49 protein-coding genes and 1 pseudogene (2 of these 50 only partly in view) are annotated in these 57,112 nt (G+C 64.5%); 21 read left to right on the top strand and 29 right to left on the bottom strand.

Translation table 11 applies throughout. From position 1 onward, the window contains the following. The 6 genes from ACX3OW_RS05175 to ACX3OW_RS05150 all read right to left on the bottom strand — a co-directional run. Window positions 1–964 carry the 5' portion of a GumC family protein gene (locus ACX3OW_RS05175; RefSeq protein WP_459094654.1) on the bottom strand. The gene continues 416 nt to the left of window position 1, outside the view, so only the first 964 of its 1,380 coding nucleotides appear in the window; its start codon is at window positions 962–964; its stop codon lies beyond the left edge, outside the window. Between the two features lie 269 nt (window positions 965–1,233). Next, window positions 1,234–3,063, bottom strand: a complete 1,830-nt coding sequence (recQ, locus tag ACX3OW_RS05170) for a DNA helicase RecQ (RefSeq protein ID WP_459094653.1) — start codon at window positions 3,061–3,063, stop codon at window positions 1,234–1,236. Window positions 3,064–3,131: 68 nt separating this feature from the next. Then, window positions 3,132–3,692 (bottom strand): DNA-3-methyladenine glycosylase, encoded by a 561-nt coding sequence (locus ACX3OW_RS05165; RefSeq protein ID WP_459094652.1) that lies wholly within the window; start codon window positions 3,690–3,692, stop codon window positions 3,132–3,134. A 41-nt stretch (window positions 3,693–3,733) separates the two neighbouring features. After that, entirely contained in the window at window positions 3,734–4,795 is a 1,062-nt protein-coding gene (locus ACX3OW_RS05160) for a D-TA family PLP-dependent enzyme (protein ID WP_459094651.1), read from the bottom strand. After that, window positions 4,792–5,568, bottom strand: a complete 777-nt coding sequence (locus ACX3OW_RS05155) for an SDR family oxidoreductase (RefSeq protein WP_459094650.1) — start codon at window positions 5,566–5,568, stop codon at window positions 4,792–4,794. Before ACX3OW_RS05155 ends, ACX3OW_RS05160 begins: the two co-directional genes overlap by 4 nt. 2 nt (window positions 5,569–5,570) lie before the next feature. Next, window positions 5,571–5,954, bottom strand: coding sequence for a RidA family protein (locus tag ACX3OW_RS05150; RefSeq protein WP_459094649.1), 384 nt, complete (start codon window positions 5,952–5,954; stop codon window positions 5,571–5,573). Between the two features lie 196 nt (window positions 5,955–6,150). Here ACX3OW_RS05150 and ACX3OW_RS05145 point away from each other — a divergent pair, with 196 nt between their 5' ends. Next, window positions 6,151–7,611, top strand: coding sequence for a M81 family metallopeptidase (locus tag ACX3OW_RS05145; RefSeq protein WP_459094648.1), 1,461 nt, complete (start codon window positions 6,151–6,153; stop codon window positions 7,609–7,611). A 171-nt stretch (window positions 7,612–7,782) separates the two neighbouring features. Here ACX3OW_RS05145 and ACX3OW_RS05140 read toward each other — a convergent pair whose 3' ends face one another. The 7 genes from ACX3OW_RS05140 to ACX3OW_RS05110 form a co-directional block, all read right to left on the bottom strand. Further along, window positions 7,783–9,795 (bottom strand): beta-N-acetylhexosaminidase, encoded by a 2,013-nt coding sequence (locus ACX3OW_RS05140; RefSeq protein ID WP_459094647.1) that lies wholly within the window; start codon window positions 9,793–9,795, stop codon window positions 7,783–7,785. A gap of 64 nt (window positions 9,796–9,859) precedes the next feature. Next, window positions 9,860–10,726: a MurR/RpiR family transcriptional regulator gene (locus ACX3OW_RS05135; protein ID WP_459094646.1), complete on the bottom strand. Its 867-nt coding sequence runs from the start codon at window positions 10,724–10,726 to the stop codon at window positions 9,860–9,862. 56 nt (window positions 10,727–10,782) lie between these two features. Beyond that, on the bottom strand, window positions 10,783–11,859 hold the full coding sequence (locus ACX3OW_RS05130) for an ABC transporter ATP-binding protein (RefSeq protein WP_459094645.1): 1,077 nt from the start codon (window positions 11,857–11,859) through the stop codon (window positions 10,783–10,785). Window positions 11,860–11,938: 79 nt separating this feature from the next. Next, window positions 11,939–13,120: an extracellular solute-binding protein gene (locus ACX3OW_RS05125; protein WP_459094809.1), complete on the bottom strand. Its 1,182-nt coding sequence runs from the start codon at window positions 13,118–13,120 to the stop codon at window positions 11,939–11,941. Window positions 13,121–13,271: 151 nt separating this feature from the next. After that, a complete protein-coding gene (locus ACX3OW_RS05120) occupies window positions 13,272–14,114 on the bottom strand; it encodes a carbohydrate ABC transporter permease (protein ID WP_459094808.1) in 843 nt (280 codons plus the stop codon). A gap of 92 nt (window positions 14,115–14,206) precedes the next feature. Then, window positions 14,207–15,094 (bottom strand): carbohydrate ABC transporter permease, encoded by an 888-nt coding sequence (locus tag ACX3OW_RS05115; protein ID WP_459094644.1) that lies wholly within the window; start codon window positions 15,092–15,094, stop codon window positions 14,207–14,209. Between the two features lie 12 nt (window positions 15,095–15,106). Further along, a complete protein-coding gene (locus ACX3OW_RS05110; RefSeq protein ID WP_459094643.1) occupies window positions 15,107–16,261 on the bottom strand; it encodes a Gfo/Idh/MocA family protein in 1,155 nt (384 codons plus the stop codon). A gap of 353 nt (window positions 16,262–16,614) precedes the next feature. On the opposite strand from ACX3OW_RS05110, the gene ACX3OW_RS05105 reads away from it, so the two are divergent. From ACX3OW_RS05105 to ACX3OW_RS05095, 3 genes are read left to right on the top strand one after another with little or no spacing between them, the layout of a single operon-like run. Next, window positions 16,615–17,094 carry a hypothetical protein gene (locus ACX3OW_RS05105; protein ID WP_459094642.1) on the top strand — a complete coding sequence of 160 codons (480 nt, stop codon included), beginning with the start codon at window positions 16,615–16,617 and terminating at the stop codon, window positions 17,092–17,094. Window positions 17,095–17,143: 49 nt separating this feature from the next. Next, entirely contained in the window at window positions 17,144–18,334 is a 1,191-nt protein-coding gene (locus ACX3OW_RS05100; protein ID WP_459094641.1) for an MFS transporter, read from the top strand. Then, window positions 18,334–19,764 carry a M81 family metallopeptidase gene (locus tag ACX3OW_RS05095; protein ID WP_459094640.1) on the top strand — a complete coding sequence of 477 codons (1,431 nt, stop codon included), beginning with the start codon at window positions 18,334–18,336 and terminating at the stop codon, window positions 19,762–19,764. The genes ACX3OW_RS05100 and ACX3OW_RS05095 overlap by 1 nt, the downstream gene beginning before the upstream one ends. On the opposite strand, the gene ACX3OW_RS05090 is transcribed toward ACX3OW_RS05095, so the two are convergent. The 3 genes from ACX3OW_RS05090 to ACX3OW_RS05080 form a co-directional block, all read right to left on the bottom strand. Then, entirely contained in the window at window positions 19,761–22,394 is a 2,634-nt protein-coding gene (locus tag ACX3OW_RS05090; RefSeq protein ID WP_459094639.1) for an AAA family ATPase, read from the bottom strand. The genes ACX3OW_RS05095 and ACX3OW_RS05090 overlap by 4 nt on opposite strands. Further along, the gene (locus ACX3OW_RS05085; protein WP_459094638.1) at window positions 22,391–23,515 is read right to left on the bottom strand and encodes a metallophosphoesterase family protein; all 1,125 of its coding nucleotides are present in this window, start codon (window positions 23,513–23,515) and stop codon (window positions 22,391–22,393) included. Before ACX3OW_RS05085 ends, ACX3OW_RS05090 begins: the two co-directional genes overlap by 4 nt. 101 nt (window positions 23,516–23,616) lie before the next feature. Further along, a complete protein-coding gene (locus ACX3OW_RS05080; protein WP_459094637.1) occupies window positions 23,617–24,555 on the bottom strand; it encodes an NAD(P)H-dependent flavin oxidoreductase in 939 nt (312 codons plus the stop codon). Window positions 24,556–24,688: 133 nt separating this feature from the next. On the opposite strand from ACX3OW_RS05080, the gene ACX3OW_RS05075 reads away from it, so the two are divergent. Both ACX3OW_RS05075 and ACX3OW_RS05070 read left to right on the top strand, forming a co-directional pair. After that, window positions 24,689–25,858, top strand: coding sequence for an acetyl-CoA C-acyltransferase (locus tag ACX3OW_RS05075; RefSeq protein ID WP_459094636.1), 1,170 nt, complete (start codon window positions 24,689–24,691; stop codon window positions 25,856–25,858). Window positions 25,859–26,012: 154 nt separating this feature from the next. Further along, on the top strand, window positions 26,013–27,155 hold the full coding sequence (locus ACX3OW_RS05070; RefSeq protein WP_459094635.1) for an acyl-CoA dehydrogenase family protein: 1,143 nt from the start codon (window positions 26,013–26,015) through the stop codon (window positions 27,153–27,155). Between the two features lie 105 nt (window positions 27,156–27,260). Here ACX3OW_RS05070 and ACX3OW_RS05065 read toward each other — a convergent pair whose 3' ends face one another. The 4 genes from ACX3OW_RS05065 to ACX3OW_RS05050 all read right to left on the bottom strand — a co-directional run bounded on the left by ACX3OW_RS05065 (window position 27,261) and on the right by ACX3OW_RS05050 (window position 31,840). After that, window positions 27,261–28,022, bottom strand: coding sequence for an SDR family NAD(P)-dependent oxidoreductase (locus tag ACX3OW_RS05065; protein ID WP_459094634.1), 762 nt, complete (start codon window positions 28,020–28,022; stop codon window positions 27,261–27,263). Between the two features lie 243 nt (window positions 28,023–28,265). Further along, on the bottom strand, window positions 28,266–29,921 hold the full coding sequence (locus ACX3OW_RS05060) for an electron transfer flavoprotein-ubiquinone oxidoreductase (RefSeq protein ID WP_459094633.1): 1,656 nt from the start codon (window positions 29,919–29,921) through the stop codon (window positions 28,266–28,268). A 230-nt stretch (window positions 29,922–30,151) separates the two neighbouring features. Continuing rightward, entirely contained in the window at window positions 30,152–31,081 is a 930-nt protein-coding gene (locus tag ACX3OW_RS05055; RefSeq protein WP_459094632.1) for an electron transfer flavoprotein subunit alpha/FixB family protein, read from the bottom strand. A 9-nt stretch (window positions 31,082–31,090) separates the two neighbouring features. Then, a complete protein-coding gene (locus ACX3OW_RS05050; RefSeq protein ID WP_459094631.1) occupies window positions 31,091–31,840 on the bottom strand; it encodes an electron transfer flavoprotein subunit beta/FixA family protein in 750 nt (249 codons plus the stop codon). A 217-nt stretch (window positions 31,841–32,057) separates the two neighbouring features. On the opposite strand from ACX3OW_RS05050, the gene ACX3OW_RS05045 reads away from it, so the two are divergent. After that, window positions 32,058–33,032, top strand: a complete 975-nt coding sequence (locus ACX3OW_RS05045) for an MBL fold metallo-hydrolase (RefSeq protein ID WP_459094630.1) — start codon at window positions 32,058–32,060, stop codon at window positions 33,030–33,032. A 2-nt stretch (window positions 33,033–33,034) separates the two neighbouring features. On the opposite strand, the gene ACX3OW_RS05040 is transcribed toward ACX3OW_RS05045, so the two are convergent. From ACX3OW_RS05040 to ACX3OW_RS05010, 7 genes are all read right to left on the bottom strand, one after another. Then, window positions 33,035–34,006, bottom strand: a complete 972-nt coding sequence (locus ACX3OW_RS05040) for an ABC transporter ATP-binding protein (RefSeq protein ID WP_459094629.1) — start codon at window positions 34,004–34,006, stop codon at window positions 33,035–33,037. 2 nt (window positions 34,007–34,008) lie between these two features. Then, a complete protein-coding gene (locus ACX3OW_RS05035; protein ID WP_459094628.1) occupies window positions 34,009–35,019 on the bottom strand; it encodes an ABC transporter ATP-binding protein in 1,011 nt (336 codons plus the stop codon). A gap of 3 nt (window positions 35,020–35,022) precedes the next feature. Beyond that, on the bottom strand, window positions 35,023–35,940 hold the full coding sequence (locus ACX3OW_RS05030) for a dihydrodipicolinate synthase family protein (RefSeq protein ID WP_459094627.1): 918 nt from the start codon (window positions 35,938–35,940) through the stop codon (window positions 35,023–35,025). A gap of 24 nt (window positions 35,941–35,964) precedes the next feature. Then, window positions 35,965–36,861 (bottom strand): ABC transporter permease, encoded by an 897-nt coding sequence (locus ACX3OW_RS05025; protein ID WP_459094626.1) that lies wholly within the window; start codon window positions 36,859–36,861, stop codon window positions 35,965–35,967. A gap of 1 nt (window position 36,862) precedes the next feature. Continuing rightward, on the bottom strand, window positions 36,863–37,822 hold the full coding sequence (locus tag ACX3OW_RS05020; protein ID WP_459094625.1) for an ABC transporter permease: 960 nt from the start codon (window positions 37,820–37,822) through the stop codon (window positions 36,863–36,865). Window positions 37,823–37,901: 79 nt separating this feature from the next. After that, window positions 37,902–39,488: an ABC transporter substrate-binding protein gene (locus tag ACX3OW_RS05015; RefSeq protein ID WP_459094624.1), complete on the bottom strand. Its 1,587-nt coding sequence runs from the start codon at window positions 39,486–39,488 to the stop codon at window positions 37,902–37,904. Between the two features lie 14 nt (window positions 39,489–39,502). Further along, the gene (locus ACX3OW_RS05010; protein ID WP_459094623.1) at window positions 39,503–40,225 is read right to left on the bottom strand and encodes a FadR/GntR family transcriptional regulator; all 723 of its coding nucleotides are present in this window, start codon (window positions 40,223–40,225) and stop codon (window positions 39,503–39,505) included. Between the two features lie 132 nt (window positions 40,226–40,357). Between ACX3OW_RS05010 and ACX3OW_RS05005 the strand changes: the two genes are divergently transcribed. Genes ACX3OW_RS05005 through ACX3OW_RS04990 form a run of 4 tightly spaced genes read left to right on the top strand, consistent with a single transcriptional unit; the run spans window position 40,358 to window position 45,103 of the window. Beyond that, window positions 40,358–41,578, top strand: coding sequence for an N-acetylneuraminate epimerase (locus ACX3OW_RS05005; RefSeq protein ID WP_459094622.1), 1,221 nt, complete (start codon window positions 40,358–40,360; stop codon window positions 41,576–41,578). 53 nt (window positions 41,579–41,631) lie between these two features. Next, window positions 41,632–42,585, top strand: coding sequence for a Gfo/Idh/MocA family protein (locus ACX3OW_RS05000; RefSeq protein WP_459094621.1), 954 nt, complete (start codon window positions 41,632–41,634; stop codon window positions 42,583–42,585). Then, entirely contained in the window at window positions 42,582–43,577 is a 996-nt protein-coding gene (locus ACX3OW_RS04995) for a Gfo/Idh/MocA family protein (RefSeq protein WP_459094620.1), read from the top strand. The genes ACX3OW_RS05000 and ACX3OW_RS04995 overlap by 4 nt, the downstream gene beginning before the upstream one ends. Next, on the top strand, window positions 43,574–45,103 hold the full coding sequence (locus ACX3OW_RS04990; protein WP_459094619.1) for a putative N-acetylmannosamine-6-phosphate 2-epimerase: 1,530 nt from the start codon (window positions 43,574–43,576) through the stop codon (window positions 45,101–45,103). The genes ACX3OW_RS04995 and ACX3OW_RS04990 overlap by 4 nt, the downstream gene beginning before the upstream one ends. On the opposite strand, the gene ACX3OW_RS04985 is transcribed toward ACX3OW_RS04990, so the two are convergent. After that, window positions 45,100–45,552: an Lrp/AsnC family transcriptional regulator gene (locus tag ACX3OW_RS04985; RefSeq protein ID WP_459094618.1), complete on the bottom strand. Its 453-nt coding sequence runs from the start codon at window positions 45,550–45,552 to the stop codon at window positions 45,100–45,102. The two genes, ACX3OW_RS04990 and ACX3OW_RS04985, sit on opposite strands and share 4 nt — an antisense overlap. A 171-nt stretch (window positions 45,553–45,723) precedes the next feature. Between ACX3OW_RS04985 and ACX3OW_RS04980 the strand changes: the two genes are divergently transcribed. From ACX3OW_RS04980 to ACX3OW_RS04945, 8 genes and pseudogenes are all read left to right on the top strand, one after another. Then, a complete protein-coding gene (locus tag ACX3OW_RS04980; RefSeq protein ID WP_459094617.1) occupies window positions 45,724–46,953 on the top strand; it encodes a thiamine pyrophosphate-dependent enzyme in 1,230 nt (409 codons plus the stop codon). Window positions 46,954–46,955: 2 nt separating this feature from the next. Further along, window positions 46,956–47,975 carry an alpha-ketoacid dehydrogenase subunit beta gene (locus ACX3OW_RS04975; protein ID WP_459094616.1) on the top strand — a complete coding sequence of 340 codons (1,020 nt, stop codon included), beginning with the start codon at window positions 46,956–46,958 and terminating at the stop codon, window positions 47,973–47,975. Then, window positions 47,972–49,198 carry a dihydrolipoamide acetyltransferase family protein gene (locus ACX3OW_RS04970; protein ID WP_459094615.1) on the top strand — a complete coding sequence of 409 codons (1,227 nt, stop codon included), beginning with the start codon at window positions 47,972–47,974 and terminating at the stop codon, window positions 49,196–49,198. The genes ACX3OW_RS04975 and ACX3OW_RS04970 overlap by 4 nt, the downstream gene beginning before the upstream one ends. Continuing rightward, window positions 49,191–50,360 (top strand): isovaleryl-CoA dehydrogenase, encoded by a 1,170-nt coding sequence (locus ACX3OW_RS04965; RefSeq protein ID WP_459094614.1) that lies wholly within the window; start codon window positions 49,191–49,193, stop codon window positions 50,358–50,360. Before ACX3OW_RS04970 ends, ACX3OW_RS04965 begins: the two co-directional genes overlap by 8 nt. A 74-nt stretch (window positions 50,361–50,434) precedes the next feature. Continuing rightward, window positions 50,435–51,958 (top strand): annotated as a pseudogene (locus ACX3OW_RS04960) (carboxyl transferase domain-containing protein); the annotation flags it as partial. A gap of 5 nt (window positions 51,959–51,963) precedes the next feature. Further along, window positions 51,964–53,853, top strand: a complete 1,890-nt coding sequence (locus ACX3OW_RS04955) for an acetyl/propionyl/methylcrotonyl-CoA carboxylase subunit alpha (protein WP_459094613.1) — start codon at window positions 51,964–51,966, stop codon at window positions 53,851–53,853. Further along, the gene (locus tag ACX3OW_RS04950) at window positions 53,834–54,286 is read left to right on the top strand and encodes a MaoC family dehydratase (protein WP_459094612.1); all 453 of its coding nucleotides are present in this window, start codon (window positions 53,834–53,836) and stop codon (window positions 54,284–54,286) included. The genes ACX3OW_RS04955 and ACX3OW_RS04950 overlap by 20 nt, the downstream gene beginning before the upstream one ends. Next, window positions 54,283–55,131, top strand: a complete 849-nt coding sequence (locus ACX3OW_RS04945; protein WP_459094611.1) for an HpcH/HpaI aldolase/citrate lyase family protein — start codon at window positions 54,283–54,285, stop codon at window positions 55,129–55,131. Before ACX3OW_RS04950 ends, ACX3OW_RS04945 begins: the two co-directional genes overlap by 4 nt. Before the next feature lie 20 nt (window positions 55,132–55,151). On the opposite strand, the gene ACX3OW_RS04940 is transcribed toward ACX3OW_RS04945, so the two are convergent. Continuing rightward, window positions 55,152–55,589, bottom strand: a complete 438-nt coding sequence (locus ACX3OW_RS04940) for an Lrp/AsnC family transcriptional regulator (protein WP_459094807.1) — start codon at window positions 55,587–55,589, stop codon at window positions 55,152–55,154. A gap of 124 nt (window positions 55,590–55,713) precedes the next feature. Here ACX3OW_RS04940 and rocF point away from each other — a divergent pair, with 124 nt between their 5' ends. Together rocF and ACX3OW_RS04930 are read left to right on the top strand one after the other, a co-directional pair. Continuing rightward, window positions 55,714–56,640 carry an arginase gene (rocF, locus tag ACX3OW_RS04935; protein ID WP_459094806.1) on the top strand — a complete coding sequence of 309 codons (927 nt, stop codon included), beginning with the start codon at window positions 55,714–55,716 and terminating at the stop codon, window positions 56,638–56,640. After that, on the top strand, window positions 56,637–57,112 hold the 5' end (the start) of the coding sequence (locus ACX3OW_RS04930; protein ID WP_459094610.1) for an ornithine cyclodeaminase. Its footprint extends 577 nt past the window's final position; 476 of the gene's 1,053 nt are visible here — the first part of the coding sequence; the start codon lies at window positions 56,637–56,639; its stop codon lies off the right edge, out of view. Before rocF ends, ACX3OW_RS04930 begins: the two co-directional genes overlap by 4 nt.

The following is a 57,112-nucleotide window of genomic DNA, read 5'->3' as shown; positions in this document are numbered from 1 at the left end:
GCTCCGCCACCTGCAAGCGGGGATGGCGCGCGCCCAGCGTAGCCCGCAGCGTCGCCGCATCGGCGACAGCACTTTGCAGCTCGCTGCGCAGCCGGGTGATATCGACCGAGCCAATGGCCTCGGGCGCGGCAATGATGCGGTCGGGGTCCAGCGCCAGCTGCCGCAATTGCGCCAGCTGGATGGTGGCGGCTTCGACCGCATTATTGGCGGCGAGCAGCGCCTGGCTGGTCTGGCCGACCCGGCCTTCAAGCAGCGACTGGCCACCGGTTTCGACAATATTGTTGGCGCTGCGATAGAGCTCGACGGCGGTTTCGGCGACCTCCAACTCGGCCAGCAATTGCGTCAGCCGCCCTTCCAGCGTCGCCGAGGCGCGGCCGGCCTGTTCCGCCCGCTGGGCTTCGCGCAAGGCCAGATAATTGCCGACCACAGCATTGGCGATAGCGGCCGCCTTGCTGGCGCTTTCGGATTCGGCGTGAATATCGACCACATAGGTCCGGTCCAGCCGCACCACATGCACGGCCTTGCCCAGCGCGGTGACGGCCCGGCTGAGCTCATCGCGCGGCGCGTCCGAGACGTTCCCATCCAGCAGCGCCTTTAGCGGGTTGATGGGCCCTGCGAATTCGGGGTCCTGATCCAGCCCCAGCTGGGTCGCGGCGGCGCGCAGCACCGAGTCCGAAGCCATGACCCGTGCCTGGCTTTCGATCAACACCACGCCGCCATCGCCCGAGGCGGTCGAGGGCGTCAAATCGCGTTCGAGCAATTGCAGGTTTTGCGGATCGACGAAAATCTGCGCGCTGGCCCGGTAGCTCGGCGTCACCACTTGCGCCGTGAGCACGGCCAACACGGCCCCGCCCAGCGCGCCCGCCAACAGCCACCAGCGCGTCTGCCAGAGTTCACCCAGCCAATCGCCCAAAGCAAGCGCAGGCGGCGGCATGAATTGCGAGCTATTAGTGGCGTGAAACATCAGTGGATCATGCTTAATGTTTTGTTACCCATGAACAAAACTTAGCAGCATCCCGGTCTAGCGAGAGATCAAAGCCGTTTCCTGGTGAATTCCGTAAGGGTATTTACTAGGCCGGCGCGTGTGCCCCCCCACCCTTGATCCCTCCCCACAAGGGGGAGGGAGACGATGAACACAGCCATCGCGGCCTGCGCCTCCCTCCCCTTGATGGGGAGGGAATGAGGGTGGGGTGGGGCCAAGCACACCGAGGCAGCAGTCGAGGCTGCTCGGTCCTAATCCTGCTGCGCCAAGACCGCCAAAAACGCCTCGCCATAACGGTCGAGCTTGGCCTGGCCGACGCCGGGCAGGTTGAGCATGTCATGCGGATGGCGGGGCCGGGCCAGCGCCATCGCGCGCAAAGTGGCGTCGTGGAAAATGACGTAAGGCGGCACGCCCTGCTGTTTGGCGATGCGCAGGCGTTCCTCGCGCAGCGCATTGAACACCGACATCGCCGGCTCGGGCAGCTGCACACTGCTCGCCAATTGCCGGCGCACATCGACGGATTTTTTCGGTCGATCCTTGCGCAAGGTGACCACCCGCTCGCGTTTGAACACCGCCCGGGCGCCCTCGCCCAGCGTCAGCGCGCCATGATTGGCGTGGTCGACCACGATCAGCCCGCCCGCCGTCAACTGCCGCAACACGGACTGCCAGGTCTTGCTATCGAGATCAGCGCCCTGCCCGAACACCGGCTGGTTCTGGTGGCCGAAGCGTTCGACCTTTTCGGTGGCCTTGCCCAGCAGCACATCGATGACATGGGCGGCGCCGAAACGCATGCCGGTGCGGTAGATGGCGGCCAACGCCTTGATGGCTGCCTCGGTGCCGTCCCAGGATTCCACCGGCGAGCGACAGGTGTCGCAATTGCCGCAAGCGCCGGGATGGGCCTCGCCGAAATGGTTGAGAATGGCCTTGCGGCGGCACTCGGCGGTTTCGCAAACCCCGAGCAGCGCATTGAGCTTGCCGTGCTCGACGCGCTTGATCTCGTCGGGGGCATTGCCCTCGTCGATCATGCGGCGGCGCTGCACCACATCGGCCATGCCATAGCTCATCCAGGCATCGGCGGGCTGGCCGTCGCGGCCGGCGCGGCCGGTTTCCTGGTAATAGGCCTCGATCGAGGCCGGCAGATCCATATGCGCCACATAGCGCACGTCCGGCTTGTCGATGCCCATGCCGAAGGCGACCGTGGCCACCATGCAGACATTTTCCTCCTTGAGGAACGCATCCTGATTGGCGTTGCGGCGCTCGGCCGGCAGACCGGCATGATAGGGCAAAGCCGGAATGCCCTTGCCGCTCAGCCAGTCGGCGACGTCCTCGACCTTGGCGCGGCTGAGGCAATAGACAATGCCCGAGCTGCCCTTATGCGCCGCCAGGAAACTCAGCAGCTGGTCGCGGGCCTTGTCGCGCTCGACGATGGAATAGGAAATATTGGGCCGGTCAAAGCTGGTGGCAAACACCTGCGCCGTTTCCAGCCCCAGCCGCTCGATGATGTCTTCGCGCGTCGTCGGATCGGCGGTGGCGGTGAGGGCAATGCGCGGCACGCCGGGGAACAGCTCGGTGAGCTTGCTCAGCTCGCGATATTCGGGGCGGAAATCATGGCCCCACTGGCTCACGCAATGCGCCTCATCAATGGCGAACAGCGCGATGTCGATATCGCTCAGCATATTGGCAAAGCCCGGCGTCGCCACCCGTTCGGGCGCCACATAGAGCAAGTCCAATTCGCCACGCCGCAATTGCCCGCGCACTTCGGCGGACTCTTCGGCGGTCAGCGACGAATTGAGCGCCGCTGCCGCCACGCCCGCCTGCCGCAGCGCTTCGACCTGATCGCGCATCAAAGCGATCAGCGGCGAGATGACAATGCCGACGCCGGGGCGGCAAATCGCCGGAATCTGGTAGCACATGGATTTGCCGGCGCCGGTGGGGAACAGCACCACGGCGTCGCCGCCGCCGACCAGATGATCCACGACATCGGCCTGCTGGCCGCGAAAGCTTTTATGCCCGAAAACGTCGCGCAGCACGGCCAGGGGGTCACGCGGCAAAGCCTGCGGTCCAGCCTCGAACAAATCCATTCCTGATTCAAGCGTGCTCACACCGCCCTTGGACCACAGGGGCGGGGTGAGCCGCAAGCCGGCAGCGATCAAGCTTTGGCGCTATCCACCAGCGGTTTGCTCAGAAACGGCGAGCCGCGCCGCACGAAACGCCAGGGCGTCTCGACGCCCTTGGTGATGCCAATGCGCGGCCCCACTGCGACATCATGCTCAACATCGCGCGGCAACAACACAAAGGGCGGCGCATCGAGCGACAGCCCATTCTGCGCAATCGAGATGCCAAGCGCCTGACACAATTTGCCCGGCCCGGAACAAAGCTGGCGCGCCGAAACCCCACCGCGCCGCTCATGCATCTGGTCCAGTCCTTGCACCGGCTCCAGCGCTCGGACCAACACCGCACTGCCGCGCTGGCAGACGAAATTGAGGCACCAATGGATGCCGTAGATTTTGTAAACATAGGCATGGCCGGGCGGACCAAACATCGCCGCATTGCGCGGCGTCGGGCCGTTGAAACTATGTGAAGCCGGATCGGCGGGGTCATAGGCTTCCACTTCGACCATCGGACCACCAACGCCATCGACCAGCAAAGTGACGCCGATCAGGTCGCGCGCCACCGCGGTGACCGGACGGTCAAAGAAATCCGCAAGCATGCTGGAAGCGAGTGCTGAATCACCAGACATCGAATTTGACGCTAATCCACCCGTCCCCGCGCATCGACCTTCACCGTCTCCACCACCTGATCGCCTGAGATCAACGTCACATTATCGAACAGATTGCTGACCACACAGGCGTGGTTGGGGATGATGCGGATTTTGTCGCCGATCTTGGGCTTGCTGGTGCAAGCCGACAGATCGATGGTGCCGTGCTCCTCGCTCAACCCGACGATCACCGCCTCCGGATAGGCCTCAATCAGCCCGAAACCGGCCATTCCCAGCGTATCGCTGGTCAGCGCCTTGGAGCCGGCATCGATGATGGCGCGGTCCTCGGTGGGGCGGCTGACCACCGTGGCCAGCACGGTCAGCGCGCAATCCTCATAGCCACCGACGCCGCGGGCGACCTGCGAGCGGTCCATATAGATATAGGTGCCGGGGCGATGCTCGGTGGCGGCTGTGACCTCATGGGCGCGCCAGATATCGGGCGTGCCGCCATTGGAAATCGTCGTTGCCGGCAGTCCGGCCGCAGTCAGCAAATCTGCAGCTGCTGCTAGCCATACTGCATTGTTTTCCACCTGTCCGGCCGCCGGATAGGTCATCAGCCCGCCAAAACGCAGCCCCGGCGAATTGGCGATTTTCTCGGCCAGTGCCAGCGCCGCCGCCGGGCTCTGCACCCCGCAGCGCCCCATGCCGGTATCGCATTCCACCAGCACTGTCAGTGGCTTAGCCGAACCGGCAAAGGTCTGCGACAGTCCCTCCACCGTCTCGGCACTATCGGCGGTGACGGAGATATTGACCCGCTCATGCAGCGCCTTCAGCCGCGCAAGCTTGGCAGGACCTAAGATATTGTAAGGCAAGAAGATTTCGCTGATCCCGGCATCGGCAAACACCTCCGCCTCACCCAATTTCTGCACTGTTATCCCCACCGCACCCAGCTCCATTGCCCGCTTGGCGAAGCGGGCCAGCTTGTGGGTTTTGATATGCGGCCGCAGCCGCAAACCATGCTGATCGGCATAGGACTGAACCCGCTGCAGATTGGCTTCCACGCGGTCGATATCGATCAGCACGGCAGGCGTATCGAGTTGAAATATATCGCTCATTTGCCTCTCAACACCTCATCGACAAACCGCAAATTGCCCGCCGTCAGCCCGGCATCGACCGGCAAAACCGTGCCAGTAATTCCCGACGCCGCATCCGAACAAAAGAACAAAGCCGCATTGGCCACTTCAGTCGGCAGCACCATACGCCCGAGCGGATAATGCGGCAGCACATTATCCAGCAGGCTCGGATCGGCCGCCAATCGGTGGTCCCAGGCCGGGGTCCGCACCGAGCCGGGGCAGATCACATTGGCCCGCACCCCCTGCCCACCGCGCTCGACGGCGATGGCTTTGGCATAGGCCACCAGCCCGGCCTTGGCGGCTGAGTAGGCCGGATTACCGTAATGCGCCAAGGCGTTAACCGAGGAGATGAACACCAGACTGCCCCTGCCCCGCGCCGCCATGGCGCTGACAATCGGGTCGGTCATGGCATAGGCGCCGTTGAGATTGATGGCGATTTCCGAGGCCCAAACCACGTCATCGACCTGGCCAAAATGCTCGGCGCGGGTGAAGCCAGCATTGGACACCACCGCGTCGGGCACACCGAACTCGCCAAGGTAGCGCTCGACAGCAGCGCGGGTGGCTTTGGGATCGGCCTGATCGAACAGCACGGAGCCAGCTAAATCGAGCCCCTGCAATAGGTTAGCATCGCGGTCGGCGCCGAACACCTTGGCGCCAGCCTCGCGAAAAACCTTGACCAACGACTGGCCAATACCGCCGCCAGCACCACTGATCAGCACCGTCTTGCCGTCCATGCCGAACGCGGAACTGCTCATGCTCACGGCCCCTTATAGGCGATGCAGTCGATCTCGACCTTGCAGTCGACCATCATATGGCTCTGCACGCAGGCGCGGGCCGGCGGATGCTCGCCGAAATAGCTTTTGTAAACGCCGTTAAAGCTCCAGAAATCGCGGGGATCATCGAGCCAGACGCCGCAGCGCACCACGTGTTCCAGTCCGTAGCCGGCCTCGGTCAGAATGGCGATGATGTTCTGGATGGTCAGGTGGGTTTCCTCGACAATGCCGCCGCGCACGATCTCGCCGTCCTTCATCGCCACCTGGCCCGAAACATGCAGCCAGCCGCCGGCCTCAACGGCACGGGCGAAAGGCAGGTTCTGGCCACCCGCACCCGACTTCTCGGCACCATAACGCTTGATCGACATCGCGACACTCTCCTCGGATTTTGAAAGTCAGTTTCGTAATTTGACCCAATATCGCGCAAAACGCCGGATATTGGGGCTAAATCCGCGGCAAAAATGTAAATTAATTACGTGATTGACCGGTTCTGCCTATGCTAGCCTGAGCCATGGGCGCCTGCCCAGCCTGCTGTTCCCGTCCCCTGTTCATGCGAGATTTCTCGTGCGTGTCTTCACCGCCGCCCTGGCCACCGAAACCAACACATTTTCGCCCATCGCCGTCGACAAGCGAGCTTTTGAGGCGTCGCTTTACGCCAAGCCGGGCGAGCATCCGGCGACCCCGACCCTGTGTACGGCGCCGATCACCGTCGGCCGCGAAGTCTGCGCCCGCGAGGGCTGGACGCTGATCGAGGGCAGCGCCAGTTGGGCGGATCCTGCAGGGCTGCTCGCCCGCGCCACTTACGAAGAGCTCCGCGACGAAATCCTCGGGCAATTGCGTGAAGCGATGCCGGTGGATGGCGTGGTGCTGGGGCTGCATGGCGCCATGGTGGCGCAGGGCTATGACGACCCCGAGGGCGATCTGCTCAGCCGCATCCGCGACATTGTCGGGCCGGATATCCTCGTTTGCGCCGAGCTTGATCCGCATAGTCATCTGACCGCCAAGCGGGTCGCCGCCGCCAATTTCTTCGTGGTGTTCAAGGAGTTTCCGCATACCGATTTCGTCGACCGGGCGCGCGATCTCTGGGCCATCGCCGTGCGGGCACTGAAGGGCGAAATCGCCCCGGTGATGAGCGTGTTCGACTGCCGGATGATCGACGTTTTCCCCACCTCCAAGCAGCCGATGCGCGGCTTTGTCGACCAGTTGATGGCGCTGGAACAGTCCGAGCCCGGCCTGCTGTCGCTGTCGGTGATCCATGGCTTCATGGCCGGCGATGTGCCGGAAATGGGCACCAAAATGATTGCGGTGACCGATGGCGATGCGGCCAAGGGCGCTGCCTTGGCGGAGCGGTTGGGGCGGGAATTATTCGCCATGCGCGGCACCTTCATGGTCAAGCAGGTGGACGAAAAGCAGGCGGTCGATGCGGCCGTAGCGGCACCCACCGGGCCGGTGGTGATTGCCGATGTGTGGGACAATCCCGGCGGTGGCACGGCGGGCGACGCCACGGTCATTCTGGCCGAGCTGATCGTCCGGGGCATCACAGATGTTGCGGTGGGGACGATCTGGGACCCGATCGCGGTGCAGATTTGTTTTGCCGCCGGCGAAGGCGCGGAAATCCCGCTGCGTTTCGGGGCCAAGTCAGCGCCGGAAACCGGCGATCCGATCGACAAGCTGGTCACGGTCAAGCGGCTGGTGGCCAATGCCGAAATGCGCTTCGGCGAGAGCTTTGCCCCGTTCGGCGATGCGGCCTGGATTTCGTTTGACGGCATCGACGTGATCCTCAATTCCACGCGGGCGCAGAGCTTTGATCCGAGCCTGTTTTCGGCGCTGGGGATCGATCCCAAGTCGCGGAAAATCCTGCTGATCAAATCGACCAATCATTTCTACGATTCATTCTCCAAGATCGCCTCGGAGATTATCTATTGCGCGGCGGGCAAGCCCTATCCCAACACCCCGGCGACGACGAATTATCGCAAGGCGCGGCGGGATATATGGCCGATGGTGGAGAACCCTTGGGCTGAGTGAAAGCGGGCTTTTACTTTCACCACCATACGCTCAGTCGACACCCTCCCCCCTTGCGGGGAGGGATCAAGGGTGGGGGTGGTCGGCCCCGATCATTGGGGCTCTCATCCCCCCTCCTAGCCTCCCCCGTCGAGGGGGGAGGTATCGTCCTGTGGGTGGGAGGGGTTGTGCCCCTTAATCCGCCGACCAGTTGCCGTACATGATCGGCATGGTGCCCACGAGCGCCTTGAAGCGGCTCCAGCTTTTGCGTTCGGGCAGGGTCCAGCCGGCTTCGGCCACCGCTGAAAGGCGGGGGAAGACCAGACGGTCGAAGATGGCGCGGTCGGTCATCGACTCGCTCCAGATGCAGGCCTGGATGCCGAGCAGGTGAGCGAGCCCCTGTTCGGAGAAACCGGCGCGGGCTTCGAACTCATAGGTTTCCTGCGGGCCGGACCAACCGGCCCAACCGGCGCCCGGCTCGGCCCAGGCGACGCCATTGGCCATATCGAGATAGTAGCGTTGGCCGGGGGAGACGACGATATCGTAGCCGCGTTCGGCCAGCGCGGCGTTGATCTTCACATTGCGCCAGCCGATGACGAAGCTCTTATCCTTGTCCACCGCATCGCCATGGGCGGCCTCTTCCCAGCCGCCGGTGATGGCGCCCTTGGACGCGATATAATCGTGGACGCGGCGGATGAAGGCGGCCTGGATCAGTGCCGTGGGCGAGCCCTCGATTTCGTCGGCGCCGCCGTGATTGCCGAGCTGGTTGAACTGGGCCTCATGCTTCTTGCGCATGTCGGGGCCGCTCAGCTGTTCGATCATGTCGAGCGCCAGCGGCGAGCCGGACCAGGCGGCCAGCGGCACTTCGTCGGCGCCGAGATGGAAGATACCGGCGGGGAACAGCTCAAGCATTTCGTCGATCACCGTCTCGACGAATTTATACACCGGCTCATGGGCCGGGTTGAGGCTGTTATTGGGGAAGCCCTGCACCGACTGGTATTCGCCGGTTTCGTTGGGATCGCGCAATTCGGGCAGCGCCTGCAAGGCGGCGTAGAAATGGCCGGGCATGTCGATTTCGGGGATCACGGCAATGGCGAGGCTATCGGCCAGCGCGACGATTTCGCGGATCACCGGCTTGGAATAATAGCCGCCGGTGGGGTGTGGCCCCGAGCCGAGCAGCGGCGGCAGCGCCTTGCCGTGACCGCGCCAGGCGCCGATTTCGGTGAGCGCCGGATAGGCGTCGATTTCGACGCGCCAAGCTTCGTCTTCGGACAGGTGCCAGTGGAATTTATTGAGCTTGTTCCACGCCATCAGCTTGAGCAATTGGCCGACTTCGGCGCCGGTATAGAACTGGCGCGCCACGTCGAGATGGCAGCCGCGATAGGCAAAGCCGGGCGCGTCGATGATGATGCCGCCGGTGGGGAAGACGAAGGTCTGCGGATATTGCCTGGCGCCGCGCAGGATCTGGCCGAGCGTCACCAGACCATAGAACATGCCCTGCCGGGTGGTGGCAGCGATGGTGGCGCTGTTATCGGCAAAGCTCAGCTCATAGGCCTCGGCGGCTAGGCCGGCTTGCTGGCGGATGATCACCGGCATGCCGGCTTCGGAGGCGGGGCGAACGAGGGCTTCGACCGGGAACAAATCGGCGACCAGCGCGGTGAAGGCGGCAGCGGCCTGACCGGCGTCGCTGCCTTCGGGATGCAGCTCAAGCCCCGGCGGGGCGGTGCGGGCGCCGGTGGTGGCGACCGATTGGGGCCAGGGAATGATCGAGACCGACACCGGCGCCTTGGCCGGCACGGGGAATTTGGCCGCGCCCTTGAGCAAGGGTGAATTGTGGCCCTTGGCCTGGGTCGGGGCGGTGGCGAGGGTGATGATGGTGCCGTCGCTGAGGGCGACATAGCCCGAATTCGCGCCGTCGCTCCAGTGGCGCAGGCCATAGGACAGGCCACGGGCGATGGACGTCCAGGTCTGGCCGGGCTGCAGCACGAAACCATCGGGCGGTGCGATCAGCGTGTGGTTGGACAGGCGCTTCAGCAGCTTGCCATTTTCCAGCGTGGCATGCGGATCAATGCGGGCCGGGCCGGAAAAACCCAGGGTGAAATCGCTGACTGGAGAAGTGCCGGTATTGGTCAGCTCGATGCCGTAACCCAGCGGGCTGCCGTCCGTGGCAGGGGTCCAGGTGGTGACGAGGGAGAAGGAAACAGTCATCGCAAATCTCGTTCGGGGTCTGATGCTGGGGATGCGCTGCGTGCGAACTGGAGTTCGGTCACAGCTAGTCTCCCAACGGTTGGCCGTCTTCGCCGTCGCGGTTGACGACGAGCTGGTGTTTGATGCGGCGCATGCTGGCGACGGCGGTGGAGCCGAGGCGGGTGGCGACGGTTTGGGAGAGAATGTCGACGGCGGCCAGCAGCGCATAGCGGCCGGGGGTGGGGCGCAGGATGTCGGTGTTGTCGCGGCGGTCGATGGGCAACAGAATATCGGCGCGCTCGGCCACGGCGGAGCCGGAGCGGGTGATGAGGATGCGGGTGAGGCCATATTCGCCGGCGACGTCGAGCGCATGCGACAGCGGCAGATTATTGCCCGACAGGGAAAAGGCGATGACGGCGGTGCCCGGCGGCGAGGATGCGGCGCGCATCATCTGGACCTGATGATCGGTGGAGGAGGACACCTTTAGCCCGAGGCGGAACAGCCGCATTTCGGTTTCGGTGGCGACCATGGAGGAGGAGCCGCCCGAGCCAAAAGCCAGCACGAAACTGGCCTTGACGATGCTCTCGGCGGCGCGCTCGACGGCGTCGAAATCGAGATGGTCGAAGGTTTCGTAGATGGTGGACTGAATGCCGTTGACCACGCCCTGGGCGATTTCGCGGACGCTGGACGGGCCGGCGGCGGGGGCGAAATAGCGCTGGCCGACAAAGCGCGACTGGGCCAGCCGCACCTTGAAATCGGCGTAGGAATCGCAGCCCAGCCGGCGACAGAAGCGGGTGACGGTGGGCGGGGAGACTTCGGCCTGCGCGGCGAGATCGACAATGCTCATCTTGAGCACGCTATCGACATCGGCCAGCACGATTTCGGTCAGGGCGCGTTCGGAACGGGTGAACTCGTTCTTTTCGGTCTGCAGCAGCCCGACGATATCCAGCATGGTATTTTCCTCAAGCGGTCAGTGACGGCGCTGAATCAGCTCGGCGCCGCCGGCCCCTAGTAGACCGCCAGACCCGCCTGATCAAAGAGGTGGACCTTGTCGAGATCGAAGCCCATGCGGACGGTCTTGCCGTCTTCCAGATCGGGATTGCCCTCGAACAGGCCGATGAAATTCTCGCCGGCCGGGAGCGTCGAATAGGCGACCGAGTGGATGCCGAGCTGCTCGACGATCTTGGGGGTGATGTCCATACTGAAAGCACCTGCGCCGAGCCGCAAATGCTCGGGGCGCACGCCCAGCGTCACCGCTTGGCCGGCAATGGCCTTGCTGCTGCGCGGAATGGCGATGGTGCCGAGCGAGCCCAGATCGATGGTGGCGGTGGTGCCGTCCGCGGCGCGCACCTTGCCGTGGATGAAGTTCATCTTGGGGCTGCCGATAAAGCCGGCGACGAACAAGTTATCGGGCTTGTGATAGAGCTGGAGCGGCGAGCCAACCTGGGAAATCGTACCGGCATCGAGCACCACGATCTTGTCGGCCATGGTCATGGCTTCGACCTGATCATGGGTCACGTAAATCATGGTGGAGCCGAGGCGCTTATGCAGCTCCATCAGCTCGATGCGCATCTCGGAGCGGAGCGCGGCGTCGAGGTTGGAAAGCGGCTCGTCGAACAGGAAAATCTTGGGCTGGCGCACGATGGCGCGGCCGATGGCGACGCGCTGACGCTGGCCGCCGGAGAGCTGGCCCGGGCGATGCTGCAGGCGCGGTTCGAGCTGCAGCACCTTGGCGGCGGCCTGCACGCGTTCATCGACCTGCGCCTGGGGCAGGCGTTCGACGCGCAGCGGGAAGGCGATGTTTTCATAGACCGTCATATGCGGATAAAGCGCGTAGCTCTGGAACACCATGGCGATGCCGCGCTGTACCGGCGGCAGGTCGTTGACGACGCGATCGCTGATGGTGATCTCGCCGGCGGTCACCTCTTCAAGCCCGGCAATCATGCGCAACAAAGTGGACTTGCCGCAGCCCGAGGGGCCGACAAAGACGACGAACTCGCCCTCAGAAACCTCGAGGTCGATGCCTTTGATGATGCGGGCTTCGTTGAAGGATTTTTCGAGGTGCTTGAGGCTCAACTGCGACATGATCGCGTCTCCGGCTAAAGGACTTGGTATCGGAGGGTGCCGCCGCCCCAGATAGGGGCGACGGCCAGGTCGGAGGACCTTACTTGTACTGCTCGAGTTCGCCGGCAGCCTTGGTGAGGGCAGCGGCCGGCTCGGCCTGGTCGGTCACCACGGACTGGACCATTTCGATCATGACGTTCTGGAACCCGATATAGTCGGTGAACAGCGGCTCGGGACCACCGAACTCGATGCCGTCAAGGAACGGCTTCCAGTAGGGCTTTTCGGCAACCAGTTCATCGGTCTGGGGCTGCAGCGGACGCAAGGGCGTCAGGCCCTGGGCCATTTCAGCTTCCCACTGGCGTTCCGGCGCGGTGAGGAATTTGGCGAACTCAACCGCCTTGTCTTCAACGCCCGAGCCCTTGAACACGGCCAGCGAGTCGGTGATCAGCAGCGTGCCGGGACCCTTGGCGCTGGGGCCGAGCGGCAGCGGCGCCACGCCCCAGTTGATTTCGGTATCTTCCAGCAGGCGAACGGCACCAACCGCAGCATGGATCATGCCGAGCTTGTTGTCGAAGAAGATGGCGCGAACTTCGTTCTGCTCGTAAGCGGTCGGGCCTTCTTCGGCATAGGCGGTGATGTCGTGCAGGGCGGTCAGCGCTTCCAGATTCTGCGGGCTGTCGAGCACGATATTGTTTTCGCCGTCGATCACCAGGCCGTCATTGGTGTAAACCCAATGCAGGAACTGGTGCACGGTATTGTCGAAGGTCTTGGCGACCACGCCGAAGCCGTCAGCGTCGGTCTTTTCCGAGATGATCTTGGCGAATTCGACTTCCTCAGCCCAGGTCTTGGGCGGCACTTCGGGATCGAGACCAGCGGCTTCAAACAGGCCCTTGTTCCAGAACAGCGCCTTGGTCGAGAACGCGACCGGGACGCCCCACTGGGTGCCGTCGATGGTGACGGTTTCGGGCACGTAGTTGTAGTAGCTCGCCTTTTCTTCGTCGGTCATCGGGATCTCAACGATCAGGTCGTTGAGGGCGAACTGCTTGAGGGTGCGCGAGCCAACATAGGCCAGGGCAACGGGCGTGCCGGCGGCGGCGAGCGTGGTCACCTTGTCCTGGCACTGGCCCCAGCCAACAAGCTCAGGGGCAATCTTGTAACCCGGATTGGCGGCTTCCCATTCGGCGAAATATTCGGCGTAGCCAGCGGTCAGTTCGTCGCCGCAGTTGATGAAGGTAATTTCCTTCACATCCTGGGCGAACGTCGCGGGGGCAGCTGCGGCCATGGCCAGCAGCGACACGGTGAGAAGTCCGGTCAGTTTGTTCACTTGTTAGTCTCCCTTGTTGCACGCCCTGAAGGACGCTTTCCCTTGACCGGACTCTGGCGATTCCGGCCTAGAACTCCCGATGTCGGCCGGCCCTCCTGCCGGCGCGACATTATTGCTTGATCGCGCCGGCAGTCAGCCCGGCCACGAGGTAACGCTGCAGGAACACGATGACGATCATGACCGGCAGAATGCCGACGAAACTGGCGGCCATCAGCTCGTTCCAGATCACTTCCTGCTTGCCGAAGAAGGCGAATAGCCCGATCGGCAGCGGCATGAATTCGGATTTCGAGTTGAAGGTCAGCGCAAAGATGAACTGCTGGGCGTAGGCACCGATGAAGGTCATGATGGCGACCACGACGATGCCCGGCATGGCCAGCGGCAGGATGACCCGGCGAAGGGTGTAGAGCCGGCTGGCGCCATCGACCCAGGCCGCCTCGTCCAGCTCCTTGGGAATGCGCATCATATAGGTGCGCAGCAGCCAGATGGACGAGGGAATGAGGAAGGCGGCGCCCGGCACGATCATCGCCCAATAGGTATTGAGCAGGCCCATCGAGCGCATCAGGCGGAAGAGCGGGATCAGCAGCACCGCGCCCGAGAACATGTTCACCGCCAGGAAGCCGCCCAGCATCATCCCTGCCCCGGTGAACTGGAAGCGGGCGAAGGCATAAGAGGCGGGCACCACCACGGCGATGACGATCACCGTCACCACGGTGGAGATGAAGAACGAGTTGAAAATATAGAGTCCCAGCAGCGGCACTGACTGCCAAATCTGGAAATAGGCGTCGAAAGATGCCTTTTTCGGGATGAAGCTGTAGGGCGTGGAGAACAGCTGCGCCAAGGGCTTGAGCGAGACGAGGAACCCCTCGATGAAGGGCGCCAGGATGAAGAACAGGAACAGCGCCATGCCGGCATAGAGCGCGGCGACCTCGTACCAGTTGTAGCGGTCGATCATCGCCTTGACGGCGCGGACCTTGCGCGGCTTGGCGACAATGCCGGTGTCGATGATGGCGGGCTGGGCGATTTCGGTGGAGCGGGCAAGATCACTCATTTGGCTTCTCCCATCGACAGCTTACGGACTGCCCGGAAATAGGCGATGCAGAACAGCGACACGAAGATGCAGATGACCACGGCGCGGGCGGCGCCCTCGCCATATTTGCGGCTGCCAATGGCGGTCTTGTAGGTGTCGATGATCATGGTGGTGGTGGAGCCGGACGGACCGCCCTGGGTCAGGATCCAGATGATGTCGAACGAGTTGAAGGTGGCGATCAGGCTGAGCAGGCTCATGGTGATGATCGCCGGCACCATCAGCGGCAGGGTGATGCGGCGGAAGCGATAGAAGCGGCCGGCGCCATCGGTCCAGGCGGCTTCATGCAGATCGCGCGGGATCGACTGCATCGAGGCGAGGAAATAGATGGTGACCATCGGCACCCCGATCCACACGTCGGTGATGATCGTCGCCCAGAAGGCGGTGTCGCCATAGGCCAGCCAGGCGATGGGACGGCTGGCGAAGCCGAAATTCTGCAGCATGCCGGAAATCATGCCGAACTGGCCGTTATACATCCAGCCCCACATGAAGATGCCGATGGCCATCGGCACCACCCAGGGCGGCATGGTCAGGATGCGGAACAGCGCCTGGCCGGGAATGGCGGCATTGAGCAGCACGGCGCCGCACATGCCGATGATCATCTTGATCGACACCGAAAAGAAGGTCCACACGAAGGTGCGGATGATGACGCTGGTGAAGTTTCCGGCCCCGAAGATGCGCTCGTAATTGGCCCAGCCGACAAAATCATAGGTCGGACGAAGCGAGGCATTGGTGAAGGACAGGATGATGGTGTCGAGCAGCGGATAGGCGACGATAATCAGGATGTAGATCAGGGCCGGAGCCAGCAGGGCCAGGGCGAAGAGGGCAGCGCTTCGGGTGCTGGTCATCGGGTGATCTCCTCAGTTCGCTCGCCCGAGGGCGGCATCGAATTGCTGCCAGATCGGGGTCATGTCGATGACGGAACGGCTGCGCATCGCCTGATCCATGGTGAGCGCCAATAGCCCCGCCTCCAATGCGTCGGTGATCGAGACCGGCAGCGGTGCGCCATCGAGCACATGGGTGAGGATATCCTCGGCCATCTGTTCGTCGGCGCCGTAATGCTGGCTCAGCCCGCCGACCTTGTAGCTGGTGTCGACCAGCCGGTCGGAGGTTCGCGAGTCGGTGACGCGCAGGAAATTGCGGATGAAATCGCCTTCGGCCATGCCCTTGGCGCCCATCACGGCAAAGCGCCGGAAGTCGTCGGGGACATTGAGATTGGTGTGGAAGGTGAGTGCAGCGCCATTGGCGTACTGCACCATGGCGGTCTGGAAATCGATGATGTCACCATCGCTGTCGAACACCTTGTCGCTGCCCATCCAGCCACTCGGCTTGCGGTGATAGACTTCCATGTCGTTGATGCCGGCCGCGGCCGGGGCGTTCTTGGGCACGAAACTGCGGCGGCCGCCGAAGCTCGATACATATTGCGGCCGACATCCCATGACGCCGTTATAGAGATCGAGGTCGTGGCAGCATTTTTCCAGCATGAAGCTGCCGGAATAGCGCTCATAGCGGCGCCAGTCGCGCATGAAGAACGCGCCGTGATAGGGCGGAATATGCTCGGACGCCTCGATGGAAGTGATGTCGCCGAGCAGACCATCGGCCTGGGCTTGTCGCAGATCGACATAAAGGGGGGCATAGCGCAGCACCAACCCGACCATCAGATTGTCGGAGCCATATTGGGCGATCAGCCGCGCCAGTTCCATAGTGTCCTCGACCGAGGTCACCACCGGCTTTTCGGTGAAAATCTTCATGCCGCGCTCGAGACCGGTGCGGATGTGACCGAGATGGAGATGGTTGGGCGAACCCACCATCAGCAGATCGAGCTGTTCATTATCGAGCAGCGCTTCGAGCGAGTCATATCGCTTGCCGACGGCAATACCGTTCTCGGTGGCATAGGGCAGCCCGGCGGGCGCCGGGTCCACATATCCAGCAACGGAAAAGTCCGGCCGGGCAGCGGAGAAGACCCGCGCCAGATAGCCCAAACGATATCCGAGGCCGATAATGCCAACACGCATACTGTGCTTCTCCCTGCGCCAAAACTGCCAATCTCTGTCGGATCGGTTGTGTAGTTTTGTAAACGATTTTCAAGATTAGGGTCGTTTCAAAACCAATGTCAACATGGAATCGTCACGATTTCAATACCAATTTAAACCACCCCTGACGATTACCGGAAAGCCTGGGGTTTCGCTTAATTTCCGGGGCATTGTTCGGCGATTCCGGCGGCTCGGGGTGTGGACAAGCAGATCTGAAACGGGCAGCATACCGCAATTGGTATTCATCTGGGCTCTTGCGACTGCTTTCACGCCAAGGGGTCCAATGAAAATTTGCAACACTGATGGTCGGCCTGCCCGTCCCCACGAGAAGTTTCATGAGCAGCAGCAATCCCTTCCCCAATGATGCCGACCGCAGCGCCATCTGGACCATGCTGGTCGAGCGCGATATCGCCGCCTTTGTCGCCGCCGACTGGAGCATGGTGGATGGTGATTTCATCAAGGAGGGCTTCCTTGGCATCAATGGCGGCAAGTCGGGCAATCCGGATGCCTGGCGCATCAGCTTCCCAACGCTGGAAGCCTATCGCGACGACTGGATCGCCCAGGCCCAGGCCAGCCAGAAGCTGGTCTATGCCGAAGACGTACTAACCGGCATTCACCGCGCCACCAGCCTCACCGAAATCGAGATCAATGGCGACATCGCCATCGCCCACAAAAAGTTCGACGGCTCCATCGCGCTGGCCGATGGCGGCAAGGACACGCTGAACTGGCAGACGCTGTATTTCTGCCGCAAGGTCGCCGGCGTGTGGAAGCTGACCGGCTTCGCCGGCTATCTGCCCTATCCGATGGGCGCCTGAGTTTTCATTCCAACCACAGTTGGAACGGCCCTCTCAGCAAGAGACAAAAATGTCCTTCCTCAATCCGCAACGCCTGACCATGCTGGTCTTCTTTTTGCAACCGATTGCCTTTGGGTCGTGGTTGCCGCGCATTCCCGATGTGCAGCAGGCGTTGGGGCTGGGGCCGGCGGGGCTGGCCTTTGCGCTGCTCGGCCTGCCCTGCGGCACGCTGCTGACGCTGCCCTTTGCCGGGCCGCTGGTGGGCAAAATCGGGCCGCGCCTGGCGATCCTGGGCGGCTTCGTGCTCTATTCCATCGCCGTCAGCCTGCCGGCTTTTGCGATGAGCCCGGCCATGCTGTTCGTGGCGCTGATGCTGGCGGGGTCGACAATTTCCTTTGTCGAGCTGGGGCTCAATGTGCAGGCCGATGCGGTGGAAAAAGCCACCGGTTCGGTGATCATGACCACCTCGCACGGCTTCTGGTCGGTCGGCATCATGGTGGGCAGCCTGATCGGCTCGGGGTTGGCGGCGCTGGGGCTGGAGACAAAATGGGCGATCCTGCTGGTGGCGCTGCTGGTGTTGCCAGTGGCGCTGCTCACCAGCAATGCCCTGCCCGTGCATGCCCCTGAACCGCCGCGCAGTGAACACCAGCGCTCGGTGTGGGCGCTGCCGAGCTGGGCGCTCCTGGGCATCTGCTTTTTCGTCTTCGGCATCACCATGACCGAGGGGGCGATGGCCGACTGGTCGGCGATTTTCCTGCGCGATGTGATGGGCGCCGAAGCCGGCGTGGTTGGGCTGGGCTATTCGGTCTTTGCCATGTTGGTGGCGGCCGGACGGTTTGGCGGCGACCGGCTAAAGCGCCGTTTTGGCGCAGTGAACACCGCCCGCATTTGCGGCACGCTGGCCGTAACCGGCGCGGCGCTATTGTTTGTGGCGCCCAATACGGTGCTGGCGCTGGTGGGCTTTGCCATTATCGGGCTCGGGGTATCGGTGGGCTTCCCGCTGGCCGTGACTGCCGCGGCGAGCCTCACCGACCGCACCGCCTCGGCCAATGTCGCCATCCTCAGCTTTGTCGCTCTGCTCGGCTTTCTGGTCGGGCCGCCGATGATCGGCTTTGTCGCCGAGCATTTCGACATGCGCGCCGGCATTGCCTGCCTTGTGCCAGTGCTGTTGGTGAGCCTGCTGCTGACCGGGCGGCTGGCGACGCACAAAACCGCGCCGACGACCAGTAATGCTGAAGCCGAAGTTCCAGGAGTGCTGTGATGCGCATCGCCGTTGCCGGGCTGCATATGGAATGCAGCACCTATAATCCCGTGCTGGCCCGCGAGGCGGATTTTCGCGTGCTGCGCGGCTCCGCCATGCTCAAGGATGGCTATTTTGATTTCCTGACGCATTTTCCAGCCGAGTTCATCACCATCCTGCATGCGAGGGCGATTGCCGGCGGGCCGGTCGAGCGGGCGCTCTATGAGCGCTGGAAGGCCGAAATCCTCGCGGGGCTGCAGGCAGCGCTGCCGCTGGACGGGGTCTATCTGGCGATGCATGGGGCGATGTTTGTCGAGGATCTGTTCGACGCCGAGGGTGATTTCATTTCGGCAGTCCGCGCCGTCATAGGCCCGGATGTGGTTATCGCGGCCAGCTATGACCTGCATGGCAATATCAGCCAAAAAATCATCGACAGTCTCGATATTTTTTCCACCTATCGCACGGCGCCACATATCGACGTTCCGGACACCATGCGGCGGGCGGTGACCATGCTGGTGCGGGCATTGCGCACCGGTCAACGACCCGTGCTGGCCTGGGCCCCGGTGCCGGTGTTGCTGCCGGGCGAGCGCACCTGCACGCAGGATGAGCCGGCGCGCAGCTTTTATGCGCAACTGCAGGAGGTGGAAGACCCCACTGGCATTTGGGATGCGTCATTTCAGGTGGGCTATGTCTGGGCCGACGAGCCGCGTGCCACCGCCTGCGCGGTGATCACCGGCACTGACCGAGCCGCGATGACAGCGGCAGCGCAGCATCTGGCGCAGGGCTATTGGGACATCCGCAAAGACTTCGTCTTTGGCACCAAGGTGGGCAGCATTGCCGAATGCGTCGGCTGGGCGGTGAGCGCCACCACCGCGCCGGTGGTGCTGGCCGAGTCGGGGGATAATCCCACCGGCGGCGGCGTGGGTGACCGGGCCGAAGTGCTGGCGGAATTGATTGCGCGGAACGCGCAGGGCGTGGTGTTTGCCGGCATTGCCGACGCAGCGGCGACTGAGGCGGCCTATGAAGCCGGGGTCGGTGCGACGCTGGATTTGAGCATTGGCGGGAGCCTTGATCCGGCGAGCACGCCGGTCAAAGCCGCAGCCAAAGTGGTGTTTCTGCTCGAAACTACTGACGCAGCCCGGCGCGAGGCTGTGGTGCGGATCGGCGGCATCGATCTGGTGCTGACGGCGCGGCGGCGACCCTTCCACAATCTGGGGGATTTCACCCGGCTGGGGCTCGATCCGCGGACAGCGAAAATCGTGGTGGTGAAATCGGGCTATCTCTCGCCCGATCTGGGGCCCCTGGCCAATCCGAGCCTGATGGCACTGTCGCCCGGCGTGGTCGACCAGTTTGTCGAGCGGCTGGAGCGCAAACATAAGACCGGCCAGCAATATCCGTTCGACAAGGATTTTGCCTTTAGCCCGCAAATTCTGTGGTCGGCGCGGGCCTAGTTCAGGCCGGGCGGCACCCAGGGCTGCATTTGCAGCACATTGCCACCGAGGCGGGAAAAGGCGCGCTGGCGGCAGGAGAATACCAGGATCTGCTGGTCGCGCGCCTGCTGGTGCAGCGCGTCGAACATGCGCTCGATGCGGTCATCGTCGGAATAGACCAGCGCGTCATCGAGGATGACCGGGGCTGGCCGGCCATCGCGCGCCAGCAGCCGGGCAAAGGCCAGCCTGGTCAGCACCGACAACTGCTCGCGCATGCCACCGCTAAGGCGGTCGACCTCTTCATCCTGTCCATTGCGCCGCACGGTCTGCGGCAGCAGCGTATCCTCGTCGAAGGTGATGGAAATATCGTCGAACAGCAGGCCGAGCAGCGGACGCAATTGGGTGACGACCGGCTTGAGATAAAGGTCGCGGGCGGCCGAGCGGGCGGCGATCAGGCTGCCGCGCAGCCGGTCGAGCACGTCGATTTCGGTTTTGAACCGCGCTACGGCAGCGTTGGCACTGGTGAGGGCTTCGGTGGTTTCCTGCCAGTTTTCCTCGATGGCGCTCTCGGCGCGGGCATTGATATGGCCGTTAAGATCGGCCAGCGTCACCTGCAACTGGCTAGCCGCCTGCGCCGCTGCATCCACCACCGACCGCAGGCGGCGTAGCGTGGCATCGGCAGCGGCCAGATCATGCGCCAGTGGCCGCAGCGTCGCCGCCTGCGCTTCGGCGGCGGCGAAGGCGGTTTGCTGCTTGGCCTGCTCATCGCGCAGGGCCTGTTGCCGTGCGGGGCGCCCGGCGCTTGGACCGAGCAGCGCGTCGAGCGTGGCTTGATCGGCCATGGCCCCGGCGAGCGCGGTTTCGGCGGCAACCACCTCATTGGCGGCCTGCGCCAGCATGGGCTGCAACTGGCGGGCGCCATTGCGGGCGGAATCCATCTGCAATTGAGCGGCGGCGTGCGCCTGCCGGAGCTGGGCCAGATCGCCCTTGAGTTCGAGATCACCGGTGCTGGCTTCGGCCAGTTGAGCAATATCGGCCTGCAACCGGGCAATGCCCTGCGGCGCCAGATCGGCGAGGCGCTGGCGGGCCAGTTCCAGATCGGCGGATTTTTGCTGGGCGTCGGCCTGGCGCTGCTGGGCGGTGGCGAGGCCATCGACGCCCAGGCTGGTCAGCAGCTGGCTGTGCCGGGCCGTCGCCTGCGCAATACCCTGATCGGCCTCGGCCGGACGATTGGAGCGCAGGGTGAGCGTGCCAACGCCGGCAATGTCGAGGCGCAACGTATTGGCAAAGCCCAGCTCCTGCCCGTCCGCCAGCGCCGTTCCGGCCTGGGTGAGCAGGACGGCCCCGGCTTGGTAGTCCACCCGGACGGTCGGCAAGGTGGCCTGCTGCGCGGCGCGCAGGCGCACCAGTTCGAGTTCTATTTCCTGCAATTGGGCGATGGCTTTAGCCGGAATGGCGAGCACCGCCAAAGCTGCCTCGCCCTGCTCAACGCCCTCGCGCGCGGCTTCGGCCTTGGCAAGCTGGGCGCGCAATAGGGTGAGTTTTTCGGCGGCATCGCGGGCGCGCAGGGCCAGATCAAGCCGGGTCAGCAGCTCGCGGTGTTCGCGCTCCTCGGCTTCGGCCGCGCCGATGGCCAAGCCAGCGGTGTCGCTATCGGCGGTGAGACTCGCGCGCCGGGTCAGGGCGTCATCGCGCTGCTGCTGCAATTTGACCAGACGCTGGGCCAGTTGCGCGGCGCGGTCGAGAGCGGCCTGATAGTCGGCTAGCGTGGCAGTGGCGCTGTCGGCGCGGTGGCGGGCCAAAGCGGCTTCGGCCTCGGCGGCCTTGAGCGCTTCATTATGCGACTTTGCCGCCTCGAAGGCGACTTCGGCGGCGGTGATGGCCTCGCGCCGCGCCAGCCGTTCCTCGGGCTGTTCCAGCTCGGCCAGCCGGGCCAGCGCCTGCCGGCGCTTGTCCAGTGCCTCGCGCAGGGAGTCGACCTCCGCACGCAGGCGGATCTCTTCAACCAGCAACCGGTCGCGCTCCTCGATGGCAGCCGCATAACGACCGCCGGCTTTGGGGCGCAGAGTGGCGGTGACCAGCTTGAACAATTCGCCTTCGCAAGCAGCCAGAATGTCGGCCATGCGACGACCGCCGGTCAGCGCTTCGACCTCGCCCTGCACCGAACTGAGCAGCGTTTCGCGGACGCGCTTGTCGCTCTCCTGCTCATTATTGGTCTGGCGCTCCATGCCGGTAATGCCCTGGCGCACCCAGAGCAGTCCGGCCGGGCCGGCGCTGCCGCCGCGCGTCAATTCGCTGATGAACGCCTCGGCCTCATCGGCCTGGGCCAGCAACCGACCGCTGAGCAGATCGCGCACCTCGGCACGCTTGCCGCCATGGAACTGCTTGGTCAGCCGGAACTGCCCTTCGGCAGTGGTGATATCGGCCTCGACCAGCGGATTGCCGCCGCTATAGGGGCGCAGCAGCTGCACCGTCTTGCCGGTGCCGGTATGGGGCTGGAAGAACAGCGCATGCAGCGCTTCGAAGGCGGTGGATTTGCCGAATTCATTGGCGGCGGTGAGCACGTTGACGCCATCGCCAATGCCCTCGATGGCGACGCCATGGCCGCCGAAGCGTTTGACATTATGCAGCCGCAGCGCGGTGAGCTTCATGGCGCCACCGCCTCGCAATAGGAGAATAACCGCACCAAAGCCGCCTGGGCGATCTCGCGCTCACCCTGCGAACGGGCGTCGTCCTGGCTCTCGGCCAGCAGCGCATCGGCGGCTTCGCGCAAGGCGCCGGCGCGATCGATCTGGTCGAGATCGCTGCTATCGCAATCGGTGGCGAGGCCGGTGGCGTCGAATTCGAGATGGGCGAAATCGGGCGTGACCTGCGCCAGGGCTGCGGCCAGCGCCGTGCGACCGGCGAGCCTGGTGCGGCCGCTGGCGATGACGCGCAGCAGGGTTTGTCGTCGGGCTGAGGTGGGCGGCAACAGGGCGGTCAACGCCTCGACACCGTCTTCGCTCGAGAGCAGGTCGAGCGACAGATCGCGCCAGGCAAAGCTGGCGGTTTCGACCGGCGTCACCTCGGGCGGCGCGCCGGGGCCGGCCAGCGTGACCAAGAGGGCCGAGCCGGGGCGCTCATGCTTGAAGCGGTCGGGCTCGGGCGAGCCGCTATAATAGGTGCGCGGATTGACGGCGATCTGGCCATGCCAGTCGCCCAGCGCCAGATAGTCCAGCCCCGCCAAAGTCGCGCGATTGGGGGCAATGACATCGGAGGCGGCCGCATCCTCGGAGAATTGCTGGATCGCGCCATGGGCGAGGCCGAGGCGCAGGCTGCCCTCGGGGGTGGGGGCGTCGACCATCCACTCGGTCAGGTCGCGGCCGGGACGCCGCGCCGTGCAGGGCGCGGGCAGCAGCATGACGCCGGGCGCCAAAGTCAACGGGGTGGCGGCAGTGGCCAGCACCACATTGGGCGGGGCGGCGGCGCGGGCCGCATCCCATAATTGATCGGCCAGCAGGCTATCGTGATTGCCCGGCAGCATTACCCAGCTCAGCGTCGGGTGATGGCCCATTTCGGTCAGCGCCTGGCGCAGGATAGCTGGGGTCGGGGTTTCGGTATCGAAGGTGTCGCCGGCCAACAGAATGGACGTCGCATTATGGGCCTGGGCCTGCGCCGCCAGCCGGGCAATGGCGCCGTGCCGGGCCTCGCGCAGCCGGCCGCGCAAATCGTCGGGCAAATTGCCGAAACGCTTGCCCAGATGCAGATCGGAACTGTGCAGGAATCGAAACATCGCATCCACCCAAACCCGAGACTGACGGCAAATGCAACCGGGGTGGTGCCAAGGAGGCATATGAGCGGGTGATAGTGGAGAAAAGGGCCGGATACCCGCGGCTACAGCGCGACATACGGGTCGGTGGCGAGGGCCTGGATGGCTTCGATATATTGGGTTTTGAGGCGGGCGCAGAGTTCGGCGACGCTTAGTATGTCGTGGATGGCGGCGACGCCATGGCCGGCCGACCAGACGGTTTTCCAGGCCTGGGCGTTGTTCATATCGAGTTCGCCGCGATGGGTGAGATTGTCCGGGTCCATGCCCGTGGCCGCGATGCTGGGGCGCAGGAAATTGGCGTTCACGCCGGAAATGGCCGGCGTGTAGACGATATCGGCGGTGTTGGCGTCGACGAGCATCTGCCGGTAAGGCTCGCTGGCCGCCGCCTCATGCGTGGCGATGAAGCGGGTGCCGATATAGGCCAGATCGCCGCCCATGGCGCGGACGGCGGCGATGTCGCGGCCGTGGCTGATGGCGCCGGAAACCACGATCGTGCCAGCAAAAATCGAGCGAATTTCGGCGACGAAGGCAAAGGGCGACAAGGTGCCGGCATGGCCCCCGGCCCCGGCGCAAACCGCGATAATCCCGTCGACTCCGGCCGCTGCGGCCTTCTCGGCGTGGCGTCGGGAGATGACGTCGTGGAACACCAAACCGCCATAAGAGTGGACGGCTTCGACGATGTCGCGGACGGCGCCGAGGGAGGTGATGACCAGCGGGGGGCGGTGGCGCAGGATGGCGTCGAGATCGGCTTCGAGCCTTGTGTTGGTCTTGTGCACCACGAGGTTGACGCCCCAGGGCGCGGGGCGTTCGAATGCGGCAAGCCGTTGATTTATCTCAACCATCCAGGCTTCGAAGCCGGCGGTGCTGCGCTGGTTGAGGGCGGGGAAGGTGCCGATCAGGCCGGAGCGGCAGACTTCGACCACCAGATCGGGGTTGGAAATCAACAGCATCGGGGCGGCGATGGCGGGCAGTTTCAAGTTGCTCAACGCAGAAGAAATCGGCACGAAACGCCTCCATTTTCTTGCAGCTTTCACCAGCATGCTGGCAGCATGCTGACAGATTTCTGCCGTTTGTCTGCATGCGATGCTATAGTTTTGGGCAACGCTCCACGCGGGCGGCGAACCTGGGAGGGGGAGCATGTCCGATCAAGCCAATTCCATCGTCATTGCCGGCGCGGCGCGCACGCCGATCGGGGCGTTTCAGGGAGCGCTAAGCAAGAGCGCTGCCACCGAACTGGGGGCCATCGCCATTCGGGCGGCGATCGCGCGCGCCGGGGTGGCCGACGAGGCGATCAGCGAAGTGATCATGGGATGTGTGTTGTCGGCCGGACTGGGGCAGGCCCCGGCGCGGCAGGCGGCACTGGGCGCGGGGCTCTCCGACGCCCTGCCCGCGACCACCATCAACAAGGTGTGCGGCTCGGGCATGAAGGCGGTGATGCTGGCGCATGATCTGATCCGCGCCGGCAGCGCCACGACGGTGGTGGCCGGTGGCATGGAAGCCATGTCGCGCGCGCCCTATCTGCTCGACAAGGCCCGCTCCGGCTATCGGCTGGGGCATGGGCAGATGTTCGACCACATGTTTCTCGATGGGCTGGAAGACGCCTATGACAAGGGCCGCTCGATGGGCAGCTTTGCCGAGGACACGGCGGAGCATTATCAATTTTCGCGGGCGCAGCAGGACGCGTTTGCGCTGACCTCATTGGAGCGGGCGCAGCGCGCTACTGCCAGCGGGGCTTTTGCCGACGAGATCGTCGCTATCGGCGACTTCGTGGCGGACGAATTGCCGGGCAAGGCAAGACCGGAGAAAATCCCGCTGCTCAAACCGGCGTTTCGGGAGAATGGCACGGTGACGGCGGCCAATTCGTCGTCGATCTCGGATGGCGCAGCAGCGCTGGTGGTAACGAGTCTGGGCGAAGCCGAACGGCTGGGGCTGGTGCCACTGGCGCGGATCGTCGGCCATGCCAGCCATGCCGGAGCGCCCAACTGGTTCACCACCGCGCCCATCGGGGCGATGGAAAAGCTGTTTGCCGCGACCGGCTGGTCGGCGGGCATGGTCGACCTGTTTGAAATCAACGAGGCCTTTGCCGTGGTGGCGATGGCGGCGATGCGCGACCTCGACCTGCCCGCCGACAAGGTGAATGTGCATGGCGGGGCCTGTGCGCTGGGGCACCCGATCGGCTGTTCGGGCGCGCGGATATTGATCACCCTGCTGCATGCGCTCAAGGCGAGTGGGGGCAAGCGCGGGGTGGCGGCGATCTGCATTGGCGGTGGCGAGGCCACGGCGATGGGCGTCGAGTTGCTGGGCTAGGGAGAGGTGGGCCGGGGGCCCAATGGGCTCCCTCCCCTCTCGGTGCGTATGGACGCCACGACACCCCACCCTAACCCTCCCCTCAAGGGGGAGGGAACGGATCGGGGCTCGCCATGCTCCGGCAAGAGCTGACTTAACCCAAGGGAACAACGGCATGATTTTGAGCGATGACCAGAGCATGGTGCGCGAGATGGCGCGGCGCTTCGCTGCCGAGCGCATTGCCCCGTTTGCCGCCGAATGGGACCGGAGCAAGCAGTTTCCACATGAGCAGGTCGCCGAGATGGGGGCGCTGGGGCTGATGGGCATGCTGGTGCCCGAAGAATTTGACGGCTCGGACACCGGCTATATCGCCTATGCGCTGGCGATCGAGGAAATCGCGGCAGGCGACGGGGCGCTGTCGACGGTGCTCAGCGTGCATAGCTCGGTCGGCTGTGCGCCGATATTGGCGTTTGGCAGCGCGGCACAGAAGGCGACCTATCTGCCCAAGATGGCGCGCGGGGAATGGCTGGGAGCGTTTTGCCTGACCGAGGCGCAGGCCGGATCGGATGCGGCGGCGATCAGCACCAGAGCGCGCAAGACCGATGGCGGTTATGTGCTCAACGGGGCCAAGCAGTTCATCACTTCGGGCCAGAATGCCGATGTGGCCATTGTGATTGCGGTGACCGACCCTACCGCCGGCAAGCGCGGGCTCAGCGCCTTCATCGTGCCGACGGCGACGCCCGGCTATCAGGTGGCGCGGATTGAGGAGAAGATGGGGCAGCGCGCGTCCGACACGGCGCAGATCGTGTTCGCGGACATGGCGCTGCCGGCCGAGGCGCTGCTCGGCGACGAGGGACAGGGCTATCGGATTGCGCTGGCCAATCTCGAGGGCGGACGGATCGGCATTGCGGCGCAGGCGGTGGGCATGGCGCGGGCGGCCTATGCGGCCTCGGTCAAATATGCGCAGGAGCGAGTGGCGTTTGGCGAGGTGCTGCTCAAGCATCAGGCGGTGGCGTTCAAGCTGGCCGATATGGCGACGCAGATTGCGGTGGCGCGGCAGATGATGCTGCATGCGGCGAGCCTGCGCGAAGCCGGCCGGCCGGCAATTGCCGAAGCCTCGATGGCCAAGCTGTTTGCCTCGGAAATGGCCGAGAAGGTGTGCTCGGACGCCATCCAGATTCACGGCGGCTATGGCTATCTCAATGAGTTTGCCGTCGAGCGCATCTATCGCGACGTGAAAGTCTGCCAGATTTATGAAGGCACCAGCGAAATGCAGCGGCTGGTGATTGCACGGCATCTGGAGGCGCTGGCGGAATAGGGCCTCTCCGGCTCCTGCCGATGGGCCTTCACCCCTCACCCCAACCCTCTCCCCTGAGGGGCGAGGGGGCGAAAGAGCCGACGATTTCGAGTGGCGTGAAACGCTCTATTTGGGCTGCATGCGCAGGGCGCCATCGAGGCGTAGCACCGTGCCGTTGAGCATGACATTGCCGATGATGTGCAGCGCCAGACTGGCATATTCGGCAGCGGTGCCGAGCCGGCGCGGAAACGGCACGGCGGCGGCGAGGCCGGCCCGGACCTCGTCAGTCATGGCGGCCAGCATCGGGGTTTCAAAAATGCCGGGGGCGATGGCCATGACGCGGATGCCCCTATCGGCCAATTCGCGCGCCGCCGGCAAAGTGAGCGAGACGATGCCGCCCTTGGATGCGGCATAGGCGGCCTGCCCGATCTGGCCTTCATAGGCGGCAACCGAAGCGGTGTTGATGATCACGCCGCGCTCGCCATCAGCCAGCGGCTCCAGCTCGGCGGCGAGGCCGGCAAACACCCGCATGACATTGAACGAGCCGATCAGGTTGACGGCGATGACCTGGCTGAAATCGTCGAGCGGCATGATGCCCGAGCGGCCGAGGATCCGCTTGCCGGGGGCGATGCCGGCGCAATTGACCAGAATGCGCGGGCCACCGAGTTCGGCGGCGATCTCGGCCATGGCGGTTTCGACGCTGGCGGCATCGGTGACGTCAACCTTGCGGGCGACGCCGCCGATCTGGCGGGCGATGGCTTCCGCGCCGGCCTGATTGAAATCGAGAATGCCGACGCGGGCGCCCTGCGCCGCCAGGGCGATGGCGGTGGCCGCGCCCAGACCGGAGGCGCCGCCGCTGATGATGGCCACTGTGTCCTGGGTTTGCATGGTGGCGCTCCGGGTTAGCGAACTGGTTGGGTGACGCTAGAGGGCATGGGTGGGTGTGTCGAGAGGGGCATCACGAGGCCGGTGCGTGAGACACCCCCACCCTTGATCCCTCCCCACAAGGGGGAGGGAGACGATGAACACCAGCCTCGCAACCTGCGCCTCCCTCCCCTCGATGGGGAGGGATTGAGGGTGGGGTGGGGCCACGCACACCGGCTTAGTCAGGCGTACGGCGCTCCGGGTTAGCTACAGGCCGATATAGTTGGGACCGGCGCCGCCTTCGGGGGGGACCCAGGTGATGTTCTGGGCCGGGTCCTTGATGTCGCAGGTTTTGCAGTGGACGCAATTGGCGGCGTTGATGCGGAATTGGGGTTGGCCGTCCACCTCGACGATCTCATAGACGCCGGCCGGACAGTAAAGCTGGGCCGGCTCGTCGTAGAGCGGCAGATTATAGGCCACTGGCACGGCTGGATCGGTCAGCTTGAGATGGACCGGCTGGTCTTCGTCATGGCCGATATTGGCGAGATAGACCGAGGACAGGCGATCAAAGGTGACGGTGCCATCGGGCTTGGGATAGGCGATGGGAGAAAAATCCTTGGCCGGGCGCAGATAGGCGTAATCGGGCTTGGGGTGGCGCAGGGTGCCGAAGGGCGAAAAGCGCAATAGAGTCTGGCACCAGAGATCGATGCCGGTCAGCAGCATGCCCAGCATGGTGCCGAATTTGCTCAGCAACGGCTTGGCATTGCGCACCAGATGCAGGTCACGCTCAATGGCGCCATCCGTCACCTTGCGCTTGGCGTCGGCGATCAGATCGTTGCTGCGGCCGGCCTGCAATGCGGCGAACACTTCTTCGGCCATGGCAATGGCGGAGAGGATGGCGGTGTGGCTGCCCTTGATGCGGGGCACATTCATGAAGCCGGCGGCGCAGCCGACCAACGCGCCACCGGGAAAGGCCAGTTCGGGGATCGACTGCCAGCCGCCCGAGGTGACGGCGCGGGCGCCATAGGCGATGCGCTTGCCGCCAGCCAGCAGCGGCTTGATATGGGGATGAGTCTTCCAGCGCTGCATTTCCTCGAAGGGGGAGAGGCGCGGATTTTCGTAGTTGAGATGGGTGATGAAGCCCAAAAACAGCTGATTGTCGGCGGCATGATAGATGAAGCCGCCGCCGCCGGTGCGGTCATCGAGCGGCCAGCCCAGAGTGTGTTCGGTGTGGCCCTCGCGGTGCAAAGCCGGGTCGATTTCCCAGACTTCCTTGATGCCGAGGCCATAATGCTGCGGGTCGCTATCGGCGCTGAGTTTGAATTGCGCGATGAGCTGCTTGGCCAGCGAGCCATGCGCGCCTTCGGCGATCAGCGTGTAGCGGGCGTGCAGTTCCATGCCGGGGGTGTAGCTGGGTTTAGGCTGGCCATCCTTGCCGACGCCCTGATCGCCGGTGGCGACACCCTTGACCGAGCCGTCCTCACTATAGAGCAGCTCGGTGGCGGCAAAGCCGGGGAAAATGTCGATGCCCATGGCTTCGGCCTGCTCGCCGAGCCAGGCAGTGACGGCGCCGAGGCTGGCAATGTAGCAGCCATGATTGGACAGGACCGGCGGCAGCAGGAATTGCGGGATGCCGAAGCTGGCGGTCTTGCCCAGGAGGGTAAAGCGGTCGCTGGTGACCGGGGTCTTGAGCGGCGCGCCGCGCGCCTGCCAATCGGGGAACAGGGTGGCCAGACCGATGGGGTCGATGACGGCGCCGGACAGCACATGGGCGCCGATGGCGGCGGCTTTTTCCAGCACGACGATGGACAATTCGGTCTGGCTGGCCATGGCCAATTGCTTGAGCCGGATGGCGGCGGAGAGGCCCGCGACACCGCCGCCGACGACCACCACATCAACATCCATGCTTTCGCGCTCGGTCATCGGGGTATGTTTCCTGTTTTTTATGCGCGCCACGGCGGACGATGGTGAAGCTCAGCGGGGTAGTTGTACCCGGATTCCCCTACCCCCGTCATTGCCGGGCTTGTCCCGGCAATCCAGCTTTGCCTCCGCACCTGCTGGACCACCCGGACAAGCCGGGTGGTGACGGTGGGGAGAGTTTCGGGATGGCATCGGGAGCCGGGATGACATCGCGGATGGGGATGACGTTAGCTCTAGAGCTTTTCGGTCAGTTCGGGAATGGCGGTGAAAATGTCGGCGACGAGGCCGTAATCGGCGAGCTGGAAGATCGGGGCGTCGGCGTCCTTGTTGATGGCGACGATTACCTTGCTGTCCTTCATGCCGGCCAGATGCTGGATGGCGCCGGAAATGCCCAGCGCGAGGTAAAGCTCGGGGGCGACCACCTTGCCGGTCTGGCCGACCTGGCAGTCATTGGCGACATAACCGGCGTCGACGGCGGCGCGCGAGGCGCCGATGGCCGCGTTGAGCTTGTCGGCCAGCGGCAGGATCAGCCGGTCGAACTCGGCCTTGGAGCCGAGTGCGCGGCCGCCGGAGACGACGACGCGGGCTGCGCCCAGCTCGGGGCGGTCATTTTTGACCTGCTCGTGGCTGACAAAGCGCGAGCCGCCGGCGCTGGCGACGGTGGGGACAGCTTCGAGGCTCGCCGTGCCGCCGGAGGGGGCTGGGTCGAAGGCGCTGGTGCGGACGGTGATGACGGTTTTGCTATCGAGCACCTGGATCGTCTCGATGGCGTTGCCGGCATAGATCGGGCGCTTGAAAATGTCGGGGGCGGCCACTTCGATGATTTCGGAGACCTGCATCACGTCGAGCAAAGCGGCGACGCGGGGCATGGTGTTTTTGGCGGTGGAGCCGGCGGAACCCATGATCACGTCGTAGGACTGGCCAAGGGTGGTGATCAGGCTGGCGAGGGGTTCGGCCAGCTGGTGCTCGTAGCTGGCGTGATCGGCGACCAGCACCTTGGCGACGCCGGTGATGGCTGCGGCCTGCTGGGCTATGGCGGCGCAGTTGAGGCCGGCGACCAGCAGGTGAATGTCGCCGCCGATCTGGCTGGCGGCGGTGATGATGCGGGCGGTGGCTTCGCCGAGATGACCATTGGCGTGGTCGGCAACAACAAGAATGCGCATCATCGGCTCCTACAGCACTTTGGCTTCGGTTTTGAGCCGGGTGATCAGCTCGTCGACGCTGGCGACCATGATTCCGGCCTGCCGCGTCGGCGGGGCGGCGACGTTGAGCACCTTGTGGCGCGGGGTGATGTCGACGCCGAGTTCGGCCAGCTCGATTTCCTCGAACGGCTTCTTCTTGGCCTTCATGATATTGGGCAGCGAGGCGTAGCGCGGCTCGTTGAGGCGCAGATCGGTGGTGACGATGGCCGGCAGGTCGATGCTGATGGTTTCGAGCCCGCCATCGACTTCGCGGGTGACGGTGGCGGTCTGGCCCTCGATGGTCAGCGCTGAGGCGAAGGTGGCTTGTGGGCGATCCAGCAGCGCCGCCAGCATCTGGCCGGTCTGGTTGCTGTCGTCATCGATGGACTGCTTGCCCAGAATGATCAGGTCGGGCTGTTCGCGCTCGGCGATGGCCTTGAGAATTTTGGCGACGGCGAGCGGCTCGATGCGGGCATCGGTCTTGACCAGAATGGCGCGGTCGGCGCCCATGGCCAGCGCGCTGCGCAGGGTGTCCTGGGCCTGGGCCGGGCCGATGGAGACGGCGACCACCTCAGTGGCGGTGCCGGCTTCGCGCAGACGGACGGCCGCTTCGACGGCAATCTCGTCAAACGGGTTCATGCTCATCTTGACGTTGCCAAGATCGGCGCCGGAACCGTCGCTTTTCACCCTGACCTTGACGTTGAAATCGAGGACCCGCTTGACGGCGACCATCAGTTTCACAGCGAACTCTCCCTGTTCGTCCGTTACGGTACCGGCGACGCGGCTCGCTTACAACGCGCAAGGTCGGCAAATTTCTGTATCTAACAGTCGATACAATTTCAAGGCCGGTGGCGGTAGCGGGGGATTTCGGCTAGTCCGAGCGGAGAGCGGCAGGGATGGGCTTGCCGCATGCCGTGTCACCCCAGGGGTGGCGCGACGCTTCCAAAGGCCTGTGCTGTTGACTCCTTTGCCTCTCGATCTCGTCATGCCCAATGTCCGGCGGCTGGTCTGCCCGATGAGCCAGTTTTTCTCGGTCAATGCCTGGATCATCGGCGCGCCGGGGCAGCAGGCGATTGTCGATAGCGGCATGCCCGATGCGGCGACGGCGGCGCTGTGGGCGCAGGCCGAGGCGGCGGGCGAGGTGGCTGGGGTCGAGGCGGTGGTCGGCACCCATATGCATCGCGACCATACCGGGCAGAGCGCGGCGCTGATGCAACGGCATGCCGCGCCGCTCTATATGACGGCGCAGGAGCATGCCCATCTCGTCGCCCAAAGCGCGGCGACCACCGCGCAGCGCCGGGAACGGCTGTGGGGATTTCTGCACCGGCTGGGGCCGGAGGCGGCGGCGGTGCAGGCAATCGAGCCCATCGACTACACCATGCTGGACCCGTTTCCCCAAGACTTCGTGGCGCTGACTGATGGGATGGAGCTGCGGCTGGGCGGCATGGACTGGCAGGTGTTGCTGGGGGGCGGGCATTCGAGCGAAGCGGCGGTGCTGATCGCAAAGGATCAGAGTTTGATGCTGGCCGGTGACCAGATATTGCCGGGCTCGGGGCCGCATATTACGGCCGGGCCGGCGGAGCAGGATGCCGATCTGCTGAGCGAATATTTCGCCTTTCTCGACCGGTTGAGCGCCCTGCCCGACAGCATGCTGGTGTTGCCGGGCCATGGCGTGCCGTTTTCCGGCATTGCCCGGCACGCCGTGGCGCTGCGGCAGGGCCATGACAAGCGGTTGGCGCGGCTGCTGGCCGGGTTCAGCGGCAGCTTGAGCTGCTTCGAGATGGCGCCGCTGGTGTTTTCGGCGCGCACCGTGGGGCGGTTTGGCGATTTGCTGCCCGGCATGACGCTGGCGCTGGCCAATCACCTCTGGCGGGAAGGGCAGTTGCGCCGTCATCTCGATGATGACGGCGTGTTCCGGTTCGAGCGGCGCTGAAGCTAGGCCAGTTCGGCGTTGCGAATGCAGGCCGACTTGTGACCGACGCCGACCTCTTCGAGCGGCGGCACCACTGCGGCGCAGGCCTCGATAGCCATGGGACAGCGGGTGCGGAAGACGCAGCCGGAGGGCGGATTGGCGGGGCTCGGAATATCGCCGGTCAGTACCTGACGCGCGCTGGAGCGACCGGGCACCGGCTCGGGAATGGCTGATAGCAAGGCGCGGGTATAGGGATGGCGCGGGTTGGCATAAAGCGTCTCGGAGGGCGCGATTTCCATGATGCGCCCGAGATAGAGCACGATCACCGTGTCACAGATATATTCGACCACCGCCAGATCATGCGAGATGAACAGCATGGTCAGGCCAAGCCGCAATTGCAGGTCGCGCAGCAGGTTGATGATCTGGGCCTGAATGGAGACGTCGAGCGCCGACACCGGCTCATCGGCGACGATCAGTTCGGGCTCGAGCGCAAGAGCGCGGGCAATGCCGATGCGCTGGCGCTGGCCACCGGAAAATTCATGGGCATAGCGGTCAAAGGCGTCGATCGGCAGTTCCACCGCCGCCAGCACCGCCTTGGCGCGTTCGACCCGGGCTTCGCGCGGCTTGATGCCCTGGATTTCGAGGCCTTCCATCAGGATCTGGCCGATGGTCATGCGCGGCGAGAGCGAGGCGAAGGGGTCCTGGAAAATATACTGCATGCGCGCCCGCTGCCGGCGCAATTCGCGCGATGACAGGCTGGTCATTTCGACGCCATCGAAGCGGACGCTGCCCGAAGTAGGCTCGATCAGGCGGAGCACCGAGCGGCCAATAGTGGTCTTGCCGCTGCCGGATTCGCCGACGAGGCCGACGACCTTGCCACGCGGCACATCGAAGGACACATCCTCGAGCGCCCGCACCACGGGCCCTCGCGAAAAGGTGGCCGGCTTGAAATGCTTGGTCAGCCCGGTGACGGACAGAAACGGTTGCTCGCTCATGCTCAAAGCTCCTTCCAGCGGATGCAGCGGCTCAACTGGCCGTTGCCGGTATCGGCCAAGGGCGGCACCGCCACGGCGCAGGCGTCAATCGCATAGGGACAGCGGGGCGCGAAGGAGCACCCCGGCGGAAGATTGGCGAGGCTGGGCACCGCGCCGGCAATGGTGGGCAGCGGCGTACCGGCGCGCTTGAGCGCGGTCGCCTCGCCCAGCCGGGGCACCGAGCGCAACAGCCCCTTGGTATAGGGATGGCGCGGATGGGCGAAAACCTCGGCGACAGTGCCGGTTTCGACGATGCGGCCGGCATACATCACCGCGACGCGGTCGGCGATTTCGGCGACGACGCCCAGATTATGGGTGACGAACAGCATGGCCATGCCGCGCTCGGCCTGCAGCTTGGCCAGCAGTTCGAGAATTTGCGCCTGAATGGTCACGTCGAGCGCCGTGGTCGGCTCGTCGGCAATCAGCAGGGCCGGATCGCAGGCCAGCGCCATGGCGATGGTGGCGCGCTGGCGCATGCCGCCCGACAATTCATGCGGGAATTGGGTGGCACGGCGGGCCGGGTCGGGAATGCCGACATCCGCCAGCAGCCGCACCGCCTCCTCGGCTGCCTGCTTGTGCGAGTGGCCGAGATGGATGCGGATCGGCTCGGCGATCTGTTCGCCGATGGTATAGACCGGGTTGAGGCTGGTCATGGGTTCCTGGAACACCATGGCGATGTCATTGCCGCGGATACGGCGCAGGCTTTCCGCATCGAGCTGGGCGAGATCCCTGACCTCGCCCGACTTGCCGCGAAACGCGATCTGGCCGTTGGCCACCCGTCCCACCTTTTTGGGCAACAGGCCCATGATGGAGAGACTGGTGACCGATTTGCCCGAACCCGATTCACCCACCAAGGCGACGGTCTCGCCCGGCGCGATGGTCAGGGTGAGATCCTGCACGGCGGCGATTTCACGGCCGCCGATGCGGAACACCGTGCGCAGATCGCTGATGTCGAGGATGGGTTCGGGCGTCATGGCTTAGCCCATCAGGCCCGCAGCGCGGACCAGCTCGACGATCTTGGACGTTTCAGCGGCATCGAGACGACGCTGCGGACGGGCCATGATGTTGGTTTCGATAATGCCAAGCTGCTGCATGGCGGTCTTGAACGAGCCGACGCCAGCCGAGCCGGCGCTGACGCGCGGCAGCGCGACCCAGACCATTTCAAACAGGCGGCAGAGGCGTTCCTGCTCCTTGCGGGCAGCGTCCCAATTGCCGGCCTTGGCGTGGTTCCACAGGCGCACATAGCCATGCGGATCGACATTGGCGAGGCCGGGAACGACGCCGTGGGCACCCATCTGCAGGGCGTTGTCGACGACGATTTCCGAGCCGGTCATCAGGAAGAAATCCGGCAGGTCGGCGAGGTCGAGCAGGCAGAAGCGGAAATTGCCGTCATCGCCGCTGGAGTCCTTGAGGCCGGCAATGACGCCTTCGCGGGCCAGGGTCACAGTGGTCTTGCGTTCGAGCTTGATGTTGACGCACACCGGGATGTCATAGGCGATCACCGGGACATCGATGGCGTCGCGGACATAGCGGAAGTGGTCGGCCACTTCGGGCTGGCTGGTGCGGGCATAGAAGGGGGCGGTCACCACCACGGCGTCGACGCCCAGCTCCTGGGCGGCCTTGGCGTGGCCGATGGTGCGGTCAGTGGTCGGATCGATGGTGCCGGCGAGCACCGGCACGCGGCCATTGGCGATCTTGATGGTGTGCTCGATGATCTTGCGACGGGTCGCATCGTCATGGAACACCACTTCGCCGCTGGAGCCGAGCACGAACAGGCCGTGCACGCCGCCATCGACCAGATTTTCGACGACGCGGGTCAGCGAGACGTAGTCGACTTCATAATTTTCGGTCAGCGGAGTGACGACGGGAGGAACGACGCCGTGAAAGGTAGTCATAGTTGTACCCTGTGAGGTTCTAGATCAGTTGAGGTCGGATCGTGGGTCAAAGGCATCGCGCAGCCCGTCACCCAGGAAGTTGATTGCCAGCACGGTCAGCACCAGCGCGCCGCCGGGGAACATCCACTGCCAGACATATTGTTCGAGCACGATGGTGGAGCGGGCGGCGTTGAGCATGTTGCCCCAGCTCGCCTCGGGCGGGGCAATGCCCAGGCCGAGGAAGGAGAGGCCGGCTTCGAGCAGGATGGCATTGGCGATCTGGAGGGTCGCATAGACCACCAGAATGTCGATGCTGTTGGGCAGGCCGTGACGGAACAGCAGATGCGGCATCGAGGCGCCCATGCCGCGCGCGGCGACGACGAAGTCACGCTCGCGCAGCTCCATCAGACGAGCCCGCACCATGCGCGACAGCACCGGCCAGGACAGCAGCGAGATGACGAGGATAGTCGGCAGCACGCCGGTGCCGGCGATGGAGGCCAGGACCAGGAGGAAAATCACCGGCGGCAGCGTCATCGCCAGATCGACGAGGCGCATCACGCCATTATCGACCAGCCGGCCGCCAAAGCTGGCAATGGCGCCAACGAGGAAGCCGATGACGATGGAGATGGCGACCGAAACAATGGCCACGGTCAGCGAAATGCGACCGCCCTGCAGCAGGCGGGCCAACACATCACGGCCCACGCCGTCGGTGCCGAACCAGTGGACCGGACCGGGGCCCTGATTGAGGGCGCGCAGATCAATATCGTTGGGGGCATAGGGCCACCACAGCGGATAGCTGACCACCGCGACGAGGATCGGCAGCAGAATGAGCAGGCCGGCCAGCGCGGCGCCGTTGGAGCGGAAGCGGTCCCAGGCGCGGGCCCAGGGGCCTTTGCTGGTCGAACGCGGCGCTGTCGGGGCGGTTGATGTTGAAACGCTCATGTCAGCCCACCTGGATGCGCGGATCGACCGCGGCGTAAGTGATGTCGGTCAACAGGTTCACCACGATGACGCAGGCGCCGATGACCAGGGTTGCACCCATGATGACGGGGTAGTCGCGGGTCTCCACCGCATTGACCAGCAGCAGGCCCATGCCCGGCCAGTTGAACACGCTCTCGATAAAGATGGCGCCGCCGATGGCGATGCCGATGGTCGAGCCGATCAGGGTAACGACGGGCAGCAGCGCATTGCGCACCGCATGCTTGACGATGACGAAGAACTCGCGGACGCCCTTGGCGCGGGCGGTGCGGACATAGTCCTGATTGAGCACCTCGAGCAGCGAGGCGCGCATATAGCGCATGATCAGCGCCGCATGGCCGATAGACAGCAGGCAGGCCGGCAGGATGAGGTGGGACACCAGATCGCCGATGGAGAAATTCGCCCCCGGCGTCAGCATGCCGCCCGAGGGCGCCCAGCGCAGTTGCACCGAGAAGAAATAGAGGCCGAGCAGCGCCGTGAGAAAAGCGGGGCTGGAAATGCCGACAAAGGCCACGACGGAAAAGCCGATATCGGTGGGCGAATTGCGGCGGACGGCGCTGATGATGCCAGCGCCGACGCCGACAGTAATTGCGATCAGCAGACCGGCGGCCATCAGCAGCAAGGTCGGACCGATGCGTTCCAGCACCAAAGGCAGCACCTGCACGCCGATGCGCTGGGTGGAAAAGCCAAGATCGCCGGTGACAGCCTCGCGCAGCCAGCCGAAATATTGCACCGGCAGGGGTGCATCGAGGCCGAGACGGTCACGCAGCGCCTGGATGGCGTCGGGCGAGAGCGGCGACTGCGGATTGATATAGGCGTCGATGGGATCGCCTGGCGCCAGGCGCAGCAGGATGAATACCAGCACGCTCAGCGCAACAAGCATTACGAGGCCGATGGCCAAGCGCCTGGCTATGAAAATGGTCATATCGTCACCGCTGGGTTGAGGCAGGTGGCGCAGCCAGAGCTGCGCCACCTGTGGGGCAAGGTCGGGAGGGAGCCTTGCCTTATTCGGACTTGGTCCACTTTTCCGGATGCGACGCGAAGGGGCCACCCGCCGGAGCCGGGGTCCAGACGAAGTCCACCAGATCGTTGGAGGCGACGCCATAACGGTTCGCCACCCACATGGTCGCCCAGGGCAGTTCGGCGTTCATCACGCGGCAGACATCCTGCCAGCGGGCATCGGACTGGGCCGGATCGGTTTCGCCGAGGGCCGTGTCGAAGGCGGCGCTCAGCGTCGGGCTCTCGACGCGCATGATGTTGGCGCCGTTCGGCGGCAGTTGCGACTGGTTGAGACCGACATTGATGCCGGCGGGGTTCGGACCGTTCTGCAGGCCGGCATAGACCAGCGCGAACTCGTTCCAGTCCGGGTTGTTTTCCTTGTAGACGATGCCGTTATAGGTCGGCGTATCGACGACGCGCGGCACCACGTTGATGCCGACCTGGGCCAGCATCGCCTGGGACGCGGCCATGACGTTGGCGGCCAGCGGCGTGTTGTAATAGGTCAGCCAGGTGATCGGCTTGTCGCCATTGGTCTCGGCCCAGCCAGCCTCGGCCAGCAGCGCCTTGGCCTTTTCCGGGTCATAGGCATAGGGGTCGATATCGGCCGGCACCAGATGGTCGGCGACGTAGCCGCAATTGGCGGCCTCGGCGGCACCACCATAGAGGCTGTCGATGATGGCCTCGCGGTCGATGGCATGCATGAAGGCCTGACGCACGCGCACGTCATCCCACAGCGGCACCTTGTGGTTGAAGCCGACATAGTTGACGACGAAGGAGGCGCCTTCGATCACCGTGTAATCGGCACTGCCGGCGAAGGTCTTGGCGTCATCGGGCTCGACATAGGTGAAGTCGATCTCGCCAGCGCGCAGGGCCGACACGGCGGCAGCCGAATTGTCGAAATAGCGGTTGATGAGACGGTCGGTCAGCGGGCGACCGAGGCGGTAATCCTCGTCGGCGGCCAGCTCGACATACTGGTCGGTGACATATTTGGTGAATTTGAACGGGCCGGTGCCGATGGGCGTGGTGGCCCACCAGGTGCTGGTGGCGATGGCTTCGGGGGCAATGCCGGAGAGGGCATGCTCGGGCAGGATCATCACCTGGGCGAGCACCGAAAGCAGGCCGGTGTCTGGTGCGCTGAGCTTGAGCACGACGGTGCGGTCATCGGGCGTCTCGACCGCGTCGATCTTGCCGAGGCGGGCGGCGAAGACGCTGCCAGCAGCGGCATTCTTGGCCAGTTCGAGGGTGAACTTGACGTCGGCCGAGGTGAAGGCCTCGCCGTCATGCCAGGTTTCCTCGGCCAGCTTGAAGGTCACTTCCGTCTGATCTTCGCTGAGCGACCACTCGCTGGCGAGGGCGCCTTCGAGCTGGGTCAGCTCGGCATTATAGATGACCAGGGGTTCGTAATAGACACTGAGCCAGGTCAGGCCACTCGTCGCGGCGAGCGGATTGAAATTGCCCTGGAAACCGCCCGGACCGACGTCGAAACCGCCGGTGATGGTGCTGGGGTCCTGCGCCATGGCCGGCAGGGTCAGCGCGGTGGCGCCAAGTAGTGCCGCGATAGCAAAAGAACGCGTAAAGGCTTTCAGTGTCATGGGTATCCTCCCCGTTACGTCTTCAAAGTCTGCTTGTTGTTCTCGATGACCTGCATGATGCCCTGGTAATGTTCGTCCAGGCGCGTGCGGGCCTTCTCGACATCGCGGGCGACAATCGCCTCGACGATTTCGTGGTGATCGCGCCAGGTCGATAGCGGATCAGAATTGGTCAGATTGGCGAAATCGGACGCCTTGTAGAAAGCGCGCCAGAACACTTCGATCAGCCCGGTGAGCATGCGGTTGTTCTGGCAGCGGAACAGCAATTCGTGGAACTGCTGATCCTCCTCGGCGAAGTTCTCGTTGCGCTCGGCGCGCTGGCGCATGCGCTGCGTCACCGCCTGCAGTTCGGCGATATCTTCGGGCGGGATCATGTCGATGGTCTTGCCGATCAGTCCGGTTTCGAGCACGCGGCGAATTTCGCGCAGTTCCTCGATATCGCGCAGGCTACCACCCAGCCCGTAGGCCAGATTGTCGAGCAGCGGCTGGAAGGAAAATTCCTTGACGAAGACGCCGATACCCCGGCGGGTCTCCAGGATGCCGATGGATTCGAGCGCCTTGATCGCCTCGCGGACCGAGTTGCGACCGACGCCGAGCTGCTGGGCGAGGAAGGTTTCGGGCGGCAGCGCATCGCCGGCCTGCAGGTCATTGGCCTCGACATAGTCGCGCAGACTCTCCTGCACGGTGACGTGCAGCAAAGGAGGCCTGTTCAGCGGCTTTATCGATTTTTTGACACTCATTCCGGGTCTCCTGCTGTGAGGTATTCGGTCGAGCCTTAACACCCTTCAGCCGTCCTGGCGACTTGTCCTATAGCAACTTGTAGGATATCCCGCAAGCTCCTTGTTGGCTTTACCGCTATGTGATATTGACTTATGGGATATCCCATCATTTTATCCACAGGCCGCGGCGGAGGTTTTGCGGCGAGGAGGACGAGAATGACGGCATTACGCACCCTGACATGCGCCCTGGTTCTGACCACGGCATTCGGAGGAACACAGGCAATGGCGCAGCAGTGGCCCGACCTTCCGGTCGGCATCAAAAGCGGGGTTTCGGCCCAGATCGGCGACACCATCCTGGTGGGATTGGGCAGCGCCGGTCAGGCGCTTTACGGACTCGACCTCAACAATATCGCCGCCGGCTGGACCGAGCGGGCCGACTTCATCGGCAGCCCGACCAGCGGCGCAGCGTCGGTGGCGACCGGCGGCAAGCTTTATATCTTCGGTGGCAATGGCAAGGCGACGCCCGACGCCATCTCGCCGATCATCTACGACACTGCCTATGTCTATGACCCCGCAGCCGACAGCTGGAGCAAACTGGACACGGTGACCCCGGCCGGGCTGTCCGGCGCCCGCGCCATGGCCACCAGCGATGGCCGCATCGTGGTGGCCGGCGGTTATAACAAGACGCTGTTCGACGCCTATCTGCATGATGTCGCCACCACCGACAGCAAGGCCGAGCCCGAGAAATATGCCGCGCTGGTGCAGGGCTATATGGCGCAGCCACCCGAATTCTATCAGTGGAACGACACGCTGCTGAGCTATGACCCGGCCAGCAATAGCTGGGGCGAGCTGGGGGAGAACCCGTTCCTGCCCAATTGCGACGCGGCTTTCGTCGATCTGGGCAATGACCGCTTCCTGTTGCTCAATGGCGAGATCAAGCCGGGGCTGCGCACCGACGAGGTCAAGACCATCACCCTCGCCAATGGAGCAGCGACCTGGGAGGCGCAGGCCAGCCTGCCGGCGCCAAGCTCGGCGGCGGTGCAGGAGGGCGTGGCCGGCGCCTATGCCGGCAAGATCGGCGACGTTGTGCTGCTGACCGGTGGCGCCAATTTTCCCGGCGCCCGCGACAACAGCCAGGCCGGCAAATGGTTTGCCCATGAAGGCCTGACCAAGACCTGGCGCGACGAAGTCTATGCGCTGGTTGACGGCGCCTGGAGCCAGGTGGGCGCCCTGCCCGAAGCCATGGGTTATGGCGCCAGCTTCTCGCTGCCCGAAGGCGTGTTGCTGGTGGGCGGCGAAGACGGCACCGGCGCGCCGCGCGCCGATGTACGACTGATGCGCTGGGATGGCGCGAGTGTCGGTTTCGACGAATAATTCGACAGCTGGGGCGGCGCCTCGTGCCGCCCCTTCACTACGGATAGTTTCGCATGAACATTGCCCTTCTCGGTGTTAGCCACTGGCACGCTGCCATGCATGCCGACGCGGTTCGCCACGCCGGTGCCCGCATCTCTCAGCTCTGGGACTGGGATCTGGCCTGCGCGCAACGCTTTTCGGACGAAAATGAACAGGCGCCGGTGGCGTCGCTCGACGCGATTATCGACGCGCGCCCCGACCTGGCGGTGGTGATGGGACATCCGGCGCAGGTGCCGGCCCTCGCCGCCCGCCTGCTCGCGGCCGAGATTCCCATGGTGCTGGAAAAGCCGGCCGCCTCCGACAGCGCGACGCTGAACGCCCTGGCGGAAATGGCCCAGCGGCACAGCGCCTTTGTTGCCGTGCCACTGGCCAACCGCTTCAGCCCGGCCATGCAGGGGCTGGAAGGCGCTGCCGTGGCGCATGCCCATTTCCGCATCGTCAACGGTCCGCCACAGCGCTATCGCGATGACGGGGTGGGCTGGGTGCTCGATCCGGCGATTGGCGGCGGCGGGGCGCTGCGCAATCTGGGCATTCACGGCATCGACTGCGCACTCAGCCTGGCGCGCGGCAGATTGCGGATTGTCTCGGCGACACTGGCCAAGCGGCTGCATGACGAAGAGGCGGTGGAGGACCATAGCCATGTGGTGCTGGCTGACGAGGCCGGGGCGCTGTTCACCGTCGAGGCCGGCTATACGGTGCCGGACCTGGCGCCCGGCGGCGACTTTGAATGGCGCACCGCCACCGCCACGCGCTATTGCATCGACCATGGCAGCCGGGTGATCAATTTTGCGCCCGGCGCCAATGGTCCCTATGCCTTGCCGCCGCTGCTGCCATCATTGCGCTATCGCGCCTTCATGGCCGACACGCTGGCGCGGCTGCGCGACGGGCGGTCGCCACTGGTGACGCTCGACGACTATGTGGGCGCCATGCGCCTGATCGATGATATTTACGCGGTGGCACGATCATGATCGGCGTTGGAATTATTGGCGCCGGGCATTTCGGCGCGGTGCATGCCAAGGCGCTGGCGGGGGTGAGCGGGGCCCGGCTGGTTGCCGCCTGCCGCAATGACGCGACCGGGATCGCCAGCTTCACCCAGGCGCATGGCGGAACGCCTTATACCGACTGGCGGGCTTTGCTCGATGATGGCGCGGTCGACGCGGTGGTGATCGCCACGCCGCATGATCTGCATCGCGACATTGCCATCGCCGCGCTCGACGCCGGCAAGCATGTGCTGCTGGAAAAGCCGATGGCGGTCTCGCTGGAGGATTGCGACGCCATCGCTGCGGCCGCGGGTCGCTCATCGGGCAGTCTGATGATCGGCCATGTGCCGCGCTTCTTTCTGCCGATGCTGGCGGCCAGCGATTTTCTGGCCAGTGGCACGCTGGGCCGCCCGATCACCGGCACCAGCGCTTTCATCAAGCTGTGGATGGAGGGCAATCGACAGCCATGGCATCTGGAGCGGGAAACCGGCGGCGGCATGCTGATGACGGCCGGCATCCATGCGCTGGACCGGCTGGTGTTTCTGATGGGCGGCCGGGTGTCCGGCGTCAGCGCGCTGATGTCGGCGGCGTTTCACCAGCAGCATGCCGACGACACAGCCTTCATCAATCTGCGCTTTGCCGATGGGCGGTTCGGACAGGTGAGCAGCATTGGCTATGCCGATGGCGCGATGACTTCGGCGCTGCAACTGGTCTGCGAGGGCGGCACGCTGGCGGTTGATCTGGACGGGCGGCTGCGCGCAGGCGAGAACGGGACCTGGCGCGACCTGCCCTGCCCCGAGGCCGACCCGATGAACGGGGCCGTGCGCCGCGAATGGCAGGCGTTTATCGACGCGATAAAGGCGGGCGGCCCTTCGCCCGTTGATGCAGCTTATGGGCGGCATCTCGTCGCCATCATTGCGGCCGCCCAGCTTTCGAGCCAGGAGCGCCGGGAAATTACCGTGGAGCCAAGCCAGCCATGACCTCTTCCATATTGCAGCGCCTTGAAGGCGGCCTGATCGTTTCGTGCCAGCCGGTCGATGACGGTCCGCTTGATACTATCCCGTCCATCGTGGCTTTCGCGCTGGCGGCCCGCGACGGTGGGGCGCGCGCGCTGCGCATCGAAGGCGCGGAGAATGTCGCGGCCGTGGTGGCGGTGTGCGACCTGCCGGTGGTTGGCATCATCAAGCGCGACCTCGATGACTCGCCGGTGCGGATCAGCCCGTTCCTGCATGATGTCGAAGCGCTGGCCGATGCCGGCGCGCAGATCATTGCCGTTGACGCCACCGACAGGCCCCGCCCGGTGCCGGTGGCGGCGTTGCTGGCGGCCATCAAGGCGCGCGGCCGGCTGGCGATGGCGGACCTCTCCAACATCGCCGAAGCCAGGCAGGCCAAGGCGATGGGCTTCGATATTCTGGGCACCACCATGTCCGGCTATACCGGCGGGCCGATCCCCGCTGGTCCCGATCTCGATTTCGTCAGCGCCTGCCGGGCGCTGGGCGGTACGGTGGTCGCCGAAGGCCGCTACAATGCGCCCGACACCGCCGCTGCCGGCATGCGGGCCGGGGCCAGCGCTGTTTGCGTCGGCTCCGCCATCACCCGCACCGAGCATGTGACCAACTGGTTCCGCGATGCCGTGGAAGGCGCGCGCGCCAGCCTTGATGACACCGTGCTCGCCCTCGATATCGGCGGGACCAAGGCCCTGGCGGCGCTGGTTCGGGGAGCCGAGATTCTCGAACAACGCGTGTTGCCGACGCCGCAGGCCGTGGCCAGCCCAGCCTGGTTCGACGCCATCGCCAGCCTGACCGATGGTTGGGAAGGACGTTTCACCCGCGCCGGGGCCGCTGTCACCGGCCTGGTGCATGAGGGGCATTGGTCGGCGCTCAATCCGCAGACGCTCGACATCCCGGCCGGCACGCCGCTGGTGGCTGAATTGCAGGCGCGGCTGCGTTGCCCGGTGATCGCCCGCAATGATGCGCAGGCCGCCGCCTGGGGCGAATATCGCCATGGCGCTGGTAAGGGCCGCGATCTGGCGTTTGTCACCGTGTCGTCGGGAATTGGCGGCGGGCTGGTGTTGGGCGGCAGGCTGATCGAGGGCGCGCGGGGTTTGACCGGCAGTCTGGGACAGGTGCAGGGCGCGACCGGCGGCGCGCGGCTGGAAGAGCAGGCCTCAGGCTTTGCGCTGGCCGCCAGCGCAGAGGCATCTGGCATGGCCGGTGATACCCGCGCGTTGTTTGCCGCCGGTGCGGCGGGCGATGGGACGGCGCGGCAGCTGATCGCGGCGGCGGCGCAGCGCGTGGCCCATAGTCTGGTGGATTTGCAGCGACTGGTTGACCCCGAAATCGTGGTGCTGGGCGGCGGCATTGGCCTGCTGCCGGAATTCCGCGCCGCCATCGATGCGGCGCTGGAGCAGATTGCCCCGGTGCTGCGGCCGCAGATCGTCGCGGCGCAGCTGGGGGCCAATGCCGGCATTGTCGGGATCGCCGATCTGGCTGGTGGTGCCCGCTAGATTGGCAGGTCGGTGGTCAGTTTGACCGTCTTGAGTGAGAAGCTGGAGTTGACCGTCGACACGCCGGGCAGATGCAGGATGATCTTCTTGAGGAACTGCTCGTAGTCCTCGATGCTCTGCGCCACGACGCGCAGCAGATAATCGCTCTCGCCGCTCATCGAGAAGCACTCGACAATCTGCGGGTGCTTGCTGACGGCGTTTTCAAACGCCTCCAGCGTTTCCTCGTCCTGACGGGCAAAATGCAGCTGGGCGATGACGTTGACGCCCAGACCCACCGCCTTGGGATCAAGCAGCAGCGCGCGCTTGAGGATGACGCCGTCGGCCTCGAGCTTCTTGATCCGCCGCCAGCACGGCGTGTGGGACAGCCCGACCTTATCGGCTAAAGCCGCCATCGACAGGTCCGGCTCGGCCTGCAGGGCTCGCAAGATTTTCAGATCCATCGCGTCCATCAAAACTCCTCGTAACGGCGACGGCGGCTATTTGCATCGATCATCCTAAAATCTCCGGCAAAAAGCAATTATCCATCCTATCCAGCCCGCCAATGGCAATATGAAAGCAAGGAAACTCTCCGGCGGCGCTGCCATAGTCTTCTCTAGGAACCACGCTTGGGAGGGCGAGGCATGGGAGACGACGGAAAACTGCAGCTGTATATCCCGGCGCCGACGACCCGGCCCGGCGATAGACCTGACTTCAGCCATATCCATATTCCGCCGGCAGGCCTCGTGGCGCGCCCGGAGCCGCTGACCGATCACGACGCAATGCGGGAGCTGCCGTTCCAATTGGTCCGGGTGCTGGATGACAGCGGCGCGGCGGTCGGGCCGTGGGCGCCGGAGATCGCGCCGGAGACGCTGTTGGCCGGGCTGCGCGCCATGCTGCTGACGCGGGTGTTCGATGAGCGACTGTTTCGGGCGCAGCGGCAGGGCAAGACCAGCTTTTACATGAAGTCGACCGGCGAAGAGGCCATTGCCGTGGCGCAGGCGCTGGTGGCGGGCGCGGGCGATATGAGCTTTCCCACCTATCGCTATCTCGGCTGGCTGATGGCGCGCAACTATCCGCTCGACGCGCTGGTGAACCAGATTTTCTCCAATGCCAAGGACCCGCTGCAGGGCAGGCAACTGCCGATCCTCTATTCGGCGCGGGAATATGGGTTTTATTCGCTCTCGGGCAATCTCGGCAGCCGCTATGGACATGCCGTCGGCTGGGCCATGGCCTCGGCCTATAGAGGCGACGACAAGATCGCCATCGGCCATGTCGGCGACGGCACCACTGCCGAGGGCGACTTCCACGAAGCGCTGACTTTTGCCAGTGTCTATCGCGCGCCGGTCATTCTCTGCGTCACCAACAATCAATGGGCGATTTCCAGCTTTTCCGGACTGGCCGGCGCGGACAGCACCACTTTTGCTTCGAAAGCCATCGGCTATGGCCTGCCGGGATTGCTGGTCGACGGCAATGATTTCCTCGCGGTGTGGGCGGCCACGCAATGGGCGGCCGAGCGGGCGCGGCGCAATGGCGGGGCGACGCTGATCGAGTTTTTTACCTACCGCGCCAGCGGACACTCGACCAGCGACGACCCCAGCAAATATCGGCCCGTCGACGAGGCCGAGCATTGGCCGCTGGGCGATCCGATCGAGCGCCTGCGCCAGCATCTGAACCTAACCGGCCATTGGGACGACGCCCGCCATGAGGCGCTGCTGGCTGAACTCGACCAGACGGTGCGCGAGGCGGTGAAACAGGGCGAGGCCATTGGCACGCTGGGCCATGGCAAGCCGCATTTGGGCGAAATGTTCGAGGGCGTGTTCAAGGAACCCGACTGGCGCATTCTCGAACAACGCCGCGAATTGGGGATCTGAGCATGGCCGAAATGAGTATGATCCAGGCGCTCAACGATGCTCTCGATGTCATGCTGACGCGCGATCCCGATGTGCTGATCTTCGGCGAAGATGTCGGCTATTTCGGCGGCGTGTTCCGCGTGACCGACAATCTGCAGGCCCGGCATGGGGTGACGCGCTGTTTCGATACGCCGATTTCGGAAGGCGGCATTGTCGCCACCGCCATCGGCATGGGCGCCTATGGGCTGCGGCCGGTGGTGGAAATCCAGTTCGCCGACTACATCCTGCCGGCCTTTGACCAATTGGTGTCGGAAGCGGCGCGGCTGCGCTATCGCTCCAATGGGGATTTCTGGGCGCCGATTACCGTGCGCTCACCCTATGGCGGCGGCATTTTTGGCGGCCAGACGCATAGCCAGAGCCCGGAGGCGCTGTTCGCGCATGTGACCGGGCTCAAGACCGTTATCCCGTCCAATCCCTATGACGCCAAGGGGCTGCTGATCGCCTCCATCGAATGCGATGATCCGGTGATCTTTCTCGAGCCCAAGCGCATCTATAACGGCCCGTTCGACGGCCATCATGACCAGCAGCTCAAATCCTGGGCGGGACACCCCGCCGCCGAGGTGCCGGAGGGCTATTACAGCGTACCGCTGGGCAAGGCCGCCACCTTGCGCGAAGGCCGGGAGGTCACCGTGCTGGCCTATGGCACCATGGTGCATGTGGCGCAGGCGGCGATTGCCGAAACCGGGATCGACGCCGAATTGATCGACCTGCGCTCCATCGTGCCGCTGGATATCGAAGCGATCACGGAATCGGTGCGCAAGACCGGAAGATGCCTCATCGTGCATGAAGCCTCACGCTTTGCCGGCTTTGGCGCGGAGCTGTCGGCGCTGGTGCAGGAGCGGTGCTTTTATCATCTCAAAAGCCCCATCGAACGGCTAGGGGGCTGGGACACGCCCTATCCGCATGCCTTCGAGTGGGATTATTTCCCCGGTCCCGCCCGGGTCGCCAAGGCCCTGCGGCGTTGCATGGAGGAACCGGCATGAGCAATTTCCTGTTCCGACTGCCCGACATTGGCGAAGGGGTGACCGAGGCCGAAATCACCGGCTGGTATGTCAAGCCGGGCGACACAATCGCCGAGGATCAATCACTGGTCGATGTAATGACCGACAAGGCGACGGTCGACATGACCTCGCCGGTGGCGGGCGTGGTGCTGGCGATCCATGGCGCCGTTGGTGACATGGTGCCGGTGGGCAGCGTGTTGGTTGAAATCGAGACCGAAGCCGGGGAAGCGGTCGGGCCAAGCGTAGCGGCAACACCAGTCCTGTCTGCCCCTGCCCCCGCTGCTGAGCCGGTCGCGCCAATCGCGGTGACGCCGAACGCGGCAGAAGCCCCCACGAACGCCGCGCCGCTGGCGGCGCCGGCGACGCGACGGCGGGCCGCCGAATTGGGGATTGCGCTGGAAGCGGTACGCGGCAGCGGCGCCCATGGCATCATTACCGCGCAGGATATCGAGCGGCATGCGGCGCAGTCTGCTCCCTCGGCCGGCATCACCGAAATCAAGATTACCGGGTTGCGCCGCAAGATTGCCGAACGGATGGCAGAGGCGACGCGCCGCATTCCCCATTTCAGCTATGTCGAGGAATTCGACATGACGGTGCTGGAAGACTTACGGGCGCGGCTCAATGGCGAACGCGGCGAGACCCGGCCCAAGCTGACGCTGCTGCCGTTTTTCATGCGCGCCCTGGTGAAATTGCGGACGGAATTTCCGTCGGTCAATGCGCGTTACGATGACGAAGCGGGCGTGTTGCAGCAACACGACGCGGTGCATATCGGCATTGCCACGCAGACCGCAGCTGGACTGATGGTGCCGGTGGTGCGCCATGCCGAGACGTTGGACCTCTGGGGGTTGGCGCGCGAACTGAGTCGCGTCACCACCGCCGCGCGCGATGGCAGCGCCACACGTGAGGAATTGTCGGGCTCGACCATTACCCTGACCAGCCTGGGCGCGTTGGGCGGCATTGCCGCCACCCCGATCATCAACGCGCCAGAAGTCGCTATTATCGGTCCCAACAAGCTGGTGCAGCGGCCGGTGGTGCTGGAGGGGCAGATCGTCATTCGCCAGATGATGAATCTGTCGTCGTCCTTCGATCACCGCATCATTGATGGTCACGAGGCGGCGCGTTTCGTGCAAGGCTTGAAACGGCTGATCGAGCAGCCGGCCCTGTTGTTCATCGAAATGCCGAAACAGGAGACGCGCCATGAGTGATCTGACTTCCGGTTTCGAGTTTGCGCTGGGCGAGAATGCGGACATGATCCGCGAAGCCACGCACCGCTTTGCCGATGAGCGCATCGCGCCGCTGGCGGCTGCCATCGATGCGGAGGACCGTTTCCCCATGGAACTGTGGCCCGAAATGGGGGCGCTGGGGCTGCATGGCATTACCGTGGAAGAAGAGTTTGGCGGGCTGGGACTGGGCTATCTCGAACATGTGGTGGCCATTGAGGAAGTGTCGCGGGCCAGCGCCTCGGTCGGGCTGTCTTACGGCGCGCATTCCAATCTCTGCGTCAACCAGATCCGCCGCTGGGGCAATGCGGCGCAGAAGCAGAAATATTTGCCGGGACTGATTTCGGGCGACCATGTCGGGGCGCTGGCGATGTCGGAGGCCGATGCCGGCTCGGACGTGGTGGGGATGAAGCTGCGGGCCGACCGCAAGGGCGATCATTATGTGCTCAACGGCACCAAATTCTGGATCACCAATGCCGCCTATGCGCAGACGCTGGTGGTCTATGCCCGCACGGCGCAAGATGCCGGCTCCAAAGGGCTGACGGCCTTCATCATCGACAAGGATATGAAGGGCTTTGCGGTGGGCCAGCATATCGAGAAAATGGGGATGCGCGGCAGTCCGACCGGGGAGCTGGTGTTTAGGGACTGCGTCGTCCCGATCGAGAATGTGATGGGGCCGGAAAATGGCGGCGTGGCGGTGCTGATGTCGGGGCTGGATTATGAGCGGACGGTGCTGGCGGGCATTCAGCTCGGCATCATGCAGGCGTGTCTCGACGTGGTGCTGCCCTTTGTGCGCGAACGCCACCAGTTCGGCAAAGCCATCGGTTCGTTCCAGCTGATCCAGGCCAAGGTGGCCGATATGTATGTGTCACTGAATTCGGCGCGAGCCTATGTCTATGCCGTGGCGCGGGCCTGCGACGCGGGGCAGATGGCGCGGGCCGATGCGGCTGGGGCCATTCTTTATGCCAGCGAAAACGCGGTGCGGGTCAGCCTTGAGGCGATCCAGGCGTTGGGCGGGGCCGGCTATACCAAGGACTGGCCGGTGGAGCGTTTCATGCGCGATGCCAAATTGCTCGATATCGGGGCCGGCACCAATGAAATCCGCCGCATGCTGATCGGCCGCGAACTAATCGGGAAGACCGCATGAGCGCACCGGTCATTGTCAGCACGGTCTCAACCAGCGACGCGGTGTTTCAGCGGCGGCAGGCGCATCATCTGGCGTTGCGTGACGAGCTGGCGGCGCGGGTGGCAAAGGCGGCTTTGGGCGGCACCGAGGCCTCGCGGCAACGGCATGTGGCGCGGGGCAAATTGTTGCCGCGCGACCGGGTGGAGGCGCTGCTCGATCCCGGCTCACCGTTTCTCGAAATCGGCCAGCTTGCCGCCAATGGGCTTTATGGCGATGCGGTGCCGGGCGCGGGGATGATTGCCGGCATCGGACGGGTCAGCGGTCGGCAGGTGATGATCGCCTGCAATGACGCTACCGTCAAAGGCGGCACCTATTATCCGATGACGGTGAAGAAGCATTTGCGGGCGCAGGAAATCGCCGAGGCCAATCGCCTGCCCTGCATCTATCTGGTGGATTCGGGCGGCGCCAACCTGCCGCATCAGGCCGAAGTGTTTCCCGACCGCGACCATTTCGGGCGCATCTTTTTCAATCAGGCCAATATGTCGGCGCAGGGCATTGCCCAGCTCGCCTGCGTGATGGGGAGCTGTACGGCGGGTGGCGCCTATGTGCCGGCGATGTCGGACGAGTCGATCATCGTGCGCGATCAGGGGACAATCTTTCTGGCGGGACCGCCGCTGGTCAAGGCGGCGACCGGCGAGGAAATCGACGCGGAAAGCCTGGGTGGCGGCGATCTGCATGCGCGCAAATCCGGCGTGGTCGACCATCTGGCCGATAGCGACGAACATGCCCTGACCATGCTGCGCGATATCGTCTCGACGCTACCGGCCGACCATGTGCCCGATGTCGAATTGCGCGAGCCGGTGGCGCCGCTTTATGCGCCGGAGAGCATTTATGGGGTGATTCCCGAGGATGGGCGGACCGCCTATGACGTGCGCGAAATCATTGCGCGGATCGTCGATGGCAGTGAATTTCACGAATTCAAGGCGCTGTATGGCGCGACGCTGGTCTGCGGCTTTGCCTGTATTTGGGGGATGCCGGTCGCCATTCTGGCCAATAATGGCGTGCTGTATTCGGAAAGCGCGCTCAAGGGCGCGCATTTCATCGAGCTGGCCTGTCAGCGTGGCATTCCGCTGCTGTTTTTGCAGAATATTTCCGGCTTCATGGTCGGGGGGCGCTATGAGGCCGAGGGCATTGCCAAGCATGGCGCCAAGCTGGTGACGGCAGTGGCGACGGCGCAGGTGCCCAAGATCACCGTGCTGATTGGCGGCAGTTTCGGGGCGGGCAATTACGGTATGGCCGGACGGGCCTACTCGCCGCGCTTCCTGTTTTCGTGGCCGAATAGCCGGATTTCGGTGATGGGCGGCGAGCAGGCGGCGTCGGTGCTGGCGACGGTCAATGCCGATGCGGCGAACTGGTCGGCCGAGCAACTGGAGGCGTTCAAGGAGCCGATCCGCGCCAAATATGAGGCCGAGGGCAATCCCTGGTACGCCACGGCACGGCTGTGGGACGATGGAGTGATCGATCCGGCGCAGACGCGCGACGTGCTGGGGCTGGCTTTTGCCGCGACGCTCAATGCCCCCTTCCCCAGACAGGCGCGCTTCGGCGTGTTCCGGATGTGAGCACCATGATCGGATCGCTGCTGATCGCCAATCGCGGAGAGATCGCCTGCCGCATCATGCGGACCGCCAAGCGCTTGGGCGTGCGGACCATTGCGGTTTATTCCGACGCCGATGCGGGGGCGCTGCATGTGCGGCTGGCGGATCAGGCCATCCATATTGGCGCAGCGCCGGCGCGGGATAGCTATCTCGATGGCGGCAAGATCATCGCTGCTGCAAGAGAGGCGGGAGCCCAGGCGATCCATCCCGGCTGTGGGTTTCTGTCGGAGAATGCTGCGTTTGCGCAGGCGGTGCTGGATGCGGAGCTGATCTGGGTTGGCCCACCGCCGCAGGCGATTGCTGCGATGGGGGGCAAGGACGCCGCCAAGTTGCTGATGCAGCAGGCCGGGGTGGCGACGACGCCGGGCTATATCGGGGATGATCAATCGGCGGAGCGGCTCGCCAGCGAAGCCGCGCTGATCGGCTATCCAGTGCTGATCAAGGCGGTGGCGGGCGGCGGCGGCAAAGGCATGCGGCGGGTCGAGCAGCCAGAAGACTTCGCCGAGGCGCTCGGCTCGTGCCAGCGCGAGGCGGCAGCGGCGTTTGGCAATGACATCGTGCTGCTGGAAAAATGGATCGATAATCCGCGCCATATCGAGGTGCAGGTGTTTGGCGACAGTCATGGGCAGGTGGTGCATCTGTTCGAGCGCGATTGCAGCATGCAGCGCCGGCATCAGAAGGTGATCGAGGAAGCGCCGGCGCCGGGCATGGACGCAGCGACGCGGGAGGCGATTTGCACCGCGGCGGTGAAAGCGGCCAAGGCAGTGGGCTATGTCGGGGCGGGGACGATTGAGTTCATCGCCGACGCCAGCGCCGGGCTGCGCGCTGACCGCATCTGGTTCATGGAAATGAACACCCGTCTGCAGGTGGAACATCCGGTGACCGAGGCCATTACCGGGCAGGATTTGGTGGAATGGCAATTGCGCGTCGCCAGCGGCGAAGCCCTGCCCAAGCAGCAGCACGAATTGACCATCACTGGCTGGGCCATCGAGGCGCGGCTGTATTCGGAAGACCCGGCCAAGGGATTTTTGCCGTCGGTGGGGCTGCTGGAGCAGTTCAGCTTTTCTCAGGACCAGGTTCGCGTCGATGCGGGCGTGGAAGCCGGCGACACGATCAGCCCCTATTACGACCCGATGATTGCCAAGCTGATTGCGCATGCGCCGGACCGGGCCAGCGCCATCGCAACGCTGCGGCAGGCGCTGGATCAGGGCGTGGTGGGGCCGCTGGCGAGCAATGCCGGGTTTTTATGTCGCCTGCTGGGTCATGCCGATTTTGACGCCGCAAGGCTGGATACCGGGCTGATTGCGCGCGAGATCGAGACGCTGACCCAGATACCGGCCCCGAGCGAAGAGGCACTGCGCCAAGCGGCGGATCAGTTGTTGGGGCCACTCGGCAATACGCCATGGACGGTGCGGTCCGGCTTCCGGCTGAACGCCGCGCCGGTGCGTGGCGCCAGACTGATGGACCAGTTCGACCGCCCCTATACGGTGGAGACTGATGGGCTGGTGGGCCGTGCCCAGCCGCAGCCCAGCCATGAGCTGCATGAGGGCGGCGAGCGCTTCAGGCTGCGCCTGCACCGGACGGATGCCGGGACACATTTACACGCTTCGGATGGTTTGCTCACCTCGCCGATGTCGGGACGGGTCATTGCGGTTCTGGTCCAGCAGGGCCAGCCTGTGCGCAAGGGACAGACGCTGGTGGTGGTGGAAGCCATGAAGATGGAGCTGGCGGTGACGGCGCCGTTCGACGGGACGGTGAACGAGATTGGCGCTGTGGAAGGCGCGCAGGTGGATGAGGGTTCCATGCTGGTGCGTTTGATCGGCGATGAGGAGAGCGAGCATGGCCGGAAAATACTATGACCAATGGGCCGTCGGCGATGTGATCGAGCATGCGGTGCGGCGCACGGTCACCGAGACCGACAATCTGCTGTTCACCGTGATGACGCACAATACCCAGCCGCTGCATCTCGATGCCGAGGCGGCGAAGGCCAGCGAATTCGGCCAGATCATCGTCAATGGCACCTTCACCTTTGCGCTGATGATCGGCTTGAGCGTCAGCGACACCACGCTGGGCACGCTGGTGGCCAATCTGGGCTACGACAAGGTCGTAATGCCCAAGCCGGTGTTTATCGGCGATACGCTACGCTGCCAATCCGAGGTGGTTGAGCTGCGCAACAGCCAGTCGCGCCCGGAAGCCGGCATCGTCACCTTTGCCCATCGGCTGACCAATCAGAGCGGCCAGATCGTCTGCCAATGCCTGCGCATGGCGATGCTCAGCCGGACACCGCTATGAGATTGCGCTCGCTGCTATTTGTGCCGGGCGACCGGCCCGAACGCTTCGCCAAGGCGGCAGCGAGCGGGGCCGACGCGCTGATTTTGGACCTCGAAGACTCGGTGGTGCCCGAGCGCAAGGCAGCGGCCCGCGCGGCGGTGGCGGCGTTTATAGGCGAGCACAACGAGCTACCCTGCCTGGTGCGGGTCAACCCGCTGGATAGCGCGGATATCGACCTCGATGTTGCAGCGATAGCGGGACGCGCCGATGGCATTGTCTTGCCGAAAGCCGAGGGCGCGGCATCGATCAGCGAGTTTTTCCGGCGTTACGGCGAAGTGGTGGGCCAAACCCGGTTGCTGCCTATCGCCACCGAAACACCGGCTGCGATCTTCCAGTTGGGGAGTTACGCGTCGGTGACCGAGCATCTGCTGGGGCTAACCTGGGGGGCGGAAGACCTGCCGGCGGCGATCGGAGCCATTTCAGCGCGGCTGGCCGATGGCAGCTACACACCGCCCATCGAATTGGTGCGCTCGCTGACGCTGTTCGGGGCCCATGCCGCCCAAGTTCAGGCCATCGAAACGGTCTATCCGGCGCTGGACGATCTGGAGGGGCTGGCCCGCTATGTTGAGCGCGCCCGCCGGGATGGTTTTGGCGGCATGATGGCGATCCATCCGCGCCAAATCCCCATCATCAATGCCGGCTTTACCCCCGATGCGCAGCAGATCGCGCATGCCAGGGCGGTCATCGCCGCGTTCGCCGCCAATCCGGACGCCGGCGCGCTGCGGCTGGATAATCGGATGATCGACCGCCCGCATCTGCTGCAGGCCCGTCGCCTGCTCGCACTGGCCGGTGAAAAACTGGATTGATGGCGTAAGCCGTCAGTCCATCATAGGCGCGCCTTGGTCGAGCGCGGGGTGGCGAGCAGCAGCGAGGTCTCGCTGCCGGTAATGCCGGGCACCAGCCTTACCTTGCGCAGCACCACGTCGAACTGGGTCAGGCTTTCGGTGGCGAGTTCCACGACCAGATCCCAGCGGCCATTGGTGGTGTGAATGGCCACCACTTCGGGAAAGCCCCCCAGCGTCCGCACCACCTTGTCGGCCGCATGGCCTTCGACATCCACCATCATGACGCCGCGCACCTGCTGGTCCAGCGCGTCGGCGCGCAGGATTACGGTGTAGCCCAGAATATCGCCCTGACGTTCCAGCCGCTCGAGGCGGGCGCGCACCGTGGCCCGCGAGACCCCCAGATCAATCGCCAGATTGGAGATCGAGCAGCGCCCGTCATGGCGGAGCAGCGTCACCAGCTTCTCGTCCAGATTGTCCATATCACCCACTTTGGAACCTCCTACCGCCGAAATGATAGGTCATTGTCGGAGAATTGCCAATTCAGACTGTTCATTCCGCCAGCCGGTTGCGCTTGGTTAGTGAGCAAGCAAAGGGAGGCCAATGATGCGCTGCAGAATACTCGGTGTGCCGGTGCAGGATGGCGCCGGACGCATGGGCTGCGAGATGGGGCCGAGCGCGCTGCGCACGGCGGGCCTTGTCAGCACGCTGGAGGCGCTTGGGCATATTGTCGAGGATATCGGCACGGTGCAGCGCAGCGCAGCACGCCCGCTGGTGCACAGCAATCCGGCGCTCAAGGCGCTGCCCGAAATCTCCAACTGGGTCGCTTCCATTGCCGCTGCCGCCTATCAGGCGGCCGATGACGCCATGCCGATCTTCCTCGGCGGCGATCATTCCATTTCGGCGGGGACACTGTCCGGGCTGGCGCGGCGGGCAGCGGAAAGCGGGCGCCCGCTCTTCGTGCTCTGGCTCGACGCCCATGCCGATTTCCACACGCTCGACAGCAGCGCCAGTGGCAATCTGCATGGCGTGCCGCTGGCCTATGGTGCCGGGCGGCCGGGGTTCGCCGGCTATTTCCCCGACCTGCCGGTCGCCGTCGAGCCGTCGCGCATCTGCATCCTGGGCTTGCGCAGCATTGATCCGGCCGAGCGCCAGGCGCTGGCCGAGGTGAATGTCGTCGTGCACGACATGCGGGAAATCGATGAATATGGCATCGCGCCGCTGCTGCGCGCTTTCCTCAAGCGCGTGGCCGACGAGAACGGGCTGCTCCATGTCAGCCTTGATGTCGATTTCCTCGATCCGTCCATCGCGCCTGCCGTCGGCACCTGTGTTCCCGGCGGCGCCACGTTTCGGGAGGCACATATGGTCATGGAGATGCTCTCGGACAGCCATCTGGTGAGCAGCCTTGACCTCGTCGAACTCAACCCGTTCCTCGATGAGCGCGGCCGCACCGCCATCCTCATGGTCGATCTGACGGCCAGCCTGATGGGCCGCCGTATCATGGATCGCCAGACCTGGAGCCCGGCCCCATGACCGCCCCTTCCCGCCTCGCCGTGGTGCCTTTTGTCAGCGTCGACTCGATGATGAAGCTGGTGCTTGGCATCGGCTTCGAGCGTTTTCTCACTGAACTCGTCAGTTATATCGAGGACGATTTCCGTCGCTGGGAGCAGTTCGACAAGACGCCGCGCGTCGCCTCGCACAGCCCGGACGGCGTGATCGAGCTGATGCCGACCAGCGACGCCCAGCTCTACAGCTTCAAATATGTCAACGGCCACCCCAAGAACATGCGCGAGGGCCGCCAGACGGTGACGGCTTTCGGCATGTTGGCCGATGTCGGTTCGGGCTATCCGCTGCTGCTGTCGGAAATGACCATCCTGACCGCCTTGCGCACCGCCGCAACCTCAGTGGTGGCAGCGAAATATCTGGCGCCGCAGGGCGCCCGCACCATGGCCATTATTGGCAATGGCGCGCAGTCCGAGTTCCAGGCACTGGCCTTCAAGGCCGT

This window comes from Devosia sp. A449 (assembly GCF_054489375.1).
The sequence above is the reverse complement of the archived record's forward strand: the minus strand, read 5'-3'. Positions and strand labels throughout refer to the sequence as shown.

Bases quoted from the DNA above. Each gene is read 5' to 3' on its own strand.
- ACX3OW_RS05110 (WP_459094643.1), bottom strand. From the start codon at position 16,261: ATGCGTGTTGGCATTATCGGCCTCGGATATCGTTTGGGCTATCTGGCG.
- ACX3OW_RS05090 (WP_459094639.1), bottom strand. From the start codon at position 22,394: ATGAAGCTCACCGCGCTGCGGCTGCATAATGTCAAACGCTTCGGCGGC.
- ACX3OW_RS04975 (WP_459094616.1), top strand. From the start codon at position 46,956: ATGGCCGAAATGAGTATGATCCAGGCGCTCAACGATGCTCTCGATGTC.
- ACX3OW_RS05105 (WP_459094642.1), top strand. From the start codon at position 16,615: ATGAGCAGCAGCAATCCCTTCCCCAATGATGCCGACCGCAGCGCCATC.
- ACX3OW_RS05130 (WP_459094645.1), bottom strand. From the start codon at position 11,859: ATGTCGCAGTTGAGCCTCAAGCACCTCGAAAAATCCTTCAACGAAGCC.
- ACX3OW_RS05140 (WP_459094647.1), bottom strand. From the start codon at position 9,795: ATGACTGTTTCCTTCTCCCTCGTCACCACCTGGACCCCTGCCACGGAC.
- ACX3OW_RS04945 (WP_459094611.1), top strand. From the start codon at position 54,283: ATGAGATTGCGCTCGCTGCTATTTGTGCCGGGCGACCGGCCCGAACGC.
- ACX3OW_RS04965 (WP_459094614.1), top strand. From the start codon at position 49,191: ATGAGTGATCTGACTTCCGGTTTCGAGTTTGCGCTGGGCGAGAATGCG.
- ACX3OW_RS05010 (WP_459094623.1), bottom strand. From the start codon at position 40,225: ATGAGTGTCAAAAAATCGATAAAGCCGCTGAACAGGCCTCCTTTGCTG.
- ACX3OW_RS05035 (WP_459094628.1), bottom strand. From the start codon at position 35,019: ATGACGCCCGAACCCATCCTCGACATCAGCGATCTGCGCACGGTGTTC.
- ACX3OW_RS05025 (WP_459094626.1), bottom strand. From the start codon at position 36,861: ATGAGCGTTTCAACATCAACCGCCCCGACAGCGCCGCGTTCGACCAGC.
- ACX3OW_RS04950 (WP_459094612.1), top strand. From the start codon at position 53,834: ATGGCCGGAAAATACTATGACCAATGGGCCGTCGGCGATGTGATCGAG.
- ACX3OW_RS04990 (WP_459094619.1), top strand. From the start codon at position 43,574: ATGACCTCTTCCATATTGCAGCGCCTTGAAGGCGGCCTGATCGTTTCG.
- ACX3OW_RS05160 (WP_459094651.1), bottom strand. From the start codon at position 4,795: ATGAGCGATATATTTCAACTCGATACGCCTGCCGTGCTGATCGATATC.
- ACX3OW_RS05155 (WP_459094650.1), bottom strand. From the start codon at position 5,568: ATGAGCAGTTCCGCGTTCGGCATGGACGGCAAGACGGTGCTGATCAGT.
- ACX3OW_RS05085 (WP_459094638.1), bottom strand. From the start codon at position 23,515: ATGTTTCGATTCCTGCACAGTTCCGATCTGCATCTGGGCAAGCGTTTC.
- ACX3OW_RS04980 (WP_459094617.1), top strand. From the start codon at position 45,724: ATGGGAGACGACGGAAAACTGCAGCTGTATATCCCGGCGCCGACGACC.
- ACX3OW_RS05125 (WP_459094809.1), bottom strand. From the start codon at position 13,120: ATGGCCGCAGCTGCCCCCGCGACGTTCGCCCAGGATGTGAAGGAAATT.
- rocF (WP_459094806.1), top strand. From the start codon at position 55,714: ATGCGCTGCAGAATACTCGGTGTGCCGGTGCAGGATGGCGCCGGACGC.
- ACX3OW_RS05150 (WP_459094649.1), bottom strand. From the start codon at position 5,954: ATGTCGATCAAGCGTTATGGTGCCGAGAAGTCGGGTGCGGGTGGCCAG.
- ACX3OW_RS05055 (WP_459094632.1), bottom strand. From the start codon at position 31,081: ATGCGCATTCTTGTTGTTGCCGACCACGCCAATGGTCATCTCGGCGAA.
- ACX3OW_RS05115 (WP_459094644.1), bottom strand. From the start codon at position 15,094: ATGACCAGCACCCGAAGCGCTGCCCTCTTCGCCCTGGCCCTGCTGGCT.
- recQ (WP_459094653.1), bottom strand. From the start codon at position 3,063: ATGGATTTGTTCGAGGCTGGACCGCAGGCTTTGCCGCGTGACCCCCTG.
- ACX3OW_RS05020 (WP_459094625.1), bottom strand. From the start codon at position 37,822: ATGACCATTTTCATAGCCAGGCGCTTGGCCATCGGCCTCGTAATGCTT.
- ACX3OW_RS05005 (WP_459094622.1), top strand. From the start codon at position 40,358: ATGGGATATCCCATCATTTTATCCACAGGCCGCGGCGGAGGTTTTGCG.
- ACX3OW_RS05070 (WP_459094635.1), top strand. From the start codon at position 26,013: ATGATTTTGAGCGATGACCAGAGCATGGTGCGCGAGATGGCGCGGCGC.
- ACX3OW_RS04985 (WP_459094618.1), bottom strand. From the start codon at position 45,552: ATGGACGCGATGGATCTGAAAATCTTGCGAGCCCTGCAGGCCGAGCCG.
- ACX3OW_RS05060 (WP_459094633.1), bottom strand. From the start codon at position 29,921: ATGACCGAGCGCGAAAGCATGGATGTTGATGTGGTGGTCGTCGGCGGC.
- ACX3OW_RS04940 (WP_459094807.1), bottom strand. From the start codon at position 55,589: ATGGACAATCTGGACGAGAAGCTGGTGACGCTGCTCCGCCATGACGGG.
- ACX3OW_RS05000 (WP_459094621.1), top strand. From the start codon at position 41,632: ATGAACATTGCCCTTCTCGGTGTTAGCCACTGGCACGCTGCCATGCAT.
- ACX3OW_RS04970 (WP_459094615.1), top strand. From the start codon at position 47,972: ATGAGCAATTTCCTGTTCCGACTGCCCGACATTGGCGAAGGGGTGACC.
- ACX3OW_RS04955 (WP_459094613.1), top strand. From the start codon at position 51,964: ATGATCGGATCGCTGCTGATCGCCAATCGCGGAGAGATCGCCTGCCGC.
- ACX3OW_RS05015 (WP_459094624.1), bottom strand. From the start codon at position 39,488: ATGACACTGAAAGCCTTTACGCGTTCTTTTGCTATCGCGGCACTACTT.
- ACX3OW_RS05120 (WP_459094808.1), bottom strand. From the start codon at position 14,114: ATGATCGACCGCTACAACTGGTACGAGGTCGCCGCGCTCTATGCCGGC.
- ACX3OW_RS05100 (WP_459094641.1), top strand. From the start codon at position 17,144: ATGTCCTTCCTCAATCCGCAACGCCTGACCATGCTGGTCTTCTTTTTG.
- ACX3OW_RS05065 (WP_459094634.1), bottom strand. From the start codon at position 28,022: ATGCAAACCCAGGACACAGTGGCCATCATCAGCGGCGGCGCCTCCGGT.
- ACX3OW_RS05135 (WP_459094646.1), bottom strand. From the start codon at position 10,726: ATGCTGGATATCGTCGGGCTGCTGCAGACCGAAAAGAACGAGTTCACC.
- ACX3OW_RS05095 (WP_459094640.1), top strand. From the start codon at position 18,334: ATGCGCATCGCCGTTGCCGGGCTGCATATGGAATGCAGCACCTATAAT.
- ACX3OW_RS04995 (WP_459094620.1), top strand. From the start codon at position 42,582: ATGATCGGCGTTGGAATTATTGGCGCCGGGCATTTCGGCGCGGTGCAT.
- ACX3OW_RS05165 (WP_459094652.1), bottom strand. From the start codon at position 3,692: ATGCTTGCGGATTTCTTTGACCGTCCGGTCACCGCGGTGGCGCGCGAC.
- ACX3OW_RS05075 (WP_459094636.1), top strand. From the start codon at position 24,689: ATGTCCGATCAAGCCAATTCCATCGTCATTGCCGGCGCGGCGCGCACG.
- ACX3OW_RS05030 (WP_459094627.1), bottom strand. From the start codon at position 35,940: ATGACTACCTTTCACGGCGTCGTTCCTCCCGTCGTCACTCCGCTGACC.
- ACX3OW_RS05040 (WP_459094629.1), bottom strand. From the start codon at position 34,006: ATGAGCGAGCAACCGTTTCTGTCCGTCACCGGGCTGACCAAGCATTTC.